The sequence below is a fragment of the Burkholderia sp. BCC1640 genome, assembly GCF_902833125.1.
In the GTDB taxonomy this organism is placed as follows: Bacteria; Pseudomonadota; Gammaproteobacteria; order Burkholderiales; family Burkholderiaceae; genus Burkholderia; species Burkholderia diffusa.
Genome location: NZ_CADFEF010000034.1, coordinates 1 through 57,671 on the forward strand (window position 1 = coordinate 1; position 57,671 = coordinate 57,671).

The window sequence follows — 57,671 nt, forward strand, 5'->3', positions numbered from 1 at the left end:
TTCTCCACGAACTGATGTTCGGTGAAGCCGCCGACCACGCGCACCCACTGCGGCGCGGGCGTGATCGCGACCTGACGCTTGAGCATCTCCATCGCGACGGCGAGCGAAGGCACGCCGTCCCAGCGCAGCTCCATGTTGTAGTTCAGGCCGCCACGAATCACGTGGCAGTGGTTGTCGATCAGGCCCGGCAGCACGCCGCGGCCGTCGAGGTCGACCACCTTCGTCGCGCGGCCCGCGAGCGGCATCACGTCCGCGTCGTGGCCGACCGCGACGAAGCGGCCATCCTTGATCGCGACGGAAGTCGCGACGGGGTTCGTGCGGTCGAGGGTCGTGAATCTTCCGTTATGGAGGATCAGATCCGGTTGGCTGTCGGTCGTGCTCATCAATATGTCCTCGATGCAATCAGAAACCGAGCCAGTGACGGACCGGTGCGACGGCCGCCACGCCGATCAGCATGCCGGCCAGACCGACCAGCGCGATCAGCGGCGGTGCGGGCGAGCGCACCTTGATCACGCTGTACACGACGCCGATCAACACGCCGGCGCCCAATGAAGCCAGATACGATTCCATACGCCCTTCCCGACTGAATTAGAATGTGCCGCAGTGCCGCCCGGGCGCCGTGCGTCGGCAGCCCGAACCGTTTCCGCCTCGTTCGCTTCACTTCGCCGCCACGCTCTCCAGCCATGCAACATCTTCCCGATCTCGAAGCCTGGGCCATCTTCGCGCGCGTCGCCGAGACCGGTTCGTTCGCCAAGGCGGCCGACCTGCTCGGCATCTCGCAACCGACCGTGTCGAAAGCGATCGCACGCCTCGAAAAGCGCCTCGGCGCGATGCTGCTGTACCGCACGTCGCGCAAGCTGTCGCTCACGCCGACCGGCGAACTGCTGCGCGATCGCGCGATCCGCCTGCTCGCCGACGCCGAGATGATCGAGGACGAGGCCTCCGCGCACGCGCTCGAACCGCACGGCCTCGTGCGCGTGAACGCGCCGATGTCGTTCGGGCTGCACCACCTGGCGCCGGTGCTGCCCGCGTTTCTCGAACGCTACCCGCGCGTCGACATCGATCTCGTGCTGTCCGACCAGTTCGTCGACATCGTGTCGGGCGGCTTCGACGTCGCGATCCGGATCGCCGAGCTGAACGATTCCTCGCTGCGGGCGCGTCGTCTGTGCGCGGTGCGCCGGCCGCTCGTCGCATCGCCTGCGTATCTCGATCGGCATGGCCGGCCGACCCATCCGAGCGAACTCGACCGGCACGTGTGCCTGACCTACACGAACATCCCGACACCCGACTACTGGCGCTTTCGCCACACCGCGTCGAACGACGAAATCGGCATCCCCGTGCGCGGCCGCATCCGCACCAACAACGCCGACGTCATCGGCCCCGCGCTTCTTGCAGGCCACGGTCTCGCGCTGCAGCCGACGTTCCTGGTGTGGGACGCACTGCAAAGCGGCGAGCTCGAGGAAGTCATGCACGACTGGAAAATCGCCGATATCAACGTCAATCTCGTCACGCCGCCCGGCATGCTGCGTGCCGCGCGCGTGACGGCGCTGCTCGAGTTCCTCGTCGAACATCTGTCACACGCGCCGTGGGCACTGCCGCCCGTCTGAACGGGCGGCCCGTGCCCGTTACTTCGCCGGGACGGCCGGAATCGATTCGTGCGGCGTCGCGGTGCGCTGCGCGGCCTTGTGAACCATCGTGTACGCGTAGTCGACGCCCATGCCGTACGCGCCCGAATGTTCCTTCGCGACCGCCATCACGGCGTCGTAGGTGTCGCGGCGGGCCCAGTCGCGCTGCCACTCGAGCGCGACCTGCTGCCAGGTGACGGGCACGACGCCGGCCTGGATCATCCGCTGCATCGCGAAGTCGTGCGCGTCCTTCGACGTGCCGCCCGACGCGTCGGCCACCATGTAGATTTCGTAATCGCCTTCGAGCATCGCGCTGAGCGCGAACGTCGTATTGCAGACTTCCGTCCACAGGCCCGACACGACCACCTTCTTGCGGCCGTTCGCGGCCAGCGCATCGCGCACCTTCTGGTCGTCCCACGAGTTCATCGACGTGCGTTCGAGCGTCTTCTGGTTCGGGAACACGTCGAGCAGCTCGGGATAGGTGTAACCCGAGAAGCTGTCGCTTTCGACGGTCGTGATCGTGGTCGGGATGTTGAATGCCTTCGCGGCCTTGGCCAGCCCGACGACGTTGTTCTTCAACGTCTGGCGATCGATCGACTGCACGCCGAACGCCATCTGCGGCTGCTGGTCGATGAAGATCAATTGGCTGTTCTGGGGGGTGAGGACTTCAAGCTTCGGGTTGCTCATGGCGCGAATCATCCTTTGGACAGGAAACGTTTGAGGCTTGCCTCGACCGGAAACCGGGAGGAGCCGACTGTGCGTTACCCCGGAACGGCGTCTTCCGGTTGCAGCCATTTAATCGGAAAAGTCGCGGCTCGAACATCCAAGAAATGGAATCGATCGAATTCCGAAAGAGAGGGCTCTCAAAGGGCCGTCCGCCCTTTTGTTCCACACGTAAACCCGATACGCTTCCAGCACGTTGAAGGCGCGCCCTTCGCCCCCGATCAGCCTATCACGAGAGGTTTTCACCATGAAACCGTATTTTCTGTCGCTGTTCGCAGGCATCCTCGCCGGCGTCATCTACGGCGCGCTCGGCGTGAATTCGCCGGCACCGCCGATCATCGCGCTCCTCGGCCTGCTCGGCATGCTGGCAGGCGAACAGATCCTGCCGCTCGCGCGCCGGATGCTGTCCGGCTACCGGCTGAATACCGCGTGGCGCGACGCACAATGCAGCCAGCACATGTTCGGCACGCTGCCGGGCGGCGCCGCGAACGACCGCAAGCCGTCGTGATGCACGGCTCATGAACAACGTCGAACTGTTTCATTACCTGCTGCTGTTGATCTGCGGCGCGGGCGCGCTCACGTGGCTCGCGGAGCGGATCTCGATTCCACCGGCCGTCGTGCTGCTGCTCGGCGGCTGCGTGGTGGCCGTCGCCGGCAAGCGCGTGCCCGACATGGACCCGGCGCTGCTGCTTGCGGCCGTGCTGCCGCCGCTGCTGATGTCGAGCGGTTTCTATACGGCATGGAAGGAATTCCGGCACGAGCTCGGGTCGATCGCATCGCTCGCGCTCGGCGCGGTGGCGTTCACGACGGTTGCGGTCGCGCTCGCCGTGCATGCGGTCAATCCGGCGCTGCCGTGGGCCGCGTGCTTCACGCTCGGCGCGATCGTCTCGCCGCCCGACGCCGTCGCCGCGAAGGCGATCCTGCAGCGCCATCCGCTGCCCGCCCGGCTCGTGGCGGTGCTCGAAGGCGAAAGCCTCGTCAACGATGCGTCGGGCCTGTTGCTGTATCAGATGGCCGTGTCGGCCGCGCTCGCCGTCACGATCACGACCGCGAGCGCCACCGGCCTGTTCTTCTCGCTCACGCTGATCGGCATCGCGGTCGGTCTCGCATGCGGCCATGCGATGTGCTGGGTGCTGCAGCGCCTGCGCGAGCCGATGCTCGGCATCGTCGTGACCTTCGCGATGGCGTGGGGCAGCTACGGGATCGCGGAAGCCGTGCACGGCTCGGGCGTGCTGTCGGTCGTGACGTGCGGCCTCGTGCTCGGCGTGCGCCAGCATCGCGTGTTCGACGCCGACATGCGGATCAAGGCGAAGGCGACCTGGGAAGCGATCGTGTTCGTGCTCGACGCGCTCGTGTTCATCCTGATCGGCCTCGCGCTGCACGCGATCCTCGCGCGCGTGAACCACGAAGGCGCGGTGCTGATGGCCGGCCTGCGCGTCGCGCTGCCGGCGACGGCCGCCGCGATCGCCGCGCGCGTCGTGTGGGTGTTCGTCGCGATGTGGCTGCCGGGCCGCCTGCGCGCGCCGCGCGCGGGCCACACGCCGTGGTCGTGGCGCGAGGCCGTCGTGCTCGGCTGGTCCGGCATGCGCGGCGTCGTGAGCCTCGCGGCCGCGATCGCGCTGCCGAACGACTTCCCCGGCCGCGACCTGATCCTGTTCAGCACGTTCCTGCTGATCATCGCGACGCTGGTCGTGCAAGGCGGCACGCTCGCGCCGCTGATCCGCGTGCTGAAGCTGCGCCCGGCCGCGCGGCACACGATGTCCGAGCATGCGGTGCGCGCCTACACGTTCGGTGCGGCGCTCGTCGAACTCGATGCTCGCGAACAGCGCGGCGCGGGCCTCGAACGCGCATCGCTCGACCGGCTGCTGACCGAATACCGCAGCCGCGTCGCGTTCAACGAACGCGCGCACCGCGACGGCGCCGAACCGGCGGACGTGCGCGCGCGAATGCTGCGCGTCGAGCTGGAACTGGTCGGCGTGTCGCGCGACGCGCTGCTCGGCCTGCATCGCGACGGCCGAGTCGACGACGCGGTGTTGCACCGCATAGAATCCGAGCTGGATTTCGAGGAACTGCGGCTGCAGCGCCTGCTCGAACCGTAACGCCTCGCGTGCCCGGCCATGCCCGGCCGGCCCGTCTCCCCTTTCCCCACATGGAATTGCAATGAGCGAACTGTCCGTCGAAGCGAGCATCGGCTCCGTCGATTACCTGGTCCATTTCACCGACGGCGTGCATCAGTGGCGCGCCGATGAACCGGCGGCGCTCGGCGGCGGCGACACCGCACCGACGCCCGTCGCGCTATTGCTGTCGAGCCTCGGCGCCTGCACCGCGATCACGCTGAAAATGTACGCGCAACGCAAGGGCTGGCCGCTCGCCGAAGTGCACGTGAAGCTCGCGCACGAATCGGGCAGCGCGGGCAGCACGATCATGCGCCGCATCACGCTCGACGGCGACCTGACCGACGAGCAGCGCGAGCGCCTGCTGCAGATCGCGAACGCGTGTCCGGTGCACAAGATCCTCACGCACCCGATCACGATCGATACGGCCATCGCCTGACTCACCGACACCGAGAAACCCACCATGTCCGCATCGATCAAGACCCTGCTTACGCCGCGCGAGAGCGACATCGGCAACCTCGTCGTGCGCCGCGTGCTGCCCGCGCGCGCCGCGCGCCTCGTCGGGCCGTTCATCTTCTTCGACGAAATGGGGCCGGCCGTGCTGCCGGCCGGCAGCGGGATCGACGTGTTGCCGCATCCGCACATCGGCCTCGCGACCGTCACCTACCTGTTCGACGGCACGCTGATGCATCACGACAGCCTCGGCTTCCGGCAGAAGATCGTGCCCGGCGACGTGAACTGGATGACGGCCGGGCGCGGCATCGTCCACTCGGAGCGCTCGCCCGACGAGGACCGCCCGCATGAACAGCCCGTGCACGGGATCCAGACCTGGGTCGCGCTGCCGGTCGAGCATGAGGACACCGCGCCCGCGTTCGTGCATCACGCGGCCGACACGCTGCCGTCGTTCACGCGCGACGGCGCGAGCGTGCGCGTGATCGCAGGCACCGCATTCGGGCTCACGTCGCCGGTCGCCGTGTTCTCGCCGACGCTCTATGCGTATGCGGAATTCGCCGCGGGCGGGCAACTCGCGCTCGATGCGGAACACGACGAGCGCGGCGTGTATCTCGTCGACGGCGACCTCACGATCGACGGCACGCCGCTCGCACCGGCGACGATGGCCGTGCTCGAACCCGGCGCGAACGTCGCGCTCGCCAGCGGGAACGGCGCGCGCGTGATGCTGCTCGGCGGTGCGCACCTGCCGGGCGAGCGGTTCATCGAATGGAATTTCGTGTCGAGCGAGCGCGCGAAGATCGAGGCGGCCCGCGACGCGTGGGCCGCGCAGACCTTCGGCAAGGTGCCGGGCGAGGAAAACGAGTGGACGCGCCAGCCGGCGCGCCGCGCGCAGTAAGCCGGCAGTAGTCGGCATCATCGATGCAACGCGGCCGGCATTCACGCCGGCCGCGTTGCGTTTACCGCTTCAATCCCATCAGCTTCGCGAGCACCGGCCAGCGGTCCAGCGATTCGACGAACGCGCGCCGCGCCTGCTCGTCGACGTAGCGTGCCGGGTCCAGCGCGGGCAAGTGCCGCGCGAGGCCGAGCACGTCGTTCGGTTGCGACAGGCGATCGTCGTCGCCTTCGCCGATGTTTACTGTTCGTCGATCCATACGCCGTCCGGAGTCTTGACCGCATAGCCGGCGCTCGTCTGCACCGTCACCGTGCCTTCGTTCTCGCCGACCATCCGCGTGCGCGGCAGGTCGGCCGCATATTGTGCAAGCGTCACGCCCGGCTTGAACGGGCTGTTCGACACGAGGTTCGACAGCAGCTGCGCGAGCGCGAGAAAGCTCGTCGGCTGGTCGATCACGGTCGTCGTGCCGTGATTGCCGGTGAAGCCGACGAGCCGCACGCCGACCGGCCCGTGAACGATGCGCGGCGTCGGAATCTCGCGCAGGCCCGCGACCTGGTTCTTGTCGCCGCGCAGCGCGGCGCCGTGCTCGGGCACGAACACGATCACCGCACGCCGGCCCGACTGCGCGATCAGGTCGGCGAGCCGGTCGAAGTCGTTCATCAGCTTGGTCGCGCGCTGCGGATACGAATCGATGCTGGTCAGCCCACTCCCCACCACGCGGTTGCCGTCGTGCAGGCTGATCGTGTTGTAGTACAGCGCGACCGGGCCCGGCATCGACGCGCGCTGCGCGTACCAGCTCGCGAGCGTGCCGTAATCGTCCTTGATCGCCGAGCCGTCGAACGCATGCATCGCGACCGGGGCGGCGGCGTTCGAGATCATCGGCGCGTCGGGCACGCCGATATTGTCGTGAATGACCTGGAGGAAGTTGTCGAAGTGGCCGTCGTGGTTCAGCAGCGACTGCACCCTGTAGCCGGCGGACGCGAGTTGCGAGAACAGGTGGCACTGCTGCGGCGCCGGTTTGTACAGGTCCGCATGCGCTTCCTGCCCGCAGCTCGCGCGCAGCACGCGGATCGCGGCCGGGCCGCTGTAGCTCGCGGCCGTGCTGAAGTTGTTGAACAGGTAGTCGAAGTGATTCAGCATCGGGTGATTGCGCACCTTCGCGGCATCGAGGTCGTCCCACGACAGCGAGCAGACGTGCAGCACGATCACGTCGAACTGCGCGGCCGGGTCGTTGCCGAGATGACCGAACGCGACCTGGCGCTGCGACTCCTGCGCGCGGAACGTCGCGAGCGCCGCGTTGTGATCCTCGGGCTGGCCGGCGCGCCCGCCCGTCGCGTCGGCCTGCTGCGGCAGCGGCGCGACGACGCGAGCCATCAGCCCGTTGCCGGCCTGCCACAGCGGCATCACGATCAGCACGGCGAGCACGAAGGTCGCGACACGCACCCAGCGATTGACGACGAAATAGACGATCAGCACGCCCGCGACCGTCAGCACCAGCACGGGCGGCAACAGGCGCGGCAGCAACTCCATCCAGTAATCGAGGCGGAACGTGCCGACCTCGCGCGCGGCTTCGGCGAGGCGCGCGAGCGGCGGCGCATGCATTTCGCGCGCGAGGAGCGGCACCGCGATCGCGATCGCGACGAGCTGCCTCACGATGCGCCACGCGCGGCGCCGGATCGGCGCGCTCACCGCAAGCGCCAGCGCGAACGCGAGGTTCGCGAGCCACAGCGGCTGCAGGTGGCCGGTCGCGAACAGCGCGAACTTCAGGATGAAATACAGATTCCAGAACGTCATTTAAACCACTCCGTGATGGACGCCGCGTCAGTCGCGCGCCCGATCGAGCTTCGGCGCCAGCATCGACTGCACGCCGCGCGCCGCGCCCTTCCACATTCGTACGTAACCATCCAGGCCCACGCGCAGCACTTCCTTCAGCCCGCGCAGCGGCGTGTCCGCGCGCGCGCTGGCGTGCCAGTCGAGCCACGCGTCCGCGCGGCCGAACGTGCACTGCACGAGCTGGCGCTCCTGCTCGAGCGTCAGCGCCTCGAAGCTCACGCCGACGTGCGTCGGCGTCACGCGACTCACGCGCACCGGGAACGGGAACGGCCGGTCGCCACGCGTCACGCACACCGTCAGCGTGTCGCCGACCGCGAGCGGCAGCCCCGGCACCGCTTCGAGGCCGAGGCCGCCGGTCGAGTAGTCGCTGGTGAAGCAAGCGGCCGTCGACCCGTCGGCGAGCAGCAGCGTCGCCGGCACGCGCATCGCGATCCGGTGCGTGACGCGCACCTGTTTGGTCTCGCGCGCGACGGCCAGCGCGGCGCCGAGCATCGCAAGGTTGTAGACGGTCCAGCCGAGCGTGATCAGGATCGTCGACGCCTCGTCGCCCTGATCGGCCGCGAGCCGCCACACGCCGGCCGCGATCGCGAGCACGTTCAGCGCGAACAGCACGAGGTACGGCTTCGACGTCGACCAGTCGACGTAGCCTTCGTCGATCTTGCCGCCCTTGTCGGTCACGTTGAACTTGCCGTGCTTCGGGCTGAAGAACGCGACGGTGGTCGGCAGCGCGATGTACCACGCGAGCACCGATTCATAGACCTCGGCCCAGAACGAGTGGCGATAGCGCCCCTGCATCCGCGAGTTCGCGACGTTCGCGAGCACCAGGTACGGGATCACGTAGCTCGCGAGCGCGATCGACGACGCATTGATGAAGTACAGGTGGAAGAACAGGTAGGCGAGCGGAATCGTCAGGAACACGAGCCGCGGGATCCCGTAGAAGAAATGCAGCATCGCATTGCCGTAGCAGATCCGCTGGATGAAGCCGAGCCCGCGCCCGAGGAACGGATTGTCGATCCGGAAGATCTGCGCCATCCCGCGCGCCCAGCGCGTGCGCTGCTTCACGTGGCCCGCGAGGCTCTCGGTCGCGAGGCCGGCCGCCTGCACGGTCGGCAGGTAGGCCGACGTGTAGCCGCGGCGATGCAGCTTGAGCGCGGTGTGCGCGTCCTCGGTCACGGTCTCGACGGCGACGCCGCCCACCTCCTCCAGCGCGCTGCGCTTGAGCACCGCGCACGATCCGCAGAAGAACGTCGCGTTCCACAGGTCGTTGCCCGACTGCACGAGCCCGTAGAACAGGTTGCCCTCGTTCGGGATCTCGCGGAACGTGCCGAGGTTGCGCTCGAACGGATCGGGCGAGAAGAAATGGTGCGGCGTCTGCACCAGCGCGCATTTCGGGTCGCGCAGGAACACGCCCATCGTCGTCTGCAGGAACGAGCGCGTCGGCACGTGATCGCAGTCGAAGATCGCGATGTATTCGCCGTGCGTCTTCGGCAGCGCGCGGTTGATGTTGCCGGCCTTCGCGTGGCGATTGTCGTCGCGCGTCAGGTAGCCGATCCCCGCTTCCCGCGCGAACGCCTCGAACTCGGGGCGGCGGCCGTCGTCGAGCAGGTACACGCGCAGCTTGGCCGTCGGCCAGTCGATGCTCTGCGACGCGAACACGGTCGGCTTCACGACCGACAGCGGCTCGTTGTAGGTCGGGATACAGATGTCGACGCTCGGCCAGCTGTCGGGATCGTCGGGCAACGGCACGATCGGCCGGTCGAGCGGCCAAGCGGTCTGTATGAAGCCGAGCAGCAGGATCATCCACGTGTAGGCTTCGGCACCGTACAGCAGGTAGCCGGCGAACGCCTCGACGGGGCTGCGGAAATCGAGCGTCTGGGTCGTGCGCCACCACACGTAGCGGACCGTGGCGAGCAGCGCGAGCGACGCGAGCGCGAGCGTCGGCAGATGGCCCGGCAGGCGGCGCAGCGCCAGCGCCAGCACCGCGACGATCGCGAAGAACGCGAACTGCGCGCCGGGCATCAGCGGCGACATCCCGGCCGCGGCCCACATCAGCGCACCGGCGATCAGCAGCAGCGGCGCGAGCCAGCGGTGCCGGCCGACGCCGTGCGCGCGCGCGTCGAGCCAGCCGCCCCAGCGCGCCCACGGCAGGCGCCCGAGCAGCGCGTCGAGGCGGGCGCCGAGCGCGCGCGCCGCGACGTAGACCGGCACGACGAACGTGTCGAACCATGCGAGCGGATCGCGCGCGGGCCGCTCGTCGGCCGCGCGCGGCGCGCGCACGATCGCACGCCACAGCCATTCGCGCGGGCTCAGCGGCTGCAGCACGCCCCACTCCTGCGCGAGCCACAGGAAGGCAACGCGCGCCCGGCGGCGCACGGGATCGGGCCGGCCGGGCGGCGGTGCATGGAAGAACAGCCGCACGAGCCAGTCGAGCAGCGTGCGCTGGGCCGGCAACCCGATCCCGCGCGCGCACCAGTCGATCGCGCGCCGGGCCGCGGCACGCCAGCGCGACGCGAACGCGGCCTTCATCGCCGCGCTCCCGTGCGGCCGGCCGCGGCCGCCGCGAGCCACGCGTCGACCCAGTTCGCGACGCCGTTCAGGTCGTGCGACGCCTGCGAATACGGCGCGTCGTCGAAGATCCAGGTGCCGCGCGCGAGCGTCTCGGGCACGGCCGCATCGACGTGAATCCGCTGTTCGAGCATCGACGCCGGCCCCGCGACCGCGCGCAGCATCGCGAGCGCATCGCGCTGCATGTCGCGCGCCGGGTTCAGCCGGTTCACGACAATCTGCAGGTCGCCGCCGCCGGCCCGCAGCGCGTCGAGGCGCGCGGCGACCGTCGCGCACGCGGCCGGTTCGGGCGGCACGACGACGAGCGTCAGGTCGGCGCGACGAATCGCCTGCTCGGCCTGCGGCGACGGATAGCGCGCGGTGTCGATCAGCACGACGCCTTCGGCCGGCAGCGCGATCTCGTCGAGCGCGCGCGACAGCCAGGCCGGATCGGCCGCGAGCCGCGCATCGCAGGCGGCGGCGCCCGCTGCGTCGACCTGGCCATACGGCACGAACAGCACGCCGTCGGCATTGCGCCACGTATGCGCGTGCCATGGCGCGGCGTCGCCGGCGTCACCGCGCAGGCTGTGCGCGAGCCCGTGCTCGGCCAGCGTGTCGAGACCGAGCGTCGCGCCCATCAGGTTCTGCGCGTCGAACTCGACCGCGACGACCGGCCGGCCGCGGCGCGCGAGCAGCACCGCGAGCGCGCCGGCGAGCGTCGTGCGGCCCGCGCCGCCGGTCGTCGACGTGACGGCGATCGTTTTCATGACGTGGCCTCGTCGGTACGGCCGGCTTCGGGCAGCAGGCGCCCGCGCAGCGCGACCGGCACGAGTTCGCACGGCACCGCGTCGCGCCGGTGCAACCCTCGCGGCGCATGAAAACCGCGGCCAAGGCCCAGGTGCTGCGCGACGATCCACACCGGCACCGCGATCGCGATGCCGACGACGAATCCGATGACGAGTTCGGCGATCATGCGCCCTCCGGCTTGCGCAGCGGCATCGCGCTGCGGATGGCGCCGCGCGTGCGCGCGACGGGAAATTCCGCGGATGGTGGCGGCGTATCTGCGGCCGACGTTGCGTCGTCGGCATGCGGCGTCGCATCGGCATGCGCGTCGACCGTCCCGGCCGCTGCGACGTCGGCGTCCGGTTCGGCGCGCGGCGCGACATCCTCCGCGCGTTCGATCGGCGCGCGCGCCGCGCCGGCCGGCTTCGCCGTCGCGAACAGGTCGCTGTAGTCGGCAATCGGCGCGCGCCGGTTCTCGGTCTTCAGCGCATCGAGCTCGGTGTCGATGCTGCCCTGTCCGAGACACACGACGCGATCGGACAGCGTGTCGACCGGCACGTCGAAGATCCGCGTCAGCGCGTCATCGGCATCGGCCGGCTCGCACGCGAACAGAAACACGTACAGGTGTCCGGCATCGGCGGTCACGACGTCGCCCGCGCGGCGCGGCCGGCAGTGCCGGAGCGCATCGACGTGCGACACGCCGGGCAGCAGCGCGATCTTCGCGAGCGTATGCGGCAACGCGAGCACGGCGCCGCGATCGAGCACCGCGCGAATCCGCAGACAGAAGGCGCCGACCGGCAGGTAGCCCAGCACCGAATCGCCGAGCGCGGCCGCGAGCGCCGCACGATAATCGGCCGCGACGGGCCGCGCATAGAGCTGCCCGCGCAGCGCGTTCACGGCCGCGTGCATCCGCGACACCGGCAGGTCGCGCGCGACGACGCGATTCGCGCCGACGCTCAGCACGAGCATCTCGAACTGCTGGCGCAGCACCTCGCCGCGCTCGACGACGGCGATCTTCAGTGCGCCGCCGGATTGCCGGCGCAGCGTGTGAACGGCCGCGCACAGCGCCTCGAGCTGCGCGTGCGTGCGGAACGCCAGAACCGCGGTCGCTGCCTGCGCATGCGCACAGGCGGCGACGACCGCCGCGTTGTCGTCGACGATTTCCCAGCCGGCAGGTACGCGGCTCGTTTCGTCGAGCACCGCGCGGCTGACGACGACACGATCCTCGTCGGTCGCGAGCTTCATCCGGCGCGACGGCTCGGCGGCGGCGCCGTCGACGATCGCGGCGAGCCGGCCGCTCGGCGCGAAACGTAGCGGCCGCACTTCACCGGCCGCGAGCGTGTCGCCGGCACGCCAGAAATCGACGACCCACAGCAGCTCGCCGTGCGTGCGCTGCAGCTGCGCGACGCCCGAGCACACCCCGTGAAAGCCGCTGCGCGGCGCGCGATTCGCATCGCGCACGAGCGGCGGATCGTCGGTATCGAGGTCGGCGCCGGTGCGCACGATCTCCGGATCGACCAGCAGCACCAGCGCGATCCGGTGCGTGCGGCACCAGTCGGCGAGCGCGTGTGCCTCTTCCGCGAGTGCCGCCGGATCGCCCCAGCTGAACCAGCGCTGCGCGCCTTCGATGAAATACAGCGAGCGCGCGCGAAAGCCGTAGCGCTTCATCGCGCGCAAGCCACCCGTGAGCCGTGCGAACGGACCGGGCGCCGCACGACGCGGCGCAGCGGGGTCGCGCGCGGCATCGCCGTCGGCCGGCTCGTGCGCGGGCGGCATCGCCAGCACGTTCAGGTTGCGCGGCCAGCCGGCCGGCTGCGCGCCGCCCGCGAAACCGCGCGACGCCATCTGCGCGGCGACGCGCGCCGCGTCGCGCGACAGCACGACCGTCACGTCGCGCGTGCGCGACTGCCGCGCGCTTTCCCACACCAGCGCGTCGCACGCCGGCGTGCCGGCAGCGGCATAGATCGCGTACAGGCCGCCCGCTTCCAGCTGCGTCCACGTATCGGGCAGGCCGTCGATCGCGAGCCGGCTCAGCGGGCCGGCCCGGCCACCGGCCGGCCCGGTGCGCAGCAGCGCGCGCAGGCGGCCCAGCAGGCCGGCGGCGCCCAGCGCGGGACGGGTTGCATCGATTTCCGTATTCACGCGCTTCCCCTAGGGTCTGCTTGCATATGGAACGCACATGCGTTGCCACGAGAACGGCCGCTCGCGAGGCGTGGGACGCCGCGAATACCGGCCGTATTCGCAAGGAGCACAACGCGGCGAGCGGCCGTTCTCGTGGCAACCCCAAACCAAAAAACCATTCCAGGGGAACGCCCGAAATCGCCCGCATGGCAGCGTCGCTCGTCTCTTGTTTGGCTCGGCCAAACGGCGCTCCTCACTTCTTGCCCTACGAGCGATTTCGGGCATTCGCATGTACGTTCCATATGCAAGCAGACCCTAGTAATCCGAATAAAGCCGCACCGGCGTCGGCGTGACGAGCCAGTTGCGCTCCGCGCGTGCGTCGAACGCATAGCGCAGGTACACGAGCGCCGAACTCGGCGCATAGTCGTGCGACCGGTCGATGTGCAGTTGCGCGCCGACACTCAGGTGCGGATTCACGCGATATTCGACGATGCCGTTCACGCCGTACGAGAACGACACGCCGCGCGTCGAACTGCCCGCATAGACGAGCCCCGCCGCCTCCTGCGCGGCGCGCTGGTTCGCGAAGGTCGGGTAGAACAGCGAATCCTTTTCGTAGCTGTTCGAGATCCCGGCCGTGACGGTCAGGTCCCACGACAGCGCATCGCGCCGCCCGGCCCACTCGATCGGCACGCCGAGCGACAGGTAGCGCTGCGGGCTGTAGTAACCGCCCTGCCCGTACGTGTAGTAACGCAGGTTCTGCGCGTAGTGCCACGCATTGCCGACGAGCCCCGTGCTCACCTTCATCGTCGCGCGTTCGTACACGGGCACCGTGAAGCCGGAGCGCAGCGTGACTTCCGCGTTGCGCTCGACGTTGCGGCCGGACAGCACGCCCGCGCCGAGTTCGGCGAACAGGTTCACGCGCCCGACGTCGACCGCCGCGCGCAGGTTCACGCCATCGCGACGCACGCCGCCCCATACGGCCCCGGTCCACGGATCGCGCATCCCCGCATACGACAGCACGCTGCTCGTCTCCGGCCGGCGCGACGCGTTCACGGTGAAGCTCGCCGGCCCCGCGTCGAAGCGGTAGCGTACGCCGCCGACCAGGTAATGCACCGGAAAGCCGAGCGGCGACGTGCCGAGATCGACGCGCCATGCGTCCGTGCGATAGCCGGCGCCGAGCGCGACGCCCGTCATCGGCTGATGCAGGTCGCCCGGCGGATGCGCGATCAACGCGGCGGCCGCGGGATTCGCGACGAACGGCGCGGGCAGCCCGATCGGCGCGTTGAGCGCCGCGTAGGTCCCGAACGTCTTCAGCGAATACGCGTTCGGGTCGCTCGTATCGAGCGTGCCGGCATCCAGATGCACGGTGTCGAGCTGAAGGAACGCATGCCCGTCGTAGCGCACCGGCATCTGCACGTAGATCGGCACCTGCTGCGCGCGGTACGCGGAAATCCCTTCGTCGCCCGATTTGTACGCGGGCAGCCAGCCGATCTCGATCTCGGGATCGCGCCGCTGCGCAAGATCCGCGAACGCGGCCTGCGCGGGCGTGCGACCGTCGCGGCCAGGGCTCACGCCGCTCGTGCGCTCCTGCGACAGCGACAGCCGGTACAGCGATGCGGCATCGTCGTAGCGGCCCTGCGCCTCGGCCACGCGCCCCGCCGCGACCGTCACGTCGGCACGCGCGGGGTACGCGGCCTGCAGCGGGTCGATCACCTGCGCGGCTTCGTCCGGGCGGCGCAGCGCGTTCAGCCGGCGCACGACCGACAGCCGCGTATCGACGTCGTCGTCCGGCGTGCGCGCGAGCACGGCCTGCACGCGTGCGAGCGCGGCCGCGCGGTGGCCGCTGTCCTCGTCGATGCGCGCGAGCGCGAGCTGCGTATCGGCATCGTCCGGCGTGCGCGCGACGACCGGCGCGAGCGCGTCGCGTGCCGCGTCGTAACGGCCCTGCGCGCGTTCGAGGTCGGCCAGTTCGAGTGCGTAGCGCTTGTCCGCGCGGCCGGCCGGGCTCGCCCGATCGAGCAGCGTGCGGGCGCGCGCATAGTCCCGTTGCGCGATCGCGTCGTCCGTCTGCCGCAGCACGAGCCGCAGCGACTGGTCCTCGATCCGCGCGGTCTGTGCCGGCGTCAGCGCCGGCTCGCGACGCAGCGTGTCGAGCCACGCGGCGAGGGCGTCGTCGCGCCCCGCGCTGCCGAGCAGGTCGCCGTAGCGCAGCCGCACGTCGGGATCGGCCTCGCGCGGATGCGCGGCGATCCAGTCGCGCAACGGCGCGAGGCCGCGCTCGGGTTCGCCCGCGTCGATCCACTGCGCGCCGACCGCGGCCAGCATGTCGGGATCGTCCGGCGCGCTGGCCTGCGCATGGGCGAGCGACGCGGCGAAGGCCGCACGATCGCCACGGCCGAGTGCGCCGCGCGCGCCTGCCAGCGAACCTTCCGCGTCGAGCTTGCGTGCGAGCGCACGCATGCCGTCCGAGCGTCGCGCATCGTCGACGCCCGCGAGCGCGGCCTGCGCGCCCGCGATGTCGTCGAGCGAGTTGCGATACAGCGCGGCCGCATAGCGCATCTCGGGCGTGTCGCTTTGCGCGAGCCCGTCGTCCATCACCGTGCGGCCGAGCTGCGGCAGCCCCATGTCGCGATACAGCCGCGCAAGCGCGAAGCGCGTCCACGGCGCATCGGGCGCCGCGCGCACCGCCGCTTCGTAGCGTTGTGCGGCCGGCCCGCGTTCGCCCTTGTCCGCCAGCGCGCGCGCCTCGCTCGCGAGCAGGTCGGCGCGCAGCCCGTCGAGCGCGTGGCGATCGTCGCGGCCCGTCACGCAGCTCTGCAGCGCGTCGAGCAGCGGGCCGATGCGATCCGCGCGGCCGGTGTTCTCGTACAGCGTCGCGGTGCCGCGCACCGCCGACAGGTTCGGCGAACGTGCGGCGAGCAGTTCGCGCAACAACGGCTCCGCGCGCGCCCAGTCGCGCTGCGCGAGCAGCGCATCGGCAAGCTGAAGCTTCGCGTCCGGGCTGTCGGGCTGCATCGCGAGCGCGGCGCGCGCCGCGCGCTCGGCATCCTGCGGCCGTCCGGCCGACGCCGCTGCGCGCCCCTGCGCGATCACCCCCCAGAACTGCGCTGTGCGCGCGAGGCTCTGCCACTTGCTGCGCTGGTCGGTCGACAGCGCTGCGGCACGCGTGAACAGCGCGCGCGCTTCGTCGTGCCGGCCTTCGCGCAGGCGCAGCAGGCCGAGCCCGCCGACCGCATCGGCATCACCCGCGCGCGCCTGCGCGGCGCGCGCGAGCAGCGGATCGGCGCCGCTCAGGTCGCCGCGCGCGAGCGCCTGCAAGCCGCGCTGTTGCGCGATGTAGCCCGGATCGCGCTCGAGCAGCCGCTGCGCGTCGCGCTGCCGCTCGAGTGCGGCGGCGCGATCGCGGAATTCGGTGTCGTCCGGCACGAGCGCGAGATAGGCACGCAATGCGTCGAGATAGGCGGGATCGGTGCCGGCGGACTGCAGCACGCGCCGCCACACGGTCATCGCTTCCGTATGGTCGGCGTCGGGCCGCTTCGCGAGCGACCACGCGATGCGGTTCGCCTCCGCACGCGTGTCGTCGCGCTGGTTCAGGAGCCGCGCGAGCGCCAGCGCCGCGTTCGAATCCTGCGGGTCGGCCGCGACCGCGCGGCGCAGCGCGGCGACCGCCGGTTCGCGGCCGCCCGGCGCGTTCGCGACGATCTGGTAATACTCGGCGCCCAGCGCACCGGACGGCGCGCCGTTCGGAAACAGCGCGACGATCCGGCGAGCCGCCTCGTCGGCGCGGCCGCTGCGCGCAAGCAGCCGGATCTGCGCTATCTCGCCGCGGCCGCTCGTCGCGACGCGGTATTCGTCGGCCGCGCGGCGCGTGTCGGGCGCCGCGGGCGCGCGCGCCTGCAGGCGCGCCAGCGTGGCCTGCGCGCCTTGCGCGTCGCCGAGCCGCAGCAGCACGCGCACCTGTTCCGCGAGCAGTTCGGGATCGTCCGGCGCGATCAGGAGCCCTTTGCGCAGGGCGTCGCGCGCGAGGTCGTCGCGATGCTTGGCGCCCCACATGCGGGCGGTCGCGAGCTGACGCCGCGCCTCGGGCGACGTGGCCGAGGCCGGCGCCGACACGGCATTCGGCGCGACGGGTTTCGTCGCCGCGACGGCGACCGTGGCCGGCGCCGCCGCGGAGACCGACGACGCGAGCCACGCAAGCCCCGCGACACGCCGCGCGCCGTGCTTCATCGGGCCGCGCATGAACGGCCCTCCCAGCGCGCATCGAGCGACCCGTCCGCGCCGAACCGGTAACGGCCCTCGCGCCAGCCGAGGCCGAACAGCGTCAGCACGCTCGTGTAATAACCGGGTGCCGACTGGCGCGCGAGCGCGTCGACACGGGCCGCCTGCGCATCGGCGAGCGCATGCTGGCCGCGCGCGTCGAGGAACGGCACGGCCGCCGCCGAGAAGCCGCCGTTGCCGTCGTTCGGCCCCGCGACGCCGGTCGTCGTATCGACCTTCTCCGGCGGCGCGCCATGCGCGGCGATGTAATCGGCGAACGGCGCGAAGCGCGCGAGCAGCGGCGCGGCGAGCGGATCGGCGCGATCGAGCATGCCGGCCCACAAATACACGCGTATCGCGTTGTACGCGCTTTCCGCGTGGGTCTGCGGATCGGGCGCGAAGCCGGCGCCGGCGCGATACAACGCCCAGTCCGGCGCAAAGCCCTTGGGCGCGGTGTCGAGCAGCACACGGCCGGTGCTGGCCGCGAGCGCGGCCCAGCGGCGATCGTCCGGCAGGCGCGCGGCGAGCCCGCGGATCACCTGCGGCGGCGAATAGCTCGGGTTCACGCGCCATCGACCGTCGGCCAGCTTGAATCCGGTCGGCCCGGGCAGCAGCGTGAGGCCGAGGCCCGGCACGCTGGCCGTCTCGTCGTCGAGCACGCGCTTCGCGAGCAGCGCGCCGCGCGCGGTGTAGCTGCGCTCGCGCCACAGCCGTCCGGCTTCGACGAGCGTGTACGCGATCCACAGGTCGGCATCGGACGCCGCGTTCGCGTCGAGCACGCGCCACGCGCCGTCCGGCGCGCGGCCCCACAGCCACGCCGGCAGACGGGCGCTCAGGTCGCCCTGCGCGAGGTTGTTCTCGGTCCATGCGAGGATCGTGTCGAACGTGTGCCGGTCGTTCGCGACGAGCGCGAAGAACAGTCCATACGCCTGCCCCTCCGATACCGTGCGCGAATCCGTCGAGCCGACGTCGATCACCCGGCCGTCGGCCGACACGAAATCGCGCTTGAACGCGTCCCAGCGCGGCCACACCGCGCCGCACCGCACGTCGGCCGCGCCGCCTTGCGCGGCCTGCGCGCCCCCGGCGGCGCCGGCCACCGCGCACACGGCCGCGACGGCCAGCACGAGCGTCGTGCCGACCCGCCGCGCCGGCTGCGTTGCCCGTCGCCTTGCGAATGCCCACGCCATCCGTTACATCCCCCGTCGGCGCGCGGCGATTCTCTGCAGCACGCTGAACACGCCGAGCGCGAGCAACAGCCCCGCGACGACGCCGACCACGCCGAGCACCACCGGGTGCCGCGCCGCTTGCGTCCAGACGCGCGCGTACCACGGCACGAAGCCGACCACGTACGGCTCACCGACGCGCAGGCTGTCGACCTGCCCCGGCCGCACCAGCGCGAGGTCACCCTGCAACTGCGACACGAGGCCCGGCTTCTCGAACACGTCGAGCAGATCGGCCAGACGCGCCTGGTCGGTCGCCGTCAGCGCCACGACGCTGCGGCCATGGCTGCCCGGCAGCTCGAACCCGGCCAGCGCCGCGAGCGAGCCCGTCTGTTCGATATGTGCGCCGCCGTCGGCCATGCCGACGCCGTTGCGCCAGCGTTCCTTCACCGAGAACGCGACACGCGTCGCGCCCGTGCCGGCCTGCTGGTCGATCGACAGCGGCAACGCCGCGCGCCAGTGCGACAGCAGCGGCGACGCGGGCGAGCCGTCGATCACGAGCAGGTCCTTGCGGCCCGCGAGCGCGGCGACGTCGCCGGGCCGCGCGACCTGCACGCGCAGCGCCGGGAAGCCGGTCCACTGCCCCATGTGGCCGAGCATCGTCAGGTAGGCTTCCAGCTCCTGCGGCGACGGCCGGTCCGGCATCACGACCGCCGTCTGCGACAGGTCGGCGAAGCGCGTGAACGGGAAACCGCTGTTCGCGAAGAACGCGAGGTTCGGCAATTGCGCGTAATGGACGAAGTGCGAGAAGTCGATCGTCGAATCCGGATCGATCGCCGCGCGCTGCGGCTCGGTCGCGGTGCTCGAGCAGAGCCCCGTCTTCTGCGAATCGAGCGTGAAGCGGAACTGCAGCTGGTTGCCGCTGCCGACGCGGAACGCCGGGATGTCGACATCGCTCGTCACGCGCCCTTCCGGCACCGACAGCAGCGGCAGCTGCATGCGCCCACGCGCGTCTTCCGCATGGGCCGGCCCGAGCCGGTACGACTTCACGAGCTGTTCGTTGATCTCGACGGCGAGCGTCGAGTTGTCCTGCACGGTCGGCGCGGTGTAACGATAGCGCAGCGTGATCGGCACGCCCGAGCCGTTCCACGAATGCAGATCGGCCGGCACGCGCAGGTTCAGCCGGATCGCGTCGGGCGACGTGCCGCGCACTTCGAGTTCGCGCGGGTCCGACACCAATTCGCGGAACGTGATCGGCCGGTTCACCGGCAGCCAGCGCGGTGCGTCGTACGGCTTGCGCGGCGCGCCGAGATCCACGTGCGCGACCGTCGCCGCCGGGCCCGACAGCGCCGCGCGGCCGAGCACAAGCGCCGCGACCGCGTCGTCGACCTCGGCGGCCGTGCGGCCCGTCACGATCAGCAGCTTGCGGCCCGGCGCGGCCGGGTTGTCGGCGACGGCGAGCAGCGGGCCGTTGACCGATGGCAGCGCGAGGCCGGCCGGCAAGGTCGCGGCCGTGCCGACCACCACCGCCTGGTCGTCGGCCGGGAGCGTCGCTGCAACCGGGAAGCGCGCCTGCCGGTAGTCGGCCTGCGCGCCGAACCACGACGCGAGCACGCCGGCGCTGCGCAGCGTCGCCGAGTCGGGTGATGCCGGCAGCACGAACGGCAGCCGCAGGAGCCCGTTGTCGCGCCGGTCGAAGAACGGCGCGGGCAGCAGCGCGAGATCGTTCGGCAGGCGCACCGGCGACTCGTCGAGGATCAGTTCGCTCGTCGGGCTCACGTCGGCCCACAGCGCCGAGCTCGACGGGTCCTCGCAGTGGTCGAGCGAGTAATGCGCGATCAGGCGCAGGCCGATCTGGTTGAAATCGGAGAAGTAGCGGGGATCGATCGGGATGTCCTGCGTGACCGTACGGCCCGCGCGGGTCGCGTCGAACGGGACGGTCGCGACCACCTCGCCGTTCATCGACACCTTCAGGTGCGACATCGGGAAGACCAGCGACGGCGAATACGCGTAGGTCAGGCGCAGCCGCGCGCCGGTGACCACGCGGTCGAGCCGCACGCCCGCATTGATCGTGCGCGCGTCGTCGGCGCCGCGCAGGTGGACCGGATCGAACGCGCCGAGCGACGCGAACGGCAGGTGCACGGTCGTCGCGGGCTGGCCGGCGGACGCCATGCTGGCGGCGCTCGGCACGGCCGCGCCGCTGGCGGTCGCCGTCACGGCCGGACTGCCGGCAGACGCCGAAGCGGCCGCAGCCGGCATCGGCGCGGCCGACAGCGCGGCCGCATGGAACGCGCCGAACGTGGCGAGCGACAGGACGAACAGCGACGCGGCCGGCTTCATGCGCGGCCCCGCTTCGTCAAGATCGCCCGGTCATCAAGCGCGCCGCAACCGACGCGCGCAAAGCAGCTATGCCCGTGAGTGCACATCCCCACTGCTTCCCCTCAAAGTCTGGCCTGAATGCATTTATCGAAACGACGCGGCGAATCATTTTGCTGCCGATTCGTCGGACAGCGCGCACCGGGCACCGGCGCTCGCACATTCGTCACACTATCTCAAAATCAAGACAAAACTCACCCTGATTCGTGCTGACGAAGCGAAAAACAACTCAATCCGGTCGGAAATGCTGCGCGTCGCGATGGAATGGCAAGAGTTACACCGTTGCCGCCGGCCAGACCGACCGGCATACTGCCGGCGCTGCCGAACCGGCGGTCCGGCGCCCCGGGAAACCGGCCGGATGCCGGCGGCGGCCCGTTGCGGGCCGCCCGGAACGCGCTGCCGCGTGAGCGGCGCGTATGCTACCGCAAGCCCGGGCCGCGTGCTGAGCTTTCTTCATGGAAAACTGACTTGGATCAAATCGTCGACACCGCTACCCCGTCCTCAGACACGCTGCTGCGCATCATCGCCGCGCAAACCGAGATCGCGAAACTCGGTCTCGACCTCGGCAGCGTGATGGCTTACGTGACCGAGCAGGTGCCGCAGCTCACGGGCGCGAGCGGCGCGGCGGTCGAATTCGCCGAAGGCGACGACATGGTGTACCGCGCCGCGTCGGGCTCCGCCGCCGGGATGCTCGGGCTGCGGCTGCGCCGCTCGGGCAGCCTGTCCGGCCTGTGCGTGACGCGCGGCGAGCTGCTGCACTGCAAGGATTCGGAATCCGACCCGCGCGTCGACCGCGATGCGTGCCGCCGGGTCGGGCTGCGCTCGATGCTGGTGATGCCGCTCACCCACGCGGACACGACGGTCGGCGTGCTGAAGGTGATGTCGCCGGACATCGACGGTTTTTCGGCCGCCGATGCCGGGACGCTGCGGCTCACGGCCGACCTGATCGCCGCCGCGATGTTCCACGCGGCGCGCAACGAGGCCAACGAGTTGTACCTGCGCGCGACGCACGACGCGCTCACCGGCCTGCCGAACCGCGCGCTGTTCTACGACCGCCTGCGCCAGTCGATGCATACGGCGCTGCGCGCGAACGGCCGGCTCGGCATCCTCAACATCGACATGGACGGGCTCAAGCCGATCAACGACGGCTACGGCCACCGCGCGGGCGACGCCGCGCTGCGCGAGATCGCCGTGCGGATGCAGCGCGCCGTGCGGCGCTCGGATACGGTCGCGCGCGTGGGCGGCGACGAGTTCGCGGTGATCCTGCCGAACATCGGCAGCCGCGACGACGTCAATGCGCAACGCGCACGGCTCGCTCGGCAGGTCGGCGAGCCGTTCGAATTCGAGGGACATCCGCTGCGGCTCGGCGTCAGTGTCGGCGTCGCGATGCTGCCTGACGACGGCACCGACATGAACGCGCTGATCGAGCATGCGGACCAGGCGATGTACGAGGTGAAGCGCACGCGGACGCAGCGGGCGGCGCACGCGTAACCCGCTTGACCGGCCCGGGCCGCGGCCGTCCGGCCGGTCACGGATGGTTAGCCGACCCGCGCCACTGCGATCGCCAAACCGACCACGATCCACTGCACGATCGCGACCAGCACACCGGCACGGCACAACCCGACCGCACCGCGCACACGCGCGTCGAGCGCGCGTCCGGCCTTGCCTGCGTCGATCCAGCCGAGGTCGGCAAGCGCGCGATCGAGCGCGGCCAGCCCGTCGTCGGCCGACGCATCGCCCGATGCCGTGCGCGCGAGCGCGGCGAACAGCCGCCGGTCGATCTCGATGCGCACGGCGTACCACAGCGCGGCAATCCCCGACCCGGTGCTGATCACGGCCAGCAGCACACGCGCGATCGTCGCCGGCGGCCAGCCCGCCGCAATCCACCAGCCCGCGCCGGCCGCGGCCAGCGCGGCCGCGATCGCCCACGCGCCGGCGTCGAGCGCCCCGCGCGCGGCGGCGATCCTGAACGGTGCGGACGGGTCGCGCATCACGCCGCTCCCGTCACGCGGCGGCGGTCGATCCAGTCCTGCAGCACGGCCACGCCGTCGTCCGACCATACCGCGCGCGGCCGCATCGCCCGTACCGCGGCAAGCGCGTCGCGCGCGTCGCCGATCCCCCGCCGCGCGGCGAGCCAGGCAGCCGCGCACAGCACGCTGCGCCCGTAGCCGAGCGCACAGCAGATCAGCACGTCGCGCCCGTCGGCGTGCAGGCGTTCGAGCGCCGCAACGGCCGCCGCGAGCTGCGCCGCGGTGGGCGCGACGAGGTCGAGCTGCGGCACCGACGCATACGCGAGCGACGCGTCGGCCGCGGCCCAGCGCGGCATCTCGGCCGTCAGGTCGACGAGCGCGGTGAAGCCGTGGCGTCGCAGGTCGCGCGTGATCGGTGTGCGGCCGATCGACACGCGCTCGTCGATCCGCGCCGGCGCCGGATGCCGGAACGTCCACACCCGCGAGTTGACGAACGCGCCGGCGATCGTCGGTGCGAGCAGCCAGCGGATGAACATCGGGAAACGGCCCGCGTCGTCCTTCTGGAACGCACCGGGCGCGCCGCGCCGGTAGATCCACGCGACGCACGCGAGCGCCAGCGCGGCCCACCCGGCCGCCAACGCCCAGCCCGGCGCGCGCGACACGCAGCCAAGCGCCACCAGCGCGACCAGCGCCGCGCCGAGCGCATAGCGGCGGGCGAGCGCGCGGCCACCGGCGGACGGCGAACCGGTCGCGCCCGGCAGTCGCCCCGCGGCGTCACGCAACGGAAACAGGAACAGCGCCAGACAGCCGACGGCCGCACCGGTCGGCACGTCGATCGCGTGATGCTGGTAGGTCGTCAGCACCGACACGCCGATCGCCGCGAACCACGGATGCAGCACGAACCGAGCGACCGTGCCGCGCAACTGCTTCGCATAGACGGCCCACAGCACGACGAGCAGGCCGATGTGCAGCGACGGCGCCTGGTTGAACGGCTTGTCGAACCCCATCAGCAGCGTGAACAGCGCGCCGGCCACGCCGCCCGCGTCGGGCCGCTCGAAGCCGAAGCGCAGCGGCCACGCGACGAAGCACGCGACCGACACCAGTTGCACGGTCAACAGCCGCTTCACGTGATCGAGCAGATCGTCACGGCGGGTCCAGAAGAAGAACGACAGCGCGTACAGCAGGTCGATCGACCAATACGGCACGATGGTCCACGGCACGAACGGAATCGCATGTTCCCAGCCGAACGCGAAGGTCGGCACCACGGCGCGGCGCGCGGCGAGCCAGTTCGCGAAGCCGTACGAGGAAAAGAACACCGCGCCCATCGCCGCGAGCCAGCCGACGCGCAGCGCGAACGACGCGTCGCGCGCGCCGGCCGCCGACTCGGCGAGACTGTCGCCCGCGCCCGCGCCGCCGCCGAGCGCGCTCATGACGCGTCGACCCGCTGCGCGAGGCTGACCGTGAAGATGCCCATCTCGTCGATGCGCTGGTCGAGCTTGCGAAAGCCCGCGCGCGCGACGAGCTCGTCCATCTCGGCCTGCGAGCGGCGGCGCATCACCCAGGTCGCGTCGCCGCGATGATTGTTCAGCGCGCGTGCGATGAATTCGAGCTGCGGATGCCACGGCTGCCCGGTATAGACGAGATAGCCGCCGGGCGGCACCGCCTGCGCAAGCCCGCGCAGCGAACGTTCGATCAGCGCGTTCTCGCCGAACAGTTCATACAGCCCCGACACGATCGCCAGCGTCGGACGCGGCTCGAGCGTCGCGAGCGACGCCTCGTCGAACGCGTCGCCGCGCTCGAAGCGCGCGATCGGCTCGAGACCGCGCTGCGCGATCAGCACACGCCCGGCCTCGACGTTCGGCGGGCTGTAGTCGCGCAGCGTGATGTCGTCGGGCGCCGCGCCGTCGCGTTCGGCGGCCGTCGCGATCGCGTCGAGCACATAGCGGCCATGCCCGGCCGCGATGTCGACGATCCGCACCGGTTCGCCGTGGCCGCGCAGCCGGCCGATCGCCGCACCGATCAGTTCCTGCAGATGCACCTTCCGCTGACGGATGCCGACCCAACCCGGCGAATCGAGATAGGTGCGGTCGATCAGCGCGCCGACGCCGAGCCGGCCCTGCGCGCGGTTGCGGTAGACGTAATCGAGCGTCGAACCCGAATCGAAGCCGAGCCGCAGCCCGAGCGCGATGCCGTCCGACAGCGCGCCGCCGGCCTTCAGACCCGCCCGCGTGATCGCCCAGTACGTCCGTGCGAACGGGTTCGCGGGCGGGCGGCCGAGCGCCGCGTATTCGTCGTGGAATGCGCCGCGCCGGTCGGCGTCGGCCAGCGACACGCGCGGGCTCGGCGTATCGAACTCGCGCAGCACGAACGCGCGCAGCGGTGCGAGCGCCTGCGCGCGGTCGCGCTCGCCGAGCGTGTCGTGATAGAAGCCGGGCAGCACGATGCGCTCCTTGCGCGCGGCGCCGAGCCGCTCGAAGAAGCGGTCCTGCGGGCCGCGATGCACGACCCAGTCGGCGCCCGAGATCAACAGTTGCGTCGGCACGGTGATCGCGGCCGCATCGGCGACGATCCGCTTCGCGGTGTCGTGCAGGTCGAGCAGCATGTTCACGGCGATCGGCCGCGTGATCAGCGGATCGGCCGCATAGCTGGCGATCCGTTCGGGATCGTGCGTGAGGAATTTCGGTTTCACGTAGCTGTTCACGTAGAACAGCCCGCGCAGCTTGTGCATCAGCCGCAGCCCCGGCCGCGCGAACGGTACGTAAAGCTTGATGTGGAACGCCGGCGACGCGACCACGAGGCAGCGGATCGGCGGCGCGTAGTCGTGTACCCAGGTGGCGGCGAGCACCGCGCCGACGCTCTGGCCGACCACGGCCGTGTCCTCGATCGCGATGCCGTGCGTGTCGCGGATATGCTCGACGAAGGTTTGCAAGTCGCGCACCGACGCGGCCGCGCTCGGGCTGAAGCCGCGCGCGCCGGGCGAGCGGCCGTGGCCGCGCGCATCCCACGCGAAGAACGCGAAGTCCGGCAGGTCGAGTTCGTCGACGAGGTGCGCGACACGCGCCGAATGTTCGTGGCCGCGATGCAGCAGCACGATCGCGCCGCGGCAGCGCGGGCCCGTCGCGGGCCAGTGGCGATAGAACAGCGTTTCGCCGTCGTGCGTGATGAAGTCGGCCTCGCGGGCCGTGCGTGCGTTCATGCGATCTCTCTCGTTTCGTTATTCGAATCATGCGGCGCCGCCCTCCGGCGCCGGTCCCACTACGGCCGTCAGCCGCCCGCTTCGGCGATCCCGGCCTGCACGCGCCGCACCGCCGTCACGATCGACAGCACGATCAGCACGCGCCACAGCCATGCGGCAACGCTGCCGACCGGCAGACCGAAGCCGATCCACAGCGCGAATGCACCGAGCGCGAACGCACGGTCGCTCTTGCCGAACGGGCCGTCGTAGCGGCGCGTCGCGCCGGCGAGCGGGCCGATCAGCCCCGCGCATTCGACGATGACCGCCGTCAGCGCGAACAGCCAGACGTCCGCCGCGGCGAACGCCGAAATCGCGAGGAACGGCAGCACGAGCGCGACGTCGGACACGACGTCGCCAAGCTCGTTCAGGTACGCGCCGAGCGTGCTCTTCTGCCCGTGCTCGCGGGCGAGCATGCCGTCGATCGCGTTGAGCGCCATCCGCACGAACAGCCAGATCGGAATCAGCAGGAACAGCACGCGGGCGAACACGCCAAGGCCCGCGAGCGCGCCGACGACGATCGAGCCGCCAGCCGCGAACAGCGTGACCTGGTTGGCGGTGACGCCGCGTTCGGCAAGCGAATCCGCGAACGGACGCAGACGATTCTGGAATTTCGGTTTGAGTGCGTAGAGGCTCATCGTTTTATTGGTTCTTCACGTTCGGACACGTTTGCGGCTGCCCCGCCCCGGGCAGCGCACCCGTCGGCTTCGGCTTTCGACAGGTGGTCGTCATCGTCGCCGAGCGGCCCCGACGCGTCAAGCCGCGCCCCGCACCGGCCGCGCCGGGCAATCTGGCGTTTTCGACGGAAACTCGCGATAATCCGCTGGCCCACGAGCGCAGCAATTCATTCGAACTGTGACCGGGCGCTCGTGCAACAGCCGATTATCACGCCGTCGAACGGCGAATTCGCCGCGACGCAACACCCGCCGGCGCATCGTCCGATTATCGCGGCCCTGCGACAGGCAGCCACGAATTTGAAAAAACTTAAACAATGGCCGTCCGGCGCGCATCCTGCCGCGCCGGCATTCCGGGATTCCGCCCGCCGCGCATGCGCGGCCGCGCGGGCATGCATGCAGGAGGCGCCGCGCCGATGAACATCCTGAACGTCTGGCAGCGCGATTTCCTGCTGTCGATCGTGCGGCTCGTCGCCGGTGCGTATCCGGTCTGGCATCAGGCGCCGCCTTCCCCGACGCAGAAGATCTACTTCTCGAACCATACGAGCCACATCGACACGCTCGCGATCCTCGCCGCGCTGCCGCGCGACGTGCGCGCGGTCGTGCGGCCCGTCGCCGCACGCGACTACTGGGACAGCAGCAACGTGAAGCGTCACATCGCGCAGAAGCTGCTGAACGTCGTGCTGATCGACCGCCACCGCGAAAGCGGCGGCGACCCGTTGGACCCGGTGCGCGATGCACTGCGGCAAGGCCACTCGATCATCATCTTTCCGGAAGGCACGCGCGGCGCCGAAGTCTTGCCGCAGCCGTTCAAGAGCGGCCTGTTCCATCTCGCGACCGAGTTTCCGGAGGTCGCGCTCGCGCCGGTCTATCTCGAGAACCTGCAGCGCATCATGCCGAAGGGCGCGATCTGGCCCGTGCCGCTGATCTGCAAGGTGCACTTCGGCGCGAACGATGCGCTCGGTGCCGGCGAAGACAAGCCGACCTTCCTCGCCCGCATGCGCGACGCGATCGTCGCGCTCGCGCCGCCGCAGCGGCCGGCCGGCTGAACGCGGCGCCCTCCTCTCCCTTTTCCGGACCTCTCCATGCGAACTCTCTTCTGGGAACTGGTCGCAGGCGTCACCGGCGTGCTGGTGCTCGCGACCGTGATCGGCGCGATCCTCGGCGCGCGCAGCGGCGGCACCAGCGCGACCATCGTCAACCTGAACCAGCGCATCCGCGCGTGGTGGGCGATGATCGCGATCATGGTCATCGCGATCGGCCTCGGCAACAACGTCACGTATCTGGTGTTCGCGCTGCTGTCGTACCTGACGCTGCGCGAATTCATCACGCTCACGCCGACGACCCCAAGCGACCATACGACGCTCTTCATCGCGTTCTTCATCGCAATTCCGGTGCAGTACCTGCTGCTCGGGATCAACTGGTACGGGATGTATTCGATCTTCGTGCCGGTGCACCTGTTCTTCGCGATGTCGCTGGTGTCGGCGCTCACGCAGGACACGCGCGAATTCCTGAGCCGCAACGCGAAGATCAACTGGGCGCTGATGGTCTGCGTGTACGGGTTGAGCCATGCGCCGGCCGTGCTGATCCTCGACATCCCGCGCTACGCCGGGCAGAACGCGCTGCTGCTGTTCTTCTTCCTGTTCGTCGTGCAGATCAGCGACGTGCTGCAGTACGTGGTCGGCAAGCTGTGCGGGCGCCGCAAGATCGCGCCGCGCCTGTCGCCGTCGAAGACGGTCGAGGGCTTCGTCGGCGGCGGCCTGCTCGCGACACTGTGCGGCGCGTCGCTGTATCGCGTGACGCCGTTCAGCTTCGGCGCGGCATTCGGGATCTCGCTCGCGATCGTGATCGCGGGCTTCGTCGGCGGCCTGGTGCTGTCGGCCGTGAAGCGCTCGCTCGGCACCAAGGACTGGGGCTCGATGATCGCGGGCCACGGCGGGATGCTCGATCGCGTCGACTCGATCTGCTTCGCGGCGCCGGTGTTCTTCCACCTCGTGCGCTACGTGTACGTCTAATACCGGGCGGCGGGACGGCGGGACGCCGTCCGGTCCCGATTACTGCACGCTCGATCTCACGCACAGCGCGGTCAACGACGGCGTGCGGTTCAACGTCGTGCGCGACGATGTGCGCACGACGTGCAAGTCGCTCGGCAGCAAGCGGCGCTTCGCCCGCGAATCGGTCGCGCTGCTCGACCTGACCCGGCCCTGCGCGCGCCGCATCATGCCGGTGCCGTGTCGGCCGTTTGCGGACGCGCGAGCTTGAATTCGCCGACCGTTTGCGCGAGTTGCGCCGCCTGCTCGCGCAACAGCGCCGCGGCCGCGGCGGACTCCTCGACGAGCGCCGCGTTCTGCTGCGTCGAGTGATCGAGTTGCGACACCGCCTGATTCACCTGCGCGAGGCCGGTGCTCTGCTCGTTCGCCGCGACCGACATTTCCGCCATCACGCTCGTGATGCCGCGCACGCCCTCGACGATCTCGTCCATCGTCGCGCCCGCCGTGTGCACGAGCCCCGACCCGCCCTCGATCTTGTCGACGGACGCCTGGATCAGCTGCTTGATTTCCTTGGCGGCCTGCGCGCTGCGTTGCGCGAGCGTGCGCACCTCGCCCGCGACGACCGCGAAGCCGCGCCCGTGCTCGTTCGCGCGCGCCGCCTCGACGGCCGCATTCAACGCGAGAATGTTGGTCTGGAACGCGATGCCGTCGATCACGCCGATGATGTTCGAGATTTCGTTCGAGGCCGCCGTGATCTCACCCATCGTCGCGACCACCTGGCTCACCACCTCGCCGCCGCGCATCGCGACGCCCGACGCCGATTCCGCGAGCCGGCTCACCTGCGTCGCCGCATCGGCCGAGTTGCGCGCCGTGCCGGCAATCTCCTCGAGCGCCGCCGCGGTCTCCTGCAGGCTCGACGCCGCGTGCTCGGTGCGGCTCGACAGGTCCTGGTTGCCCTGTGCGATCTCCGCGCTCGCCACGCTCACCGATTCACTGAACCCGCGAATCTGCAGCAGGATCGCCGAAATCTTTTCCGCAAACACGTTGAACGCGCGCGCGATCTGCGCAGCCTCGTCGTTGCCGTCCGCCCGCAGCCGTTTCGTCAGGTCGCCGCTGCCGCTCGCGACGTCGGTTAGCGCATCGCGCACCAGCAGCACGCGCTTGAATGCCGCATTCGTCAGCGCGCCGACCAGCGCGGCCGCGATACAGGCCACGATGACGATGGCCACGAGCGTCGTCGTCGCGACCGCGCGCATGCCGGCCGTCACGTCCGACCGGTCGAGCGCCATCACGAGCGACCAGTCCGTGCCGGCGATCGGTTGCGCGCGGAGCAGTTTGGTCACGCCGTCCACCGCGATCGCCACCGGCTCGCTCGCACGCTGCAGGCCAGCGAGACGATCGGGTGTCAGTTCCGGCGACAGCTGCACGGCCGGCTTCATGATCAGGTCGGTCTTCACGCCCGCGATGAGGCGCCCGCCGCGGTCGACGAGAAACGCGAAACTCGCCGGCGTCGGGTGCATCGACGCGACGATCGCGCTCGCGCGTTCCATGTAGAGACTCGCCGCCAGCACGCCCTTCAGCGCGCCGCCGCGCATGATCGGCACCGCAAATGCAAAAGCCGGCTTGCCGGTCGATGCGTCCTGGTACAGCGCGGTGACGACGAGCCGGCCGGCCTCGACCGCCTGCTTGTACCACGGACGCGCGGTCGGATCGTAACCGGACGCGAGCGGGATGTTCGAGAACGCCGTGTGGTCCGGCAGGCCGAGCGTCAGCACCTGGAACCCGCCCGACTTGCCGAGCAGCGTCAGGGCCGGCAGCGGATCGCCTTCGCCGATCGGCAGCGTATCCGCAAGCGCCTGGGTCTGCTGGGCGCGGCTCGCGACCCACTCGTCGAGCGCCAGCGCATGGCCGGCGAGGACCGAACGCAGGTTCTGGTCGATGGTTTCGTCGTTGTGTCGCTGGACGACCTCGTATACCAGCCCGCCCGTGACGGCGAGGGCCGTCACGACGATGGCGACGCAGGTTGCCACGATCCGGGCACGAATTGATGACAGCATGATGACGGCGATCTCCGGTTGCGCGTTGTTATCGAACAGTCAAATGAGTACGCAAACGGGTTTAACGACCGGTCGGGAGGCAACTTGAGGTTGGACTGGTCAGACCGCTCAAAAAAAACCGGAAGCCCCCCGGGCAGCAGCCAGGCGGATCGATATCGCCGAGGGCTCAACGCGCCGGCGGGATGGGAGCCATTGCAGGCGAACGCGTCGACCACGCGGATCGCCGTCGCAACCTGCCGATTCCGTGAGCGCGAACGTGACGGCGAGCGAGCGGCCTGGTGGCCGCGCACACCGTCACACCATCACGCCGTCACGCCGGATCGGGCAAGTCGATCGCCAGCAACGCCGAGCTGACCGACTTGCCGTGCGCGTCGAGCGCGAGCGAGCGCGTGACGCCGCCACCGAGCGCATCGCGCAGCACGAAGTTGAACGCGGCCAGCGCCGGCAGCTCGTAGCGCACGACATCGCCGTGCACGATGCCCGCGAGCCATGCCTTCACCGCCGGCGCATCGAGATGCGCGCGCAGGTGTTCGTAGTGACGCGGATCGCGGCAGATGACCGACACGTTCAGCGTATTGCCCTTGTCGCCGGTGCGCGCATGCGCCAGTTCACGCAGTTGCATCATGCCTCCACGAATGAAAACGACGGCGTTACGTCCGTGCGCGGCAACAGCACCGACTGCACCGCGATCACCTCGCGCGTCGCCTTGAATGCGCCGCCGCCGCCGGCCGGGCCGTTCGTATAAAGCGTCTCGACTTCGTTGCCGATCCGCGCGGCCTCGGCGGCGCTCGCCGCCCGGCCGGCCACCCGCACGCGTACTTCGGCCGGCTCGCCGCGCACGGCAGGCGTCGCGTCGCCGTACAGCGAATCCACGCCGATCAGGTCGAAGCGCAGTTCGGTCGCGGCCACGCCGGTCAGCGCGAGCCGCTCGCGGACGATGTCGAGCGCGAGCCGCGCGCGCGCCAGCGCACCCGGCCCACCGTACGAGATCTGCCCTTCGCCGATATGGCCGTCGACGTACGCGACCGACACCTTCAGCGTGTCGGTGCGCGCGCTGCCGCGCCCGCCCGTCACGCGCACGCGGTCCGGCGCCTCCTCCGTGACGGACACGCGCGTGAAATCCGCGACGACGTCGGGCTGCAGGTAGCGCGCCGGGTCGTGAATCTCGTACAGCAGCTGTTCCTTGCAGGTCGCCGCGCTCACGCGGCCGCCCGCGTGCGGCACCTTGGTGATCACGACCGAGCCGTCGGCCGCGACCTCGCCGATCGGGAATCCGAGCCGCGCGAGATTCGGCACGTCCTTGTAGCCGGGGTCGGCGAAATAGCCGCCCGTCACCTGCCCCGCGCATTCGAGCAGATGGCCGACGACCGTCGCGGCCCCGAGCGTGTCCCAGTCGTCCATTCGCCAGCCGAACGCGTGGATCAGCGGCGCGGCGAACAGCGACGGATCGGCGACGCGCCCGGTCAGCACGACGTCCGCGCCGGCCGCGAGCGCGTCGACGATCGGCGCGGCGCCGAGATACGCGTTCGCGGACACGATGCGGTCGCGATACGCGGCGACCTCGTCGCCCGACTCCTCGAAACGGAACGCGCCGCGCAACACGACGTCGAGCACGTCGTCGCCTTCGACCGCCGCAACCTTCAGCCCCGCGAGGCCGAGCGACTGCGCGATCCGCGCGGTGCGCCGCGCGGCCGCGCGCGGGTTCGCCGCGCCCATGTTCGACACGATCCGCACGCCCCTGGCCGCGGCCACCGGCAGCACGGCATGCATGCGCGCGTCGAGCAGCGGATCGTAGCCGAGCGACGGATCCTTGCGCCGCGCCTGCTGCGCGATCGCGATCGTGCGCTCGGCCAGGCATTCGAAGACGAGATAGTCGAGCTGCCCGTGCTCGGCCAGTTCGATCGCGGGCTCGATCCGGTCGCCCGAATAGCCAGCGCCCGCGCCGATGCGTACGCGCCGTTCGTGTGATGGCTTTGCTGTCATGTCGATACCGTGGTCCGGCGCTCGCGCGTCGGGAAAAATCAGAAAACGCCCAGCACGACGCACGCGATCGTCATCACGATCGAGGCGCCGAACAGCAGCGGGAACGTGAATTTCTGGTGCTCGGCCAGCTCGATCCCGCACAGGCCGACGACGAGGAACGTCGCGGGCGTCAGCGGGCTGACCGGAAACCCGGTCGTCATCTGGCCGAGCAGCGCGGCCTGCCCCACGTGCACGGCCGGCACGCCGAGCTGGCCGGCCACTTCCGCGATCACCGGCAGCACGCCGAAGTAGAACGAATCGGGATCGAACAGCATGCTGAGCGGCATCGACGCGAGGCCGAGCGCGACCGGGATGTGGCCGGCCATTGACGGCGGCACGAAGCCGACCGCCGCCTGCGCCATCGCCTTCAGCATCCCGCTGCCCTGCATGATCCCGGTGAACACGCCGGCCGCGAGCAGGATGCCGGCCATCATCAGCGCCGCGCGCGCATGCGCGTCGATGCGCTTCCTCTGCATGTCGACGTCCGGGTAGTTCACCATCAGCGCGACGCACAGGCCCACCATGAACATGATCGCGGGCGGGATCTTCTCGCCCATCACGACCATCGTGCCGAGCACGACGAGCGTCAGCACCAGGTTGAACCAGAACAGATGCGGCCGGCGCAGCGCCTGCTCGTCGGGCGTCAGCTCGCGTGTCGGCAGCGGAATCGACGCATCGTCGCGCGACAGGCCGAGCCGCTTCTCCTCGCGCCGCCCGAGCCAGTACGCGACGCCGAACACGAACACCAGCCCGATCGCCTGCACCGGAATCAGCGGATTGAACAGCGCCGACACCGGCAGGTGCAGCGACGCCGACGCGCGGATCATCGGCCCCGTCCACGGCAGGAAGTTGATCCCCGCCGCCATCGACACGGCGGCGGCCAGCACGCGCCGGTCCATCTTCAGGCGGTCATACAGCGGCAGCACCGCGGGAATCGTCACGAGAAAGCAGACAGCGCCCGAGCCATCGAGATGGATCAGCAGCGCGAGCAGCGTCGTGCCCATCACGATCCGCGTGGGCCGCGTGCCGACCGCGCGCAGGATGCGGTCGATGATCGGGTCGAGCGTGCCGGCATCGGTGATCGTCCCGAAATAGAGGATCGCGAACACGAACATCCCGACCACGGGCGCGAGGCCCTTCAGCCCGTCGATCACGAATTTGCTGGTATGCAGCCCGAAGCCGCCGATGAGCGACGCCGCGATCGGCACGATGATCAGCGCCACGAGCGGCGACATGCGTCTGGACAGAATCGCGGCCAGCAGCACGACGATCGTGCCCAGCCCGAGTAACGGCAGCATCGGTGTCTCCTACCTTGTCTTTTATTGGAGACGAGCGTAAGGTCGGCGCAGCGATAGCACAATTGAAATGATTTGATCGCAGCAATCACGAACCGTTATGGATCTGAACCTTCGCGACATTCGCGCGTTCGTCACCGTCGCGCACGCCGGCAACTTCACGCGCGCCGCCGCGCGGCTGCATCTGTCGCAGCCGGCGCTGACCGTGCAGATCCGGCGGCTCGAGGAAATCGTCGGCGCGCGGCTGTTCGACCGCAACAGCCGCAGCGTCGCGCTCACGCAGACCGGGCGCGAACTGCTGCCGCTGCTGCAGCGCTCGCTCGAAGACATGGAGCGCGTGCTGCGCGATGCGCGTGCGCTCGGCGAAGGCGCGAGCGGCACGGTGCGGCTCGCGTGCCTGCCGACGTTTGCGTCGAGCATGCTGCCGGAACTGATCCAGTCGTTCCGGCGCGACGTGCCGCGCGCGGCTTTCGACATTCGCGACGGCGTCGCGAGCCTCGTCACCGCGCTGGTGCGCAACGAGGAGGCCGATCTCGGGCTGACCGGCGGCGATGCGTTCGACGCGTCGCTGGACGTGCTGTACGCGGGCGCCGACCGGCTCGTCGCCGTGTGCCCGAAGGATCATCCGCTCGCGCGCAAGCGGCGCGTGCGCACCGCGGATGTTGCCGCCGTGCCGCTCGTGCTGACCGCGCAGGGCACGAGCGTGCGCAGCGTCGTCGATGCCGCGCTGGAGGCAGCCGGCTGCACGCCCGACATCGCGTGCGAACCGACTTACATGATGACGGCCGTCGCGATGGTGCGCGGCGGCCTCGGCGTGACGATCCTGCCGGCGACCGCGCGCGAGGTGCGCGCCGAACCCGACCTCGTCGCGAAGCCGATCGACGACCCCGCGTTCGTGCGGCCGATCGCGCTCGTCGCGAAGCGCGGGCGCACGCTGTCGCGCGTTGCGCAGGCGTTCGCCGACGCGATGCTGGCGGAACTGAAAAAGCGCGCGTGAGCCGCGCGCCCTCGACGACGGCCGGCCGCCGGCCGAACGCTTATTGCGGGTCCGGCTGGCCCGGATCGACGTGCAGTGATTCGCCGATCGCATAGAAGTTGCCGCCCGCGATGTAGTGCAGGCTGCGCAGCGCCGGATCGGCCGATTCGAAATACCAGTGGCCGTCGCGGAACACGCGCGTGTCGGACCACGCGCCGACCACCTCGCCGATGAACAGGTCGTAGGTCTGCTGGTTGTGCGGCTCGGGAATCAGCTTGCATGCGAGCCAGCCCGAACAGCCGGCGACGAACGGCAGGTCGTGGCCTTCGACGTCGAACAGCGCGACGCCCGCCTCGCGGAGCTTGTCCGGCCGCTCCGCGAGACTGTGGCTGCCGACCGCATGCGTGAGCTGCAACTGCGCAGCCGTCGGCACCTGGATGACGAAGGTGCCGCTGCGCTCGACGAGCTCGCGCGTCTTGGCCGACTTGTCGAGCACGACCGTCAGCTTCGGCGGCAGGAAGTCGAGCGCGCAGGCCCACGCGGCGGCCATCACGTTGTCAACGCCGTCGTGACGGGCCGACACGAGCACGGTCGGGCCGTGGTTGAGGAGACGGTAGGCTTTCTTCAGCTCCACCGGAGCGATGTGACTGTCCATGCGGGTTCCCTGATGAGCGGCACGACGCGTGCCGGCCGAAGGCCGCATTCTCGCACCCTGAGCCAATCGCCGCAGACGGCGAACGCGAGCGCCCAATAACACACCGGGCCCGCATCGCGCGCTTCAATTCATTAAATAATCAATTGATGAATCGACGACGAATGCGTCGCCATCGAAATTCACCTGAAAATCGTGCGGAATTATCACGAATCCGGCAATACGCCGATCTCTCCATCTTGAAATTCAAATCGATTGATGCACAATTCTCAATAATGTGAATCTCTCAATGGACCTTGCCGCAGCCTGCGCCTGTCTGCTTTAAGTCACATCGGAGAATTTCGTTTTTGCCGTTCGTCGGCGGCTCGGTAGTCTCCTGCCAATCCGGTTCAAGAAAGCAAGTCAATCGCCAGGAGATGAAATGAAACGCACGACCCTCTCGCTGATTTCGCTCGCATCGTTCGCGGCAATGCCCGCCGCGCATGCGCAGTCGAGCGTCACGCTGTATGGCGTGATCGACACGTCGATCACGTACGTGAATCACGCGCAGGGCAAGGACAATGCCTGGATGCTCGGTAACAGCAGCGCGGGCAATCTCGCCGGCAGCCGCTGGGGCGTGAAGGGCACCGAGGATCTCGGTGGCGGGCTGAAGGCGCTGTTCCAGCTCGAGAACGGCTTCGACCCGAGCAGCGGCCGGCAGGGCCAGGGCGGCCGCCTGTTCGGCCGGCAGGCGTTCGTCGGCCTGACGAGCGACCGCTACGGCACGCTCACGTTCGGCCGCCAGTACGATCCGCTCGTCGACCTCGTGCAGGGCATCACCGCCGACAACTATCTCGGCAGCGTGTTCGCGACGCCGGGCGACGTCGACAACTACGACAACAGCTTCCGCGTCGACAACGCGGTGAAGTACACGTCGGCCGTGTATTCGGGCCTGCAGTTCTCGGCGATGTACTCGTTCGGCGGCATCGCCGGCAGCACCGGCGCCGCGCAGTCGTATTCGGCCGCCGTGTCGTACAACAACGGCCCGTTCAGCGTCGCGGGCGGCTATTTCCACGCGACCAACAGCCCCGCGTCGAACGGGCTGCGCAACGGCTGGACCAGCTCGTCGGACGGCACCTTCGACGGCCCGATCAACACCGGCTATGCGAGCGCGCACTCGATCGGCATCGCCCGCATCGCGGGCCAGTACGTCGCCGGCCCGTTCACGTTTGGTCTCGGCTACAGCAACGCGCAGTACCGCCGTGACGCGAGCTCGGTGTTCAACTCGAACGAGCACTACAACACCGGCCAGGGCTTCGTGAACTACCAGGCGACCAATGTGCTGCTCGTCGGCGTCGGCTACAGCTATACGCGCTCGGGCGGCGATACGTCAGCGACCTATCATCAGGTGTCGGCCGGCGCGGACTACAACCTGTCGAAGCGCACCGACGTGTACCTGACCGCCGCGTATCAGCACGCGAGCGGCCGGACGGGTGACGGCAACGGCGGGTCGATGGCCGCGCAGGCATCGATCGGTTCGTACGGCTACGCGGGCACAAGTTCGCAGACGATGGTCAACCTCGGCCTGCGTCACCGCTTCTGATCGACGACGGCCGGCCGCGCGCGGCATGGCGCGGCTGGTCGATCGGTACCGGATTCGGGAATCGGGGATTCATCGACGCGGCGGCTGCGGCCGCCGTCGTCGTTTCCACGGCCCGCGCACCGCCGGATGCACCGCGCGTCATTCCGCTTCGCCGTGCCATTCACGACCGCCTTCGCGGCGCATCTGACGCGCCGCGTCAGTATTGCGATCGCACCCGCCTGCCGGCATGCGGGCGATTGCAGTCTTTTTTACCGATTCCGTCCCGTCGCGCGTCGATGCCGGCGACAACGACAATGCGCTGCACATGCGCCGGCAAATGCAAAGGAAAGTTTGACGCGAGCCATTTGACGGCGCGCTATGGCACACTTCGCGTCTGCGTAATTTCCTTGCACCGGGCGGCCGGATTCCGCCCCATCCTGCCATGCCGCGTCAGACTGCCCGTTCGATGAACCACGCCACGCCGAAGATCGCCGCGACGATCGCGCTGTCGTGCGCGCTGCACGGATTCGCGCGGGCCGACTGCCTCGACGACGCGGCCACGTTCCAGAAGGTAAGTGTGAGCCTGCTGCGCGGCATCGCTCAGGTCGAATCGGGAATGAACCCGAACGCCGTCAACACCAACACGAACGGCACCGTCGACATCGGGCTGATGCAGATCAACAGCACCTGGCTGCCGACGCTCGCGCGCGAAGGCATCTCGCGGGAAAGCCTGTTCGACGCGTGCACCAATGCGTACGTCGGCGCGTGGATCCTGTCGCAGAACATCCGCCAGCTCGGCGCCAACTGGAACGCGATCGGCGCGTACAACTCCGCGTCGCCCGACAAGCGCCTCGCGTATGCGCGCAAGGTCTATGATGCAATCCGGACCATGCCGGATTCGCCGGATACTCCCATGCCCATCCTGCCACCCTCTTTCACGCCGCCGCAGCAGGTGCAGGCGTACAACCCGTTCGCAAGCCTGAGCGTGTCGGCGCCGCCGGCCGCGCGTGCCCGCACGCTCGCGCCGGCCGCCCCGCCGCCGCCGCCGCAAGGCGGGCCCGCCGGCCCGGCCGGCACGTACAACTTCGGCTGGACGGTCACGGGCGCCGACCAGGCCAAGCCGACCCAGGTGTTCGACGACGGCGCGCGAATCTACGTGCAATTCAGCGACATGAAGCACGTGCCGGCGATCTTCACCGAGACGTCGTCGGGCCGCGTGCTGATGTCGTGGGAGCTGCAGTTCCCGTATGCCGTTCTGACGCGTCCCGCGCAAACGTTAATCTTCCAGCTCGGGCCGTTCGAGGCGCGCGCGCAGCGCGGCGCGGCGGGAGCGATCGCGCAGGCAGGCACGGGGACGGCAACGGGCACGCCGCGTTCGGGCGCGGCGGCAACGGCCGCCACGTCGCCGACGGTGAAGCACACCGCCGATGCGTCGGCCAAGCGCACTGCATCGTCCGATGCGCTCTGGTATATCGATACGGCATCGACGTCGGGTTCGGCAGCGACCTCGAGTACGGCAAATACCTCGACGACATCGACCACGTCGCAGACGCCCGCGACCTGGCCCACCGCAGTGACGTCGAACACGCCGCCCCCTGTCGCGACACCTCAGGCGCCGGCCGCGACGAAGCCGGCTGCGCGCGTCAGCACCGACGCGCTCTGGTATCTCTCGAAGTAACGCACGCGCCGGCTCGCCGCGTCACCCGCGCCGCACCCAGATCACCTTGCCGTCGCGAATGCCGAGGTCGCGGCGCTCCTGGCGATAGTCCATCGTGCCCGGCAACGACTGGCCGTCGCGCTCGAGCACGCGCCACAGGCAGCCGTCGAGCAGCGCGGCCGCCTCGGTCTCGGTCTTGCCGATCAGCGCATCGTCCGGTGCGGCGTCGGCCTTGCATGCGTTCACGGCGCCCGACGGAGCCGGGTTCATCACCGCGCCGCCGGCGGTGGCGTTGGGGTGTTTCGTGTTCATGTCCGCACATCCTGCAAAGGTTGCGCTCGCAACGAGTGCCACGAGCATCGCGATCGATTTCTTCATCGGTTCCTCCCTGAAGTGCCCCGGCCGTTCATGCGACGCATGACGTGAGCCGCCGGGCATTGCGTGCGTCATCGACTCCGCGCGCGGCACGAGCCGCATCCCGGCGGATGCGGGCCGGCGAACGGCGGCACTGCGCGACGCGGTCAAGCCACTTCGCCTTACCTGTGTCGCGGGCCCGGCGTCGCGCCGGACCCGCGTGCATGTTACCGCACGCGATCCGCAGCAACCGTGACCGCGGCGCCGGCATCCCGCATGCGCGATGCGGGCCGGCGTCCCGTTCAGAACTTGTACGTCGCGCCGGCCATCCCGTAGTAATTGCTGCGCGTCTGCACGATCGGGCTGTCGCCATAACGCCCGAGCAGGCGCGTGAAGCCGCCGGTCGCACGCACCGACCAGTGCCGCGACACGTCCCAGTTCCACGCGAGCGACAGCGTCGCGCTGTCGACCCCGCCGCTCGTCGAATACGGCCTGAACCCGCTCGCCAGCGACTGCGCGTCGGTCACGCCGTAGAACGTCTGCGTGTAGCGTCCGGTCCCGGCATGCGCGCTGCCCGTCACGACAATCTCGTGCCGCGCGGTCTTGAACACCGGCACCGCGAGGTCAACGTGCCCCGACACGCCGCGCGACGTATGCGTCACCGGGGCGTCGACCGTCACGCTCAGCTCCGCCGCATCGAACAGCGTCAGCCCTGCCCGCACGCCGACGAGCACCGAGCCCGGAATTCGGCCCATCCCCTTCAGGTAATCCGAACCGGGCAGGTCGAAGCGGTTCTCGTCCGTGCGGCCCACGTCATAGCTCACCGCCGCCGACACGAACGCGCCGTGCGGCAGGTCCAGCCGATAGCCGGCGCCCGCGGTGCTGTCGATGAAGAAGCCGTTGCCGAACTTCGCGGAGAAACCCGGCGCGACGATGCCGCGATACTGGTTGCTCCCCTGGTAGCGCGGCGTGAACCCGCCGCCAAGCGAAAGCGAATACTGGTTTTCCGCATGGGCGGCTGCGGCAAGCGTCAGGCCGGCAAGCGGCATGCAATAACGGGAGCGGCGAAGGGTTGGGCGCACAATATTGAAATAAGAGTGACGGAGCCCGAAGTCTAGGTGCCGCCGTGCGCCGGGACTGTCCGGAATCTGCGGGGAATCTGTGCCCAATTGTGTTCGATTGTTCGCGATTGTCGTCCTGCTGCCCGGGCCACCGGAACGCCGGATAGAATTCGCGTGCCGCGCCGCGCGCCCGCCTGCCGTGATGCGGGACGACGCGTGCACATCGAGGAGACCATGTACGACAATCCGCTCAAATACCGTGTACTGCTGATCGAGGACGACGATCGCCTCGCGCAGCTCGTGCGCGAATACCTCGACAACTACGAATTCGCGGTGACGGTCGTGCGACGCGGCGATCTCGCGGTCGCGGCGGTGCGCGAGCACCAGCCCGCGCTCGTGATCCTCGACCTGATGCTGCCGAACCTCGACGGGATGGAAGTGTGCCGGCGCATTCGCGCATTCACCAACGTCCCGGTGCTGATTCTCACCGCGCGCGCGGACGTCTACGACCAGGTCGCGGGCCTCGAAACCGGCGCCGACGACTACGTGACGAAGCCGATCGAGCCGCGCGTACTGGTGGCGCGCGCCCGCGCGCTGCTGCGCCGCGCGCAACCGGCCGCTTCGGACACGCCCGCTGCCGCGCCCGAAGCGCTGATATTCGGAGAACTGACGATCTCGCCGCCGAACCGAACCGTCACATGGCGCGGCGAACCTGTCGACCTGAAGACGGCCGAGTTCAACCTGCTGCTGATCCTCGCGCGTGCGGCCGGCACCGTGCTGAGCCGCGACGACATCCTGAAGCAGTTGCGCGGGATCGAGTTCGACGGGCTCGACCGCTCGGTCGATTCCGGCATCTCGAAGCTGCGCCGCCGCTTCGAGGATGCGTCGTCGGAGCCGCACAAGATCAAGACGATCTGGGGCCGCGGCTACCTGTTCAGCCCTTCCGCGTGGGACGAATAAATGCTGCGCCCGTTGATCAGGCTGTACCTCATCGTGATCCTGTTCGTCGCCGGATCGATCGCGTTCATCCAGTTCTCGTTCGACCGGATCTTCTACGATCGCGTCGCGCAGGCGCAGCGCGATTCGCTGACGACCTACGCGTTCGTGCTGAACGATTATCTGGAGCGTCATCCGGGCGCGCAGCGCATGCTCGCGCTACGCGAACTCGCGAAGCACGGCAACGAAGGATTCGGCTTCATGACGATGGCCGATGCCCGCGCGCAATTGAGCGGCGCACCGCTGCGCGACCTCGACGCTGGCCGCATCGCGATCAGCTACGACGCCAAGGATTACTACATGCCGCTCGCGGACGGCGCCGTGCTGCATGCACGTCCGACCGAGGCGCCGGACCTCGACATCAAGATCTACGCGTACCTGCTGCTCGCGCTCGCTGCGCTGTTCGCCGTGGTGCTGTGGATCTCGTATCACTGGCGTGACCTGCGCAAGCTGCAGGCCGCCGCGCATTCGTTCGGCGCGGGCAACCTGTCGACGCGCGTGAAGCTGTCCGGGCGATCGAACATCTACGAGCTGTCGCAACAGTTCAACGACATGGCCGAGCGGATCGAGGCGTCGATCAAGCAGCAGCGCGAAATGATGCACGGCATCTCTCACGAGCTGAAGACGCCGCTCGCCCGCCTCGAATTCGGCCTCGCACTACTCGCCGACTCCGACGACAGCGGCCGGATGCGCGAACGCCGCGACGAACTGCGACGCGACGTGCGCGAACTCGACGATCTCGTGACCGAACTGCTGACGATCGGGCGGCTCGAACAAGGCGCAAGCGAGCTCGCGCCGATGGACGTCGTCGTCGATGCGCTGATCGACAGCGTGGCCGGCAACGTCGCGAACGACGTCGCCGACCGCGGCCTCACGCTCGGCGTGTCGACGACCGACGCCCCTGCCACGCACGTGTGCGATCCGAAGCTCGTCGCACGCGCGCTGCTGAACCTGATCCGCAACGGCGCACGTTACGCGTCGCGCACGGTCCTGCTGTCCGCGACGCATGACGCGTCCGGCGCGCTGGTGCTGAGCGTCGACGACGACGGCCCTGGCATTCCGGTCGCCGAACGCGCGCGCGTGTTCGAACCGTTCCAGCGGCTCGACTCGAGCCGCGACCGACAGACCGGCGGGTTCGGGCTCGGGCTTGCGATCGTGCGACGCGTCGCGCTCGTGCACGGCGGCGACGTGCGGCTCGAGGATTCGCCGCTCGGCGGCGCACGCTTCGTGATTTCGCTGCCGCCGCGGGCGTTGCCGGACTTCCTCGGCGACGCACCGGAGAGCACCGCGCGCGGCCAGGCCCACCACGCATCGTCGAGTTGACTGCGTCAATGAATGCAGACGGGGCGTCGCCGCCCCCTCACCCGCCGGCCCTGAACGCCGGCAGTTGCTGCCCGAGCCGCGCGCCCATTTCCGCGCCGAGCGCCTGCAGCGCATTGAACGGACGGATCATCACCTCGAATTCGACGATCCGTCCGTCGGCGTCGAAGCGGATCATGTCGATCCCCTTCAGCCGCTTGTCGCCGACCGTCGCACTGAACTCCAGCACGACGCTCGTGCCGTCGTCGTCGGCGAACGCGCGGTGATATTCGAAGTTCTCGAGAATCGTGAGCACCGTGCGCAGCGCGAGCAACAGCGCGGGCGCCGGCCCGTACGGCTTGAACGCCATCGGCGAACGGAACACGGCGTCCGGATGGACGATCGTGTCGAGCTCGCTGAAATCCTTGCGCGCGAGCATCGCATGCCACGCAGCAAGCGAGGACGCGACGGCGGGTTGCAGATTCGACAGGGGTTGCATGGTCAGCGACTCCGGTAACGTCACACGAAAGAACCTTGATCGAAGGCGGCGCCCGGTCGGGCCGCCGCCGCGTGAATCGGCACCGGCGTAATCACGCTTCCGGCAGGATCACGACCTTGCCCTTGACCTGCCGGTTCGCCATGCGCGCAATTGCGTCGGCCGCACCCGCGAGCGGCACGCGCTCGGTGATCGCGGGCCGCACCTTGCCGGCCGCGAACCATTGCGCGAGCTGCCGCATGTTCGCCACATGCTGCGCGGGGTCGCGCCGCACCGCGTCGCCCCAGAACACGCCCAGGATGTCGCGTTCCTTGAGCAGTGCAAGGTTCAGCGCGATCTTCGGAATTTCGCCGGCGGCGAAACCGACCACGAGGAACCGGCCGCGCCACGCGGTCGCGCGCAGCGCGGCTTCACTGTACGCGCCGCCGACCGGATCGTAGACGACGTCCGCGCCGCGTCCGCCGGTCAGTTCGTCGACGCGGCGCCGCAGGTCCTCGGTCGCATAGTCGATCGTATCGTCGGCGCCGGCTTCGCGGCACAGCGCCAGTTTGTCCGCGCTCGACGCGGCCGCGATCACGCGCGCGCCCAGCGCCTTCGCGATCTCGATCGCGGCGAGCCCGACACCGCCGGCCGCGCCCAGCACCAGCAGCGTCTCGCCCTGCTGCAGGCGCGCGCGCTGCTGCAGCGCATGCAGCGACGTGCCGTAGGCCAGCACGAGCGCCGCGCCCTGCTCGAACGTCATCCCCGGCGGCAGCGCGGCGATCTGGTGCACGTCGGCCACGCACTGCTCGGCGAAGCCGCCGTGGCCGGTGAACGCGACCACCTCGTCGCCCGGCCGCCAGGCGCTCACGCCGTCGCCGACCGCGTCGATCACGCCGGCGAATTCGGCGCCGGGCGAGAACGGCAATGCCGGCTTCATCTGATACAGGCCCTGGACGATCAGCGCATCGGGGAAATTGAGCGACGCCGCCTTCACGCGGATCCGCACCTGACCGGCTGCCGGTTCGGGAATCGCGACGTCCTCGATACGCAAGCGGTCGATCGGGCCGAATGCGGTACACAACAGGGCTTTCATGCTCTCCATCCTCCTTACGCGACATCGCCGCGCATCGATACGGCAGCGGGACGCGCCCGCGAGCGGCGCAGGCCAGGCGGCCCGCACCGCGACACCATCATCCGTGCGGCGCGAACAGGTCGGCAGCAAATGCTGGCGGGAAATTTAGCACGGTCGTTCGGAAGCGACAATGGCAAGTCGCCCCGACGGCGAACCGGGGCGATGGCGGCAGGCGAAGGTGAAGAGTGGTCGATACCGGCACGCGACGCGCCCGGCTCACGCATGCGGCGGCTAACCCGCGTCGTCGGCCAGCGTGCCGAGCGGCACGAAAACGTAACCCTTCCCGCGCACGGTGCGGATATAGCGATAATCGCCGACCGCCTGCTCGACCAGGTTGCGCAGCCGGAAGATCAGCACGTCGAGCCCGCGCTCGGAGCGCCCGGCCACGCTCAGTCCCAGCAGCGCGAGAATCTCCGCGCGCGACAGGACGCGCATCGGCTGCGAGATGAACAGTTCGAGCAGCGCGAATTCACTCGCACGCAACCCGAGGTCGGCTCCCGCGCGCGTCGCGCGCCGCGTGACGAAATTCACCTCGATGTCGCCGAATGCATAGGATTCGGGTTTCCCGCGCCCGCGCCCCGGCTCCGGGCGGTGCGACGCGTACCGACGGATCGCGCTGCGCACGCGTGCGATCAGTTCCATCGGCTCGAACGGCTCGACGACATAGTCGTCCGCGCCGAGCTCGAGCGCGACGACCTTGTCGACCACTTGCGCATTGCGGCTGATCACGATCACCGGCATGTCGTGACCGTCGCGCCGCAGCGCACCGAGCGCCATGTGGGACGTCGTGGCCGGCCGTTCGACCCGCAACACGATCAAGGTGGGCGGTGCCGCCGTCACGTGCCCCGGCAGCAGCGACACGTCGTCGAGCGCCGACGTCTCGATCTGGCAGCCGCGCAGGAGCGCGCGAATCATGTCGCGCATCCGCGGATCGGGATCTACGACGAGAACTTGGGTGGTCATGGACAATCGTCCGGCACGACGGCCCGCCCGGCGCATCGCGACGTCACGTCGACCTGCCGTCCGACCGGAACGGCCCGGCACGGCCTGTTCGAACCCGCGAGCGTACGGCGCCGGCGACTACACATGCATGCAGCAATCGAGACTCGTCAGGAAATAGCTCAGGCTCTTGCGGATCGACGTCTCGACGTCCCGCACGTCGCGAGCCGGGGGCGACTGCCCGAGCAGCGTCGCGACGATGTCCAGCGCTTCCCACGGATGCCGGTCGTCGTAATCGGCATGCAGCTTGAGCCAGCGCATCGCGCGATGCCGCACGGCCGGATCGAACTGCTGTTCGTACGGCGATGCGCACAGCAACGCACTCCACTCGCCGGTCACGCCTTCGATTGCATAGTTGGTCGCGGCGATGCTCGGCGCGAGCGCGTCGGTGCTGCCGCTCCTCCAGCACCAGTGGCTCAGCGCGAATCCGGCGAGCGGCGCGTCGCCGTGCAGCAGCATGTCGATCGTGACCCCCGATTCCGCGGCCCAGTTGGCCCAGTGATCGACGTGATTCTGCTCGACGCGGATATTGCGGATCAGATAGCGCCGCGCCTTCTCGTCGCCGCGCGACCGAAAGGCGGCGGTCTTCAGCAGGTTCATCGCCATGTATTCCGGAAACTGGCTGACCACGGCCCAGCCGGTCACGAAGAATGCGCGCAGTTGCGACGCGCGCAGCGTCCCGCCGCTCATCGCCGCAAACACCGGATGCGCGCGGACGCGCGCCTTCAGCTCGTCGGTCGCGCCGACCACGTCACGCAGCCAGGCCGGATAGCTCGCCAGGTCCATCAAGTCGCCGGTCAGTTCAAATGGAGCACTCATGCGTTCGTTCCTCGCTTGTTCAATGGAATCCCCCTTCCTGCCAGGGCGCGGGGCGGCTGAAGTAATAGCCCTGGCAATAGTCGACGCCCAGCGCGCGAAGCATCTCGGCCGTCGCCGTGTCCTCGACGTGCTCGGCGACGGTGCGGTACTGCATCACGTGCGCGATGTCGTTGATCGCGGACGCGATGCCGCGCTTGATGCTGTCGGACGTCATGGTCGACACGAGGCCGCCGTCGATCTTCAGGTAATCGACCGGCAACTGGCGCAGATACGAAAACGACGACATGCCGGCGCCGAAGTCGTCGAGCGCGAAGCGGCAGCCGAGGTCGCGCAGCTCGCACATGAAACGCGACGCGACCTCCAGGTTGCGGACCGCGCTCGTCTCCGTGATTTCGAAACACAGCAGCGACGGGTCGAGCCCCGACGCCGACAACTCGGCGATCACGAACTCCACGAAGCGCTCGTCGGTGATCGACATCGCCGACAGGTTCACGTTGTATTCGACGTACTGGCGCTGTTCGAGCCGCGCGAGGCGCCGGATCACGGTGCGCACGACCCAGCGATCGATCATCGTCATGTGGCCGTAGCGCTCGGCGGCCGGCAGGAAGACCGGCGAGATCAGCTTGCCGTCGGCGTCCGGGATGCGCAGCAGGATCTCCGCGCGCTCCTGCGCGCCGAGCGCCGGCTGGATCGGCACGATACGTTGCGCATACAACTGGAACGAATTCGTTTCGAGCGCCGTCTTCACGCGCCGGCTCCACTGCATGTGATACGCCTGACGGCCCGAGTTCATGTCGCGCGCATCCGCGACGTGCACGCGGTTGCGGCCGCGATCCTTCGCGACGTAGCACGCGATGTCGGCCATCTGCATCGCCTTCTCGACGCTCTCGGGCCGGCAGGCGAGATCGAGCACGCCGATGCTCACGCTGATCTTGAACGGCTCGCCTTCCCACTGGAACGTGAAGTCCTCGAGACATGCCCGGATACGCTCCGCCTTGCCGCCGTCCGGCGCGCCATTGCGGGCGGCCGGCAGCAGGATGCCGAATTCGTCGCCGCCCAGCCGGCCGAACACGTCGTCGTCGTCGAGACAGCGCGCGAACACCGCCGTCGCGTCGCGCAGCAGCGCATCGCCGGCCGCGTGCCCGCACACGTCGTTGACTTCCTTGAAGCCGTCGAGGTCGAGCACCAGCAACATTCCGCCACCGCGCTGCGCCAGCGCGTCGCCCAGGCGCCGCTCGAACGCCGTGCGGTTGATGAGGCCGGTCAGCGCGTCGTGCGACGCCTGCCACGTCAGCTTCTCGATCAACTGGTATTCGCGCGTCATGTCGCGCAGGATCAGCACGTAGCCCACGCAGCGGCCGGCGGCGTTGTCCATCTTCGACAGCGACGCGCGCACGGACACCGCCGAGCCGCACACGCGGATCAGGTCGAGATCGCGGGTGAAGGTGTGGTCGCCGCTGTTGCTGAGCGACGCGAGCAGCTTGATCGACATGCCGGTCGACGTGTCGATCAGGTCCAGCACGTCGTTGATCGGTTTGCCGACGCACAGCCGCGACGACGCGCCGAGCAGCTGTTCGGCCGCCGGATTGACGGTCTCGATGCTGCGCGTGAGGCCGATCGTGACGATCGCATCGGCGACCGAGCGCAGCGCGGCTTCGGCGAACGCCTGGCTCCGGTCGAGTTCGGTCTGCATCGACACCTGCTGGCGTTGCGCGCGGCTCGCCCATCGCACCGACAGCAGGATGATCAGCAGCGACGCCACGACGTACGACAGGAACAATTGAATGACGGCCGAGCGGAATTCGGCGCTCAGCTCGGCGGAGAAGCGCTTCGGCAGCGGTTCGATGCGCGAATTGAGATCCCAGATCGCGCGGTTCAGGCGGCTCGTGCGCCGGACGTCGTCCGCGTGCACGGACTCGCGCAGTGCGTTGGCGATCGCCCGCAGGTCGACCAGTTGCCGGTCCGCGTCCTCCCAGTATTGCAACGCGGCGTTCAGGCGCGCGAAGCTGCTCAGGATCGGATAGAACCACACCACCGCCGCCGCATCGACGGGATTGATGCCCGCCTCGATCAGCGCCCGGCGCGCCACGCCGTGGTCCGGCGGCACGCTCGTCATCGCGCGGCGCGCGACGCCCAGGAACGCGAGGGTCCGGTCGACCGCCCGGTAATCGTCGAACAATTTTTCGTCGCCGGTCTGCCCGTAGCGGCTCAGCAGGATGATTTCGTCCTTCTGCGCCTTCGACCAGCTGCTTTCGCCACCGACGTACACGCGCAACGACATGATCACGATCAGGCTGACGGCGACGAACCCGGCCAGCGCGCCGATCACGACGACGATCGGCAGAATGCCGAGCGCCGGACTCCATGGCCACACGTGAAACGAGCTGCGCTGACTCTGGAGCTTCGAAATGTTTTCCATACCTGAATGACTGCTTTTCTGATTCTTCTCGATGCACCGGCCTGCCGCGTCGATGCGCGTCCTGCGTTCAGGCCTCTCCCCCTTCCATGCTCGCGACGCGCTGGCGCTCATGCAGGCGCGCCGGCACGACGCGCCGGCGACTAGGTCGTCCGGATACGTCGCGACAACCCGGCACCCGCATTCGTACCCGCATCGATCGCGAGGATGCGGCGCGTTTCGTCGCGGATGACCCGATGGCAGTCGCAGCCCTGCCGTTCGAGACCGTCGAGATCCGTCAGCACGACGGCACCGCGATGCTGATGGATCAGGCCGAGTTCGTGGAGCTGCCGCGTGGTATCGGTGACGGTCTCGCGACGCACGCCCAGCATCTGGCCCAGCATGCCGTGGGTGACCGGAATCTCGATGCTGCGCGAGCGCTCGTAGGCGATCAGCAGCCAGCGGCTCAATTGATGACGCATCACGTGATGGCGGCTGCAGAACATGACCTGCGACGCCTGGGACAGCACCAGCTGCATCCGCACGAAGACCTGCCGGCGGATCGCCGCCGATGCGTCGCACGCGTCGGCGAAACGGTGCGCATACAGCCGATACGCGAACCCGCCGCGATAGACGACGACGCGGCGCTGCATCGCGCTGCCGATGACGTCGTCGCACACGAGGCCTTCGCGGCCGATTTCCGTCACGCCGAGCGTCGTCTTGCCGCCCGCCGTGTATTGCAGGGAAATTCCCGCGGTCACCGGAAAATAGACGGCCTCCAGATCGTCGCCGGCATCGCACAGCACCTGGCCGGTCTTGAGATTCGAAAGCATCAAATGAGGCGCCAATTCCGAACGGCTGATTCCGTCGAGCGCAGACAGGAAATGATTGGCACCAAGTGCATGCGGCAACTCGATGACGTTGTTGGCCTGATCTCTCACGGCGCACCTCGTACGTTGTATCCCTGCCCCTCGGCCACCGAACCTTTCTGCTGTTTTCACCGCACCGGTTTAACGGTTTTTTCCGCCTTATCATCGCGGTGACATTGAGCAAAAAGGTATCACGCAGCCCAACCGTTCGCGACACTCCGCGCTCGTTACATGAAGTAATTTGACAGTTCGGTTCGCCATCCGAAGATACTTGCACCATCAATCAAAAATCCACGATTTAAACTTGTTCCGTATAAGGCGGATTGCTCGATGGATCATTGGAAATGACGGGGGAATGCCAATACGGGGTAATGCGATTTACTCGGAAAATTAAAATCATTCTCGAATCGAAAAGAATGCGGGAAACGTGGGCTATCGCACACTTTTCGCGCGACATGTTTGGGAGCCGTGGCGGCGCGCACTCGGAAACCGGTGCTAGCGCGCCGATGCCGCGGCCCTGCCCGCGTCGAGCGATGCGGCCCGCGATGCATCCGGCGGATCCGAGAAATTGCGCCGCCGCAATTGGGCGATCTGCGCATCGTGCACGTCGGGCGCAAGCTGCTGCGCGTCGAGCCGGTCGCGTTCGGCCGCATAGTCGCGATAGCGTGCTTGCCACGCGTCGTCGTCCTGCTGCATCCGCACGACGCGCGCGGCAACATCGGCACCGAGCTGCGCGCGCAGCGCATCGGGCGTTGCGCGCTGGCCGTCGAGCCTCGCAACCGTTGCAATCGCGTCGCGTTGTCGCGACGCGCGCTCGCGTGCGTCACGCTCGCCGGGCGGCAGCGCCTGGTCGAGCGCGGCGAGGCGCGCGCGCTTTTGCGCGTCGCCGAGCGTCGGATCGCGCGCGATCCTGATCCGGTCGAGGTCGTCGCCCTGCCGCCGGACATCCGCGTCGAAGAACGGCGTGCTCCAGTCGCCGAGCCAGCGGCGCGCGAGTGCCGCGCGCCGCTCGAGCTCGCCCGCGATCGCGTCCGGATCGAGACCGGCGCCAGCCTGCATCGCGCCCGGCTGCGTATCGAACGCGGCGAGGCACGCGCGATAGCGCGGCCACACGTCGAGCGCGTCACGGCGGGCCGCCGCGCCGATCGGTTGCGCGTCGATCTCGCGCGCGACCAGCGCATCGAGCGCCATGGGCGTCAGGTCATGCTGCGCAAGCAAAAAGTAATCGAAGAATTCCCGCACCGCGCGCACTTTCGCGAGGTGCCCGTCCGGCGCGACCGGCAGACTCGGTGCACGCGTGCCTGCAAGCGATGCCGGCAACGCGACATCGGATGCGACAAGCATCGGCTGCGCCGCCGCACCGCGCGGCGCGGCACGGCTGGGCGGCGGCGCAGCCGCGACAGCCGGCGACGCAGCCTGACGACCAAACACGTGCCACGCGGCGGCGACGGCGATCGCCCCGGTCGCGCCGTACAACACGGCGCGGGACAGCGCGGTCCGGACTTTCATCGCTCAGACGCCCCGCAGCTTCAGCCGGTTCGCCTGCACGCGCAGCGTGGCGACCGGGTCTTCCGCATACGCGCCGCGAATGCCGAGCAACTGATTGATCGCGTCGAAGTGATTCCAGCGATAGCGCGTCGAGATCACCGTGCCGAACAGCGAACTGCAGGTCGACGTGAAGCCGTCGTTCGGGCCCGCGCCGGCCAGCGCCATGATGTTGCCGGCCGTCAGGAACACGAGCGTCGACGGATCCAGCACGTTCGCCGGATCGATGACCGGAATCACGCTGGTGTCGACTGCGCCGGTCACGATGCCGAGCAGCGACACCGGCTGATACGCGGCCCCGCTCCACGAGTACAGCAGATGCACGTTGCCGCCGATCGTCTCGACCGGTGCGCCGGTACCGCATGCGCCGGCGCCGAGCCCCGGGCTCGGAAACAGCTGGTTGAACCGCGCGGCATAGGTCGTGCTCAGTGCGTTGAGCGCGGCGATGGCGTCCTGATTGGTGTTGTGTGTGTTGCTGGTGAGGATCCCGAACAGGTTCAGCAACGCGCCGAACACCGGCGTCGACAGGCCGGTCGGGTCCAGCTTCAGCGCACCCAGCACGAAGTCGGCGAACTGCGAGCCGCGATGCGGCGTCGCGATCGTCGTGACCGACGCAACGAGCGCGGGTGCGACCGACGCCACGTAGCGCGACGTCAACCCGCCCTGGCTGTGGCCGATCAGGTTCACCTTGGCCGCACCCGTCACCGCGAGCACTTGCTTCACGTAGGCCAGCAACTGCTCGCCGCGCCCGTTCGGGCCGAGGTCGCTCTGGAAGCCGGAGAGATCGGCGACGTAGACGGTCGCGCCATGCCGCTGAAGGTCAGCCTGGATGCCGTACCAGTACGGCAGGATGCCGAAATAATCGTCCGTTCCGGTCAGCCCGTGCACGAGGATGATCGGATAACGGGTCGCCGCGTAGTCGTCGACCGCCGTCTGCGCACCGGCCTGCGCCGGACCCAGCACGACGCACGCGAGCAGCACGATTCGGGCGATGAACCCCGCGCGCACGCGCGACACGCATCGCGTCGCCACGGCGCGCAGGACCGTCGCGACGCCCTGCACGGCGATATCGGCGCGACGACGCGGCGCGATACGCCGGTTGATGTCGATGTCATGCATTCTCACTCTCCCATGCGGCATGCGCGGCCACGCGCCGCTGCCACGCGATGAACAGCGGCGCGCCGACGACTTCGAGCGCCGTGAAGCCGACGAACGGCGGCCACGGCAACCCGAGCGCCGCGAGCGACATCAACCGCCCGACACCGCCGAGAAAAATCATCATCCACAGCGTCGCGAACAGCCGTCCCTGCCGCTCGATCCGCGGGATCACCGAAAACGCCGCGAGCCCGAGCCCGAACCACACGCCCGCATAGAAACGAAGGTTGCCGTCCAGCGTCGCGTCGGCCGGCAGCGCGATGCCGAGCGACGCGTACAGCGGGTCGCGAATGCCCATCATCCCGAGCACGCCGGTGATCGTCGGAACCAGCGCAAGCACGGCGGTCGCCGCCTGAAGCGCGCGTTTGCTCATTCGAATTCTCCTTGCGTCATCGATAAAAAATGCCCAGCACCTGAATGCTCGTCGACTCCGGCATCGCACCGAAGCGGCTCCACGACGGCCCGCCCTGATGCAGCCACTGCAGCGCGACGTCGAACCGGTCGAAGCGCCGCCGCAGTTCGAGCCAGTATTGCCGGCCGCCGCCGAGATCGGCCTGCACGAAACCCGACAGGTCGAGGCGCCGAACGCCGACGTTGCGCCATGCCGCCATCACGAACACGCCGTGACGGGTCTGCAGTTCCTGTGCGGCGATCGACGTCTGCACCGCGCTGCCCCATGCCATCGGGTTCGCGCGCTGCAACGACCGCCATTGCGCCGCGTCCGCGCCACCGCCGTTGCTCTGGAATTCGGCGGTCAGCGAAAGATCGACCGGCAGCGTCCACGTCGCGCCCACCGACGAACTGCTGCGGAACGCGCGATCGTCGGCCGCGCCGGTGGCACGCACGATCAACGAGCGCCGGTAGCCGCCCGTCCATTCGACGTATGCGACCACCGAGTTGCCGAGCAGCACGCTCAGATTCTGGCCGAACTGCGGCGCCTGCCCGCTTTCGCCGTAGACGATCCATTGCGGCTGGATCGCCGCGTTGAGCCGCTGGCTTGCGACGAGCATCCAGCGATCGACGCCGTTGGTGCGCTGCAGGTCGGACGCCGCGGCCGGGTCGCCCGGCACGCTGCGGCGCTCAAGCCGCGGCGACAGCAGCGCCGCGAGCGAGCCCGTGTCCCACACCCGCTGTGCGCGCAGCCCGACCGTGCCGAGCCGGTTCGTGTGCCGGCTGTCCGGATCGGGCGGCACGTCGAGGCTCACCGCGCCGGCGCGGAAGAAGTCGGTCGGGTTGTAGCCGATCGCCGCGCCGAGCCGCTCGTTCACGCGGCCTGCGTCGACGACGAATGCCGGCGACGCGCGCCAGCTCGCATACGCTTCCTTCACGAGCGTCACGTCGCGCGACGACGTGCGCGATGTGCCGAGCGGATCGAACCGGTCGAAGCGCATGGAGAAATGCGCGGCGAACGACGGCGTCAGCCACTGCCCGTACTCGAACTCGATCGACAACTGGTTGCGGCCGGCCTCGCCGCCGTCGCGATAGCGGCTCGCACGCAGCGCGTCCTGCACGTTCAGCTTCCATGGCTTCGCGGTGTCGGGCGGCGTCGCGGCCGGCTGGTCGGCCAGCGCGAGCGCCGCGGCATCGGCTTCGTCGACGCCGGCCGTGCCTCCCGTCCCGCCCGCATCCGCCGCGTGCACGCACGCCGGCAGCAACGCGAACGCGACCGCCGCGATCCGGCCTCGTTGCCGCACCGTCATTGCGCCTGGAAGCGGGACAGGTAGTCGCGCTGCAGCCATGCATCGGGAATGTCGCGCCACGCGTAGTCGGAAAAGCGCATGACCGTGACCCAGTTGCTGTCGAGCCCGTCGATGATGACGGTCTCGGTCGGCCGCTCGACGCCGAGCTGCATCGTGTAGCGGCGATAGAACGCGGTCTTCAGCAGGCGGTCGCTTTCCGAATAGAAGCGTGCCTTCAGCGGCCGGTTGTTCGCCGCGTCGATCCAGATCTCGATGCGGCGATACGTGAGCCCGTCGCCGTGGCCGGCGAGCGCGAGGCGGTACGCGCGGCGCGTCTGCCGATCGCCGTCGACGATGTCCTCCACGCCCTTCAGCTCGGCCGTATAGTCGTGCGCGAGATTGACCGTCACGACGTCGCCGTTCGCCGCCTGGCCGAGCAGCCGCTGGTCCGGCGAGATCCGCACGCTCGCCTGGTTTGCCGGGTCGTAGAACCACAAATCGTTGCCGTTCTTCAGCATCAGCTTGCCCGTGTCGCGCGCCGGCGCGACGAAGCGCACCAGCGTGCGGAACGCGCCGCCGGGCGCGTCCGGCTTCGAATGGATCGACAGCGTATTGCCGTCGACCTGCTTGCCGGAGCGGTACTCGACGAGCGTCGCGGTCAGCACGAACGATTTCTCCGGCGCGCGGATCGCGTCGCTCGCCGCGAGCAGCTTCTGCGGATCGGGCGTCGGCTGCGCGTGCGCGACGCCGGTCAGGAACGAAAGACTCAGACAGCATGAAACGAACAGGCGACGCACGAGCGCTCTCCCGAAAGTGAAGTGAACGAAAAACGCGGCATCCGGGCGACATCACACATGCCGCAGCGCATCGACGATCGACAGCCGCGCAGCGTGCCGCGACGGCAGCCACGCGGACAGCCCGGCCACGCACGCGAGCCCGACGAACGTGACGGCGATGGTTCGCCACTCGCCCCACACGCGCACCGTCAACGCGACGGCGTCGATTCGCGCGGGCGGTGTCCACGCGAGCCCGCTGTGATTGACGATCGAGGCGATCGCAAGCGCGACCAGCACGCCGAGCGACGCGCCGGCCACGCCGAGCAGCGCGCCCTCGCAGACGAACAGCCGCTGGATGCCGCCGCGCCGCATGCCCATCGCGCGCAGCGTGCCGATCTCGACGGTGCGCTCGATGATCGCGGTGCTCATCGTGTTGCTGATCACGAACAGCACGATCGCGCTGATCAGCACGAACACGAAGCCGAAGATCACCGAGAACATCCGGTTGGTCTGGTCGTAGAACGGGTTCAGCGTCGCGAAATCGACGACGTCGAGCGGCTGGCCGTCGAAGCCGCCGTGCAGCAGTTGCTCGATGCGCGCCCGCGCCGCGGGCAGATCGGCCGTGCGCGCGAGCTGGATCTCGATCGCGGTCGCGCGCGGCGCGGCGCCGCCGTAGACGAGCCGCTGCGCCTGCGGCAGGCGCACCGCGAGATATACGTCGTCGAGCTCCTTCACGCCCTGCTGGTCGGCCTTCACGACCGAGAAGCGGCCGACGTTCGGCGCACCGCCCGCGCTCGCGGTCAGCACTTCGACATGGGTCGCGCCGTCGGCGGCCGGCCGCGTGCCGGCCTCGGCCTGCGCGAGCGCGAGCACGTCGGGAGGCGCGCTCGCAGCCGGACCGTCGGCGGCCGGCTCGGCCGGGCCCGGCGGCGCATCATGGCAATCCGGCACGCGCAGCGGTGCGCACAGGTGCAGCACGCGCGCGACGCCAAGGCCGACGATCGCCGCGTCGTCGGCGCTGCCGCGCAACGCGAACGCACGCGGCCGCAGCGGGAACCCGTACGCGTTCCATTGCTGCATCCGGTACTGGTCGTCCGGAATCGCGCCGAAGCCCATCACGGTGCGCGACACGCCGGCCGCAAAGTTGCCGGCGATCCCGCCGAACTGCAGCGTCGGCGTGACGACCTGCAGCAGCGGCACGAGTTGCGGATCGCGCCGCAGTCGTTCGATCAGCGCCGGGTAATCGCGAATCCCGTATGCAGCCGGGTCGCCCGTACCGTACAGGAAATAGCCCTGACGCTGGATCTGCAGGTGGCCGCTGCGCTGCACGAAGTCGGTCTGCAGGCCGAGCGTGATGTCGCGGCTGAAGCCGCCGAACAGCAGGATCGCGCTGACGCCGACGATCATCGCGAGCAGCGTGGTGAGCGAGCGCCGGCGGTTACGCTGCAGATTGCGCAGCGCGAGCATCAGCGTATGGGTCATCGGCACACCTCCTGCGTCGCCGTGTCGCCGCCGGCCCGTTCGTGGCCGACGATGCGGCCGTCGAGAATCCGGATCACCGCGTCGGCCACCTTCACCACGTGCGGATCGTGCGACGACACGATGAACGACACGTCGCGCTCGCGCTGGATCGTGCGCATCAGTTCGATGATCGCGTGCCCGGTCGCGCTGTCGAGGTTCGCGGTGGGTTCGTCCGCGAGGACCATCGCGGGCTCGGCCGCGAGCGCGCGCGCGATCGCGACACGCTGGCGCTGGCCGCCCGACAGCTGGCTCGGCCGGTGCCGCGCCTTGTCGGCCAGGCCGACCGCGTCGAGCAGGTCGCGCACCCGCGCGGCGCGGCGCGCCGGCGCCCAGCCTGACATCAGCAGCGGATACTCGACGTTTTCGTAGGCGGACAGCACCGGCAGCAGGTTGAAGGTCTGGAACACGTGGCCGACATGGCGCGCGCGAAAATCGGACAACGCATCGTCGGACAGCGACGCCGTGTCGTGACCGGCTATCGTCACGCGCCCGCTGTCGGGGCGGTCGATGCAACCGATCAGGTTCAGCAGCGTCGTCTTGCCGCTACCCGACGGGCCGCTCAGCACGGTGAAGCGGCCCGCGTCGAGCGTCGCCGACACGTCGGCGAGACCGGTCACGCGCACGCTGTCGAGCAGGTACGTCTTCGACAGGTGTTCGACATGCACGAGGCTCACGACGCACCTCCCGCGCGCACCGCATGCACCGGCGCCGCCTTCGACGCATCCGCGCCGGCGCCGCCGGACACGGCCGGCAACGCGCGTATCAGCCGCCGCAACTGCAGCCGGTACGCGAAATGCTCGACCTCGATCACGTGCCGCGGCGTGCGATGGAATGCGATGCCGCCGCTCCAGTCCGAGCGGCCGCGCCGGATCAGCCGGTCGATGCGTGCGGCCTTGCGCGGCGCCGTGTCGCGCGCATGCAGATAGCGGGCGAGCAATTGCGCCTGATAGTCCATCAGCGGCCAGTTGCCGGTCGACGTCTGGAACAGCCCGATGAAGAACAGATCGCGATGCTGCGCGTCGAACAGGTTCAGATACAGCGACGGTTGCTGCTTGCGCCATTGCAGGTGTGCCTGGTCGATGAACGGAAAGCTCGGCTGGTAGCCGGTCGCGTACACGATCACGTCGATCGGCTCCTCGCTGCCGTCGACGAACGCGACACGATCGCCCTTCAGTTCGCGCACGTCCGGCCGCGCGTCGAGATCGCCGTGACCGAGGTGATAGAACAGCGTCGAGTTGATGATGAAATGCGATTCGAACAGCTTGTGGTCGGGCTTGCGCAGCCCGTAGTGCTCCGGCTGTCCGGCCGTCGTCAGGCGCAGCAGCCGTTCGCCGAAAAAGCGCCGCGCCCAGAGCGGCATGCGCAGCCGCAGCGGCCACTCCGCCCACTCGTCCGCCGGCATCCCGAACAGGAATTTCGGCCAGTAGTAGTAGCCGCGGCGCGTGCTGTGGAATACCGCGCTCGCATGATGCGACGCCTCGACCGCGATGTCGCAGCCGGAATTGCCGGCGCCGACCACGAGCACGCGCTTGCCGTCGAAGATCTCCGGTGTGCGGTACTGCGACGAATGAAGCTGCAGCCCGTCGAAATGCCCCGGATAGTCCGGCAGTTGCGGATGCGACAGA

Annotated in this window: 51 protein-coding genes (1 of these 51 running past the window's edge); 14 read left to right on the forward strand and 37 right to left on the reverse strand. The window is 69.4% G+C overall.

The window, feature by feature from the left end:
* Both HWX25_RS28035 and HWX25_RS28040 read right to left on the reverse strand, forming a co-directional pair.
* A partial coding sequence (locus HWX25_RS28035) for an amidohydrolase family protein (RefSeq protein WP_175911690.1) occupies positions 1-383 on the reverse strand: 383 nt, incomplete at its 3' end.
* A 19-nt stretch (positions 384-402) separates the two neighbouring features.
* On the reverse strand, positions 403-570 hold the full coding sequence (locus HWX25_RS28040) for a DUF1427 family protein (RefSeq protein WP_059691222.1): 168 nt from the start codon (positions 568-570) through the stop codon (positions 403-405).
* Between the two features lie 113 nt (positions 571-683).
* On the opposite strand from HWX25_RS28040, the gene HWX25_RS28045 reads away from it, so the two are divergent.
* Positions 684-1,607, forward strand: coding sequence for a LysR family transcriptional regulator (locus tag HWX25_RS28045; protein ID WP_059815451.1), 924 nt, complete (start codon positions 684-686; stop codon positions 1,605-1,607).
* 18 nt (positions 1,608-1,625) lie between these two features.
* Here HWX25_RS28045 and HWX25_RS28050 read toward each other — a convergent pair whose 3' ends face one another.
* Positions 1,626-2,312, reverse strand: a complete 687-nt coding sequence (locus HWX25_RS28050; protein ID WP_175911692.1) for a hydrolase — start codon at positions 2,310-2,312, stop codon at positions 1,626-1,628.
* Positions 2,313-2,595: 283 nt separating this feature from the next.
* On the opposite strand from HWX25_RS28050, the gene HWX25_RS28055 reads away from it, so the two are divergent.
* The 4 genes from HWX25_RS28055 (at position 2,596) to HWX25_RS28070 (ending at position 5,810) form a co-directional block, all read left to right on the forward strand.
* The gene (locus tag HWX25_RS28055) at positions 2,596-2,856 is read left to right on the forward strand and encodes a DUF1427 family protein (protein WP_059523312.1); all 261 of its coding nucleotides are present in this window, start codon (positions 2,596-2,598) and stop codon (positions 2,854-2,856) included.
* 10 nt (positions 2,857-2,866) lie between these two features.
* Complete coding sequence (locus HWX25_RS28060; protein WP_175911694.1) at positions 2,867-4,447, forward strand: sodium:proton antiporter; 1,581 nt, start codon at positions 2,867-2,869, stop codon at positions 4,445-4,447.
* Positions 4,448-4,508: 61 nt separating this feature from the next.
* Positions 4,509-4,901 carry an OsmC family protein gene (locus HWX25_RS28065; RefSeq protein ID WP_059815458.1) on the forward strand — a complete coding sequence of 131 codons (393 nt, stop codon included), beginning with the start codon at positions 4,509-4,511 and terminating at the stop codon, positions 4,899-4,901.
* A gap of 24 nt (positions 4,902-4,925) precedes the next feature.
* Positions 4,926-5,810 (forward strand): pirin family protein, encoded by an 885-nt coding sequence (locus tag HWX25_RS28070; RefSeq protein WP_175911696.1) that lies wholly within the window; start codon positions 4,926-4,928, stop codon positions 5,808-5,810.
* A gap of 61 nt (positions 5,811-5,871) precedes the next feature.
* Here the strand turns inward: HWX25_RS28070 and HWX25_RS28075 are convergent, their stop codons facing one another.
* From HWX25_RS28075 to bcsB, 9 genes are all read right to left on the reverse strand, one after another.
* Positions 5,872-6,066, reverse strand: coding sequence for a hypothetical protein (locus HWX25_RS28075; RefSeq protein ID WP_059691215.1), 195 nt, complete (start codon positions 6,064-6,066; stop codon positions 5,872-5,874).
* Positions 6,048-7,601 (reverse strand): cellulose biosynthesis protein BcsG, encoded by a 1,554-nt coding sequence (gene bcsG / locus HWX25_RS28080; protein ID WP_175911698.1) that lies wholly within the window; start codon positions 7,599-7,601, stop codon positions 6,048-6,050. The genes HWX25_RS28075 and bcsG overlap by 19 nt, the downstream gene beginning before the upstream one ends.
* Positions 7,602-7,628: 27 nt before the next feature.
* Positions 7,629-10,166 carry a UDP-forming cellulose synthase catalytic subunit gene (gene bcsA / locus HWX25_RS28085; RefSeq protein ID WP_175911700.1) on the reverse strand — a complete coding sequence of 846 codons (2,538 nt, stop codon included), beginning with the start codon at positions 10,164-10,166 and terminating at the stop codon, positions 7,629-7,631.
* The gene (gene bcsQ, locus HWX25_RS28090; protein ID WP_175911702.1) at positions 10,163-10,951 is read right to left on the reverse strand and encodes a cellulose biosynthesis protein BcsQ; all 789 of its coding nucleotides are present in this window, start codon (positions 10,949-10,951) and stop codon (positions 10,163-10,165) included. Before bcsQ ends, bcsA begins: the two co-directional genes overlap by 4 nt.
* Complete coding sequence (locus HWX25_RS28095) at positions 10,948-11,157, reverse strand: hypothetical protein (protein WP_059815470.1); 210 nt, start codon at positions 11,155-11,157, stop codon at positions 10,948-10,950. The genes bcsQ and HWX25_RS28095 overlap by 4 nt, the downstream gene beginning before the upstream one ends.
* Positions 11,154-13,109, reverse strand: coding sequence for a cellulose biosynthesis protein BcsE (gene bcsE, locus HWX25_RS28100; RefSeq protein WP_175911704.1), 1,956 nt, complete (start codon positions 13,107-13,109; stop codon positions 11,154-11,156). Before bcsE ends, HWX25_RS28095 begins: the two co-directional genes overlap by 4 nt.
* Positions 13,110-13,403: 294 nt before the next feature.
* Positions 13,404-17,327 (reverse strand): cellulose synthase subunit BcsC-related outer membrane protein, encoded by a 3,924-nt coding sequence (locus HWX25_RS28105; RefSeq protein WP_175911706.1) that lies wholly within the window; start codon positions 17,325-17,327, stop codon positions 13,404-13,406.
* Positions 17,312-18,532: a cellulose synthase complex periplasmic endoglucanase BcsZ gene (gene bcsZ / locus HWX25_RS28110; RefSeq protein WP_175911708.1), complete on the reverse strand. Its 1,221-nt coding sequence runs from the start codon at positions 18,530-18,532 to the stop codon at positions 17,312-17,314. The genes HWX25_RS28105 and bcsZ overlap by 16 nt, the downstream gene beginning before the upstream one ends.
* 3 nt (positions 18,533-18,535) lie before the next feature.
* Positions 18,536-20,845: a cellulose biosynthesis cyclic di-GMP-binding regulatory protein BcsB gene (gene bcsB / locus HWX25_RS28115; protein WP_175911710.1), complete on the reverse strand. Its 2,310-nt coding sequence runs from the start codon at positions 20,843-20,845 to the stop codon at positions 18,536-18,538.
* Between the two features lie 504 nt (positions 20,846-21,349).
* Between bcsB and HWX25_RS28120 the strand changes: the two genes are divergently transcribed.
* Positions 21,350-22,372: a sensor domain-containing diguanylate cyclase gene (locus HWX25_RS28120; protein ID WP_244138803.1), complete on the forward strand. Its 1,023-nt coding sequence runs from the start codon at positions 21,350-21,352 to the stop codon at positions 22,370-22,372.
* A gap of 47 nt (positions 22,373-22,419) precedes the next feature.
* Here HWX25_RS28120 and HWX25_RS28125 read toward each other — a convergent pair whose 3' ends face one another.
* The 4 genes from HWX25_RS28125 to HWX25_RS28140 all read right to left on the reverse strand — a co-directional run bounded on the left by HWX25_RS28125 (position 22,420) and on the right by HWX25_RS28140 (position 26,721).
* On the reverse strand, positions 22,420-22,872 hold the full coding sequence (locus HWX25_RS28125) for a hypothetical protein (protein WP_175911712.1): 453 nt from the start codon (positions 22,870-22,872) through the stop codon (positions 22,420-22,422).
* Entirely contained in the window at positions 22,872-24,281 is a 1,410-nt protein-coding gene (locus HWX25_RS28130; protein WP_175911713.1) for a phosphatase PAP2/dual specificity phosphatase family protein, read from the reverse strand. Before HWX25_RS28130 ends, HWX25_RS28125 begins: the two co-directional genes overlap by 1 nt.
* Positions 24,278-26,047: a bifunctional alpha/beta hydrolase/class I SAM-dependent methyltransferase gene (locus tag HWX25_RS28135; RefSeq protein WP_175911714.1), complete on the reverse strand. Its 1,770-nt coding sequence runs from the start codon at positions 26,045-26,047 to the stop codon at positions 24,278-24,280. Before HWX25_RS28135 ends, HWX25_RS28130 begins: the two co-directional genes overlap by 4 nt.
* A gap of 68 nt (positions 26,048-26,115) precedes the next feature.
* Complete coding sequence (locus tag HWX25_RS28140; RefSeq protein ID WP_175911715.1) at positions 26,116-26,721, reverse strand: CDP-alcohol phosphatidyltransferase family protein; 606 nt, start codon at positions 26,719-26,721, stop codon at positions 26,116-26,118.
* Positions 26,722-26,804: 83 nt separating this feature from the next.
* On the opposite strand from HWX25_RS28140, the gene HWX25_RS28145 reads away from it, so the two are divergent.
* The 3 genes from HWX25_RS28145 to HWX25_RS28155 all read left to right on the forward strand — a co-directional run bounded on the left by HWX25_RS28145 (position 26,805) and on the right by HWX25_RS28155 (position 28,772).
* Positions 26,805-26,942, forward strand: coding sequence for a hypothetical protein (locus HWX25_RS28145; RefSeq protein ID WP_159085658.1), 138 nt, complete (start codon positions 26,805-26,807; stop codon positions 26,940-26,942).
* A 231-nt stretch (positions 26,943-27,173) separates the two neighbouring features.
* On the forward strand, positions 27,174-27,806 hold the full coding sequence (locus tag HWX25_RS28150) for a lysophospholipid acyltransferase family protein (protein ID WP_059523822.1): 633 nt from the start codon (positions 27,174-27,176) through the stop codon (positions 27,804-27,806).
* Between the two features lie 36 nt (positions 27,807-27,842).
* Positions 27,843-28,772 carry a phosphatidate cytidylyltransferase gene (locus HWX25_RS28155; RefSeq protein ID WP_059523347.1) on the forward strand — a complete coding sequence of 310 codons (930 nt, stop codon included), beginning with the start codon at positions 27,843-27,845 and terminating at the stop codon, positions 28,770-28,772.
* A 203-nt stretch (positions 28,773-28,975) separates the two neighbouring features.
* Here the strand turns inward: HWX25_RS28155 and HWX25_RS28160 are convergent, their stop codons facing one another.
* The 4 genes from HWX25_RS28160 to HWX25_RS28175 form a co-directional block, all read right to left on the reverse strand.
* Entirely contained in the window at positions 28,976-30,805 is a 1,830-nt protein-coding gene (locus HWX25_RS28160) for a methyl-accepting chemotaxis protein (protein ID WP_175911716.1), read from the reverse strand.
* A 310-nt stretch (positions 30,806-31,115) separates the two neighbouring features.
* Positions 31,116-31,427 (reverse strand): hypothetical protein, encoded by a 312-nt coding sequence (locus tag HWX25_RS28165; RefSeq protein ID WP_059700641.1) that lies wholly within the window; start codon positions 31,425-31,427, stop codon positions 31,116-31,118.
* Positions 31,427-32,788 (reverse strand): acyclic terpene utilization AtuA family protein, encoded by a 1,362-nt coding sequence (locus HWX25_RS28170; RefSeq protein WP_175911717.1) that lies wholly within the window; start codon positions 32,786-32,788, stop codon positions 31,427-31,429. The genes HWX25_RS28165 and HWX25_RS28170 overlap by 1 nt, the downstream gene beginning before the upstream one ends.
* A gap of 38 nt (positions 32,789-32,826) precedes the next feature.
* Positions 32,827-34,125: a citrate:proton symporter gene (locus HWX25_RS28175; RefSeq protein ID WP_175911718.1), complete on the reverse strand. Its 1,299-nt coding sequence runs from the start codon at positions 34,123-34,125 to the stop codon at positions 32,827-32,829.
* A 97-nt stretch (positions 34,126-34,222) separates the two neighbouring features.
* Here HWX25_RS28175 and HWX25_RS28180 point away from each other — a divergent pair, with 97 nt between their 5' ends.
* Positions 34,223-35,119, forward strand: coding sequence for a LysR family transcriptional regulator (locus HWX25_RS28180; RefSeq protein WP_175911719.1), 897 nt, complete (start codon positions 34,223-34,225; stop codon positions 35,117-35,119).
* A 40-nt stretch (positions 35,120-35,159) separates the two neighbouring features.
* Here HWX25_RS28180 and HWX25_RS28185 read toward each other — a convergent pair whose 3' ends face one another.
* The gene (locus tag HWX25_RS28185; protein WP_059691203.1) at positions 35,160-35,753 is read right to left on the reverse strand and encodes a flavin reductase family protein; all 594 of its coding nucleotides are present in this window, start codon (positions 35,751-35,753) and stop codon (positions 35,160-35,162) included.
* 418 nt (positions 35,754-36,171) lie between these two features.
* Here HWX25_RS28185 and HWX25_RS28190 point away from each other — a divergent pair, with 418 nt between their 5' ends.
* On the forward strand, positions 36,172-37,332 hold the full coding sequence (locus HWX25_RS28190) for a porin (protein WP_175911720.1): 1,161 nt from the start codon (positions 36,172-36,174) through the stop codon (positions 37,330-37,332).
* A 421-nt stretch (positions 37,333-37,753) separates the two neighbouring features.
* A complete protein-coding gene (locus tag HWX25_RS28195; protein ID WP_175911722.1) occupies positions 37,754-38,989 on the forward strand; it encodes a transglycosylase SLT domain-containing protein in 1,236 nt (411 codons plus the stop codon).
* 21 nt (positions 38,990-39,010) lie between these two features.
* Here HWX25_RS28195 and HWX25_RS28200 read toward each other — a convergent pair whose 3' ends face one another.
* On the reverse strand, positions 39,011-39,346 hold the full coding sequence (locus tag HWX25_RS28200) for a hypothetical protein (protein WP_059523359.1): 336 nt from the start codon (positions 39,344-39,346) through the stop codon (positions 39,011-39,013).
* Between the two features lie 278 nt (positions 39,347-39,624).
* On the reverse strand, positions 39,625-40,371 hold the full coding sequence (locus HWX25_RS28205; RefSeq protein WP_175911724.1) for a MipA/OmpV family protein: 747 nt from the start codon (positions 40,369-40,371) through the stop codon (positions 39,625-39,627).
* A gap of 246 nt (positions 40,372-40,617) precedes the next feature.
* Between HWX25_RS28205 and HWX25_RS28210 the strand changes: the two genes are divergently transcribed.
* Both HWX25_RS28210 and HWX25_RS28215 read left to right on the forward strand, forming a co-directional pair.
* Positions 40,618-41,343: a response regulator gene (locus HWX25_RS28210; RefSeq protein ID WP_175911726.1), complete on the forward strand. Its 726-nt coding sequence runs from the start codon at positions 40,618-40,620 to the stop codon at positions 41,341-41,343.
* Positions 41,344-42,702 (forward strand): ATP-binding protein, encoded by a 1,359-nt coding sequence (locus HWX25_RS28215; RefSeq protein ID WP_175911729.1) that lies wholly within the window; start codon positions 41,344-41,346, stop codon positions 42,700-42,702. It abuts the gene before it with no gap.
* A gap of 37 nt (positions 42,703-42,739) precedes the next feature.
* Here HWX25_RS28215 and HWX25_RS28220 read toward each other — a convergent pair whose 3' ends face one another.
* The 14 genes from HWX25_RS28220 to HWX25_RS28285 all read right to left on the reverse strand — a co-directional run.
* Entirely contained in the window at positions 42,740-43,183 is a 444-nt protein-coding gene (locus tag HWX25_RS28220) for a nuclear transport factor 2 family protein (RefSeq protein ID WP_175911752.1), read from the reverse strand.
* Between the two features lie 85 nt (positions 43,184-43,268).
* Complete coding sequence (locus HWX25_RS28225; RefSeq protein ID WP_175911731.1) at positions 43,269-44,249, reverse strand: NADPH:quinone oxidoreductase family protein; 981 nt, start codon at positions 44,247-44,249, stop codon at positions 43,269-43,271.
* 270 nt (positions 44,250-44,519) lie between these two features.
* A complete protein-coding gene (locus HWX25_RS28230) occupies positions 44,520-45,251 on the reverse strand; it encodes a response regulator transcription factor (RefSeq protein WP_175911733.1) in 732 nt (243 codons plus the stop codon).
* Between the two features lie 117 nt (positions 45,252-45,368).
* Positions 45,369-46,106, reverse strand: coding sequence for an iron-containing redox enzyme family protein (locus HWX25_RS28235; RefSeq protein ID WP_175911735.1), 738 nt, complete (start codon positions 46,104-46,106; stop codon positions 45,369-45,371).
* A gap of 19 nt (positions 46,107-46,125) precedes the next feature.
* The gene (locus HWX25_RS28240; RefSeq protein WP_175911737.1) at positions 46,126-48,525 is read right to left on the reverse strand and encodes an EAL domain-containing protein; all 2,400 of its coding nucleotides are present in this window, start codon (positions 48,523-48,525) and stop codon (positions 46,126-46,128) included.
* Positions 48,526-48,665: 140 nt separating this feature from the next.
* Positions 48,666-49,442, reverse strand: coding sequence for a Crp/Fnr family transcriptional regulator (locus HWX25_RS28245; protein ID WP_059815545.1), 777 nt, complete (start codon positions 49,440-49,442; stop codon positions 48,666-48,668).
* Between the two features lie 423 nt (positions 49,443-49,865).
* Positions 49,866-50,879, reverse strand: a complete 1,014-nt coding sequence (locus tag HWX25_RS28250; RefSeq protein WP_175911739.1) for a lipase secretion chaperone — start codon at positions 50,877-50,879, stop codon at positions 49,866-49,868.
* Between the two features lie 3 nt (positions 50,880-50,882).
* Positions 50,883-52,034, reverse strand: coding sequence for a triacylglycerol lipase (locus tag HWX25_RS28255; protein ID WP_244138804.1), 1,152 nt, complete (start codon positions 52,032-52,034; stop codon positions 50,883-50,885).
* Positions 52,027-52,443, reverse strand: a complete 417-nt coding sequence (locus tag HWX25_RS28260) for a DUF4345 domain-containing protein (protein ID WP_059691195.1) — start codon at positions 52,441-52,443, stop codon at positions 52,027-52,029. Before HWX25_RS28260 ends, HWX25_RS28255 begins: the two co-directional genes overlap by 8 nt.
* A 16-nt stretch (positions 52,444-52,459) precedes the next feature.
* Positions 52,460-53,770 (reverse strand): hypothetical protein, encoded by a 1,311-nt coding sequence (locus HWX25_RS28265; RefSeq protein WP_175911741.1) that lies wholly within the window; start codon positions 53,768-53,770, stop codon positions 52,460-52,462.
* Positions 53,767-54,546 carry an outer membrane lipoprotein-sorting protein gene (locus HWX25_RS28270; RefSeq protein WP_175911743.1) on the reverse strand — a complete coding sequence of 260 codons (780 nt, stop codon included), beginning with the start codon at positions 54,544-54,546 and terminating at the stop codon, positions 53,767-53,769. Before HWX25_RS28270 ends, HWX25_RS28265 begins: the two co-directional genes overlap by 4 nt.
* 51 nt (positions 54,547-54,597) lie before the next feature.
* Positions 54,598-56,007, reverse strand: coding sequence for an FtsX-like permease family protein (locus HWX25_RS28275; protein ID WP_175911744.1), 1,410 nt, complete (start codon positions 56,005-56,007; stop codon positions 54,598-54,600).
* Positions 56,004-56,720: an ABC transporter ATP-binding protein gene (locus HWX25_RS28280; RefSeq protein WP_175911745.1), complete on the reverse strand. Its 717-nt coding sequence runs from the start codon at positions 56,718-56,720 to the stop codon at positions 56,004-56,006. Before HWX25_RS28280 ends, HWX25_RS28275 begins: the two co-directional genes overlap by 4 nt.
* Positions 56,717-57,671, reverse strand: partial view of an NAD(P)-binding domain-containing protein gene (locus HWX25_RS28285; protein WP_059700632.1) — the 3' portion only. It continues 431 nt past the right edge of the window; 955 of the gene's 1,386 nt are visible here — the last part of the coding sequence; its start codon lies off the right edge, out of view — the gene reads right to left on this strand; the stop codon is at positions 56,717-56,719. Before HWX25_RS28285 ends, HWX25_RS28280 begins: the two co-directional genes overlap by 4 nt.

Coding starts and splice junctions, on each gene's coding strand:
- HWX25_RS28165 (WP_059700641.1), bottom strand. CDS start 31,427: ATGCAACTGCGTGAACTGGCGCATGCGCGCACCGGCGACAAGGGCAAT.
- HWX25_RS28205 (WP_175911724.1), bottom strand. CDS start 40,371: ATGCCGCTTGCCGGCCTGACGCTTGCCGCAGCCGCCCATGCGGAAAAC.
- HWX25_RS28190 (WP_175911720.1), top strand. CDS start 36,172: ATGAAACGCACGACCCTCTCGCTGATTTCGCTCGCATCGTTCGCGGCA.
- bcsZ (WP_175911708.1), bottom strand. CDS start 18,532: ATGGCGTGGGCATTCGCAAGGCGACGGGCAACGCAGCCGGCGCGGCGG.
- HWX25_RS28070 (WP_175911696.1), top strand. CDS start 4,926: ATGTCCGCATCGATCAAGACCCTGCTTACGCCGCGCGAGAGCGACATC.
- bcsQ (WP_175911702.1), bottom strand. CDS start 10,951: ATGAAAACGATCGCCGTCACGTCGACGACCGGCGGCGCGGGCCGCACG.
- HWX25_RS28250 (WP_175911739.1), bottom strand. CDS start 50,879: ATGAAAGTCCGGACCGCGCTGTCCCGCGCCGTGTTGTACGGCGCGACC.
- HWX25_RS28050 (WP_175911692.1), bottom strand. CDS start 2,312: ATGAGCAACCCGAAGCTTGAAGTCCTCACCCCCCAGAACAGCCAATTG.
- HWX25_RS28150 (WP_059523822.1), top strand. CDS start 27,174: ATGAACATCCTGAACGTCTGGCAGCGCGATTTCCTGCTGTCGATCGTG.
- HWX25_RS28105 (WP_175911706.1), bottom strand. CDS start 17,327: ATGCGCGGCCCGATGAAGCACGGCGCGCGGCGTGTCGCGGGGCTTGCG.
- HWX25_RS28040 (WP_059691222.1), bottom strand. CDS start 570: ATGGAATCGTATCTGGCTTCATTGGGCGCCGGCGTGTTGATCGGCGTC.
- HWX25_RS28175 (WP_175911718.1), bottom strand. CDS start 34,125: ATGCTGCCGTTACTCGGGCTGGGCACGATCGTCGTGCTGCTGGCCGCG.
- HWX25_RS28210 (WP_175911726.1), top strand. CDS start 40,618: ATGTACGACAATCCGCTCAAATACCGTGTACTGCTGATCGAGGACGAC.
- HWX25_RS28275 (WP_175911744.1), bottom strand. CDS start 56,007: ATGACCCATACGCTGATGCTCGCGCTGCGCAATCTGCAGCGTAACCGC.
- HWX25_RS28185 (WP_059691203.1), bottom strand. CDS start 35,753: ATGGACAGTCACATCGCTCCGGTGGAGCTGAAGAAAGCCTACCGTCTC.
- HWX25_RS28180 (WP_175911719.1), top strand. CDS start 34,223: ATGGATCTGAACCTTCGCGACATTCGCGCGTTCGTCACCGTCGCGCAC.
- HWX25_RS28065 (WP_059815458.1), top strand. CDS start 4,509: ATGAGCGAACTGTCCGTCGAAGCGAGCATCGGCTCCGTCGATTACCTG.
- HWX25_RS28235 (WP_175911735.1), bottom strand. CDS start 46,106: ATGAGTGCTCCATTTGAACTGACCGGCGACTTGATGGACCTGGCGAGC.
- HWX25_RS28260 (WP_059691195.1), bottom strand. CDS start 52,443: ATGAGCAAACGCGCGCTTCAGGCGGCGACCGCCGTGCTTGCGCTGGTT.
- HWX25_RS28045 (WP_059815451.1), top strand. CDS start 684: ATGCAACATCTTCCCGATCTCGAAGCCTGGGCCATCTTCGCGCGCGTC.
- HWX25_RS28225 (WP_175911731.1), bottom strand. CDS start 44,249: ATGAAAGCCCTGTTGTGTACCGCATTCGGCCCGATCGACCGCTTGCGT.
- bcsA (WP_175911700.1), bottom strand. CDS start 10,166: ATGAAGGCCGCGTTCGCGTCGCGCTGGCGTGCCGCGGCCCGGCGCGCG.
- HWX25_RS28075 (WP_059691215.1), bottom strand. CDS start 6,066: ATGGATCGACGAACAGTAAACATCGGCGAAGGCGACGACGATCGCCTG.
- HWX25_RS28135 (WP_175911714.1), bottom strand. CDS start 26,047: ATGAACGCACGCACGGCCCGCGAGGCCGACTTCATCACGCACGACGGC.
- HWX25_RS28140 (WP_175911715.1), bottom strand. CDS start 26,721: ATGAGCCTCTACGCACTCAAACCGAAATTCCAGAATCGTCTGCGTCCG.
- HWX25_RS28155 (WP_059523347.1), top strand. CDS start 27,843: ATGCGAACTCTCTTCTGGGAACTGGTCGCAGGCGTCACCGGCGTGCTG.
- HWX25_RS28055 (WP_059523312.1), top strand. CDS start 2,596: ATGAAACCGTATTTTCTGTCGCTGTTCGCAGGCATCCTCGCCGGCGTC.
- HWX25_RS28060 (WP_175911694.1), top strand. CDS start 2,867: ATGAACAACGTCGAACTGTTTCATTACCTGCTGCTGTTGATCTGCGGC.
- HWX25_RS28195 (WP_175911722.1), top strand. CDS start 37,754: ATGCCGCGTCAGACTGCCCGTTCGATGAACCACGCCACGCCGAAGATC.
- HWX25_RS28170 (WP_175911717.1), bottom strand. CDS start 32,788: ATGACAGCAAAGCCATCACACGAACGGCGCGTACGCATCGGCGCGGGC.
- HWX25_RS28255 (WP_244138804.1), bottom strand. CDS start 52,034: ATGCATGACATCGACATCAACCGGCGTATCGCGCCGCGTCGTCGCGCC.
- HWX25_RS28230 (WP_175911733.1), bottom strand. CDS start 45,251: ATGACCACCCAAGTTCTCGTCGTAGATCCCGATCCGCGGATGCGCGAC.
- bcsG (WP_175911698.1), bottom strand. CDS start 7,601: ATGACGTTCTGGAATCTGTATTTCATCCTGAAGTTCGCGCTGTTCGCG.
- HWX25_RS28130 (WP_175911713.1), bottom strand. CDS start 24,281: ATGAGCGCGCTCGGCGGCGGCGCGGGCGCGGGCGACAGTCTCGCCGAG.
- HWX25_RS28240 (WP_175911737.1), bottom strand. CDS start 48,525: ATGGAAAACATTTCGAAGCTCCAGAGTCAGCGCAGCTCGTTTCACGTG.
- HWX25_RS28160 (WP_175911716.1), bottom strand. CDS start 30,805: ATGCTGTCATCAATTCGTGCCCGGATCGTGGCAACCTGCGTCGCCATC.
- HWX25_RS28095 (WP_059815470.1), bottom strand. CDS start 11,157: ATGATCGCCGAACTCGTCATCGGATTCGTCGTCGGCATCGCGATCGCG.
- HWX25_RS28265 (WP_175911741.1), bottom strand. CDS start 53,770: ATGACGGTGCGGCAACGAGGCCGGATCGCGGCGGTCGCGTTCGCGTTG.
- bcsB (WP_175911710.1), bottom strand. CDS start 20,845: ATGAAGCCGGCCGCGTCGCTGTTCGTCCTGTCGCTCGCCACGTTCGGC.
- HWX25_RS28215 (WP_175911729.1), top strand. CDS start 41,344: ATGCTGCGCCCGTTGATCAGGCTGTACCTCATCGTGATCCTGTTCGTC.
- HWX25_RS28200 (WP_059523359.1), bottom strand. CDS start 39,346: ATGAAGAAATCGATCGCGATGCTCGTGGCACTCGTTGCGAGCGCAACC.
- HWX25_RS28125 (WP_175911712.1), bottom strand. CDS start 22,872: ATGCGCGACCCGTCCGCACCGTTCAGGATCGCCGCCGCGCGCGGGGCG.